Genomic DNA, 55853 nt, shown 5'->3' with positions numbered 1-55853 from the left:
CGGCTGCCGCGCATGACACTGAGGTCGACGCCGGCAAGTGCGGCCACCGGGCCGTAGTGTTTTTGCACGCCGCTGAGTTCGAGAAAGCTCATCGTCCAGCCATCCTTTTCGACTGGACGTAAAGCAGCCAGGTCAAAGGCAGCGACATCGCCACCATGATGAAGGCGTAAGGTGCGGCCGAGGCATAGTCGATCTCGCCGCTATAGGACCAGAACGCCATCGCCAGCGTGCGGGTGCCGTTGGGCGCCAGCATCTGGGTGGCGGTCAGCTCGTTGGTGATGCCGAGCGCCACCAGTGCCATGCCCGCCGCAGCCCCCGGTGCCGACAGGCGGATCGTCGTCGACCACAGCGCCTTGAGTGGCGGCCGGCCGAGGCTCGAGGCAGCGCGTTCGAGTTCGATCGGCGCCTGCGCGATCGATGCCCTGAGGCTGATCAAAGCGCGTGGCAGGAACATCAGCGCATAGGCGAAAAGAATGGTGAACAGGGTCTGGTAGAGCGGCATGGCGATGCGCACGGTGATGGTGACCAGCGCCAGCGCAATGACGACGCCGGGCAGGGAGCCGACGATGTAGTTGCAGCCTTCGAGAAGCCGCTGCAGCGGACCCGGCGCGCGGATCGAAATCCATGCCATCGGCATGGCGGCGATCGTAGCGAGCAGCGCGCCGCCAATCGCCAGGAACAGGGTCTGGCCGAGTGCAAGGCCGATCTCGTCGAGGCGCCAGACATCGGCGCCGCCGGCGATCAGCCAGCGGCCGATGGTGACGAAAGGCACGCCGAGCGAAAGCAGCGCGGTGACGGCGGGCAGCGTCAGGCAGGCAAGCGTGGCGCGGCCGAGCCTCGTGCGCTGCTGCTGGCGCGCCGCACCAGAGCCGACGCGGGCATAGCGCTCCTCACCGCGCACCAGCACTTCCAGCGCGAGCAGCACGAAGCAGCACGTGACCAGCACCGCGGCCAGCATGTTGGCCGCCGGTCCATTGAAGGTCGACTGGAACTGGTCGACAATCGCCGTGGTGAAGGTGTCGAAGCGGATGAAGACATAGAGGCCGTATTCGGCAAGCAAATGCAGGCCGACCAGCAGCGAACCGCCGCAAATGGCGAGCCTCAGCTGCGGCAGCACGACGCGGGCAAAGACCCGCCACGGGCCGAGGCCGAGGGCGGCCGCGGCATCCTCAAGCGCGGGGTCGAGACGACGCAGCGCTGCCGCAATCGGCAGATAGAGGAACGGGAAATAGGCAAGGACCGAAACCAGCACCCCGGCCCACAGGCCGTGCAGCCCCGGCACCAGGCTGATCCAGGCATAGGAGTGGACGAAGGCGGGGATGGCGAGCGGGGCAACCGACAGCCAAGCCCATAGGCGAGCCCCGGGCAGGTCGCTGCGTTCGGTCAGCCAGGCCAGCGTCACCGAAAGCACGATCGAAATCGGAACCGACACCGCCACCAGAAGGACGGTGTTGACCAGAAGCTCGCCGACGCGTGGACGAAAGACCAGCGCCGATGCGGTTTCCCAGCCGGTCTGCACCGCCACCCATACGATGAAGGCAAGCGGCAGCAATGCAAGCAGCGAGACAAGGGTGGCCGCGAGCAGGATCCAGGAGAGGGACCGACGGCGCGTTCCGTGTCCGGTCTTGAAGCCGGCCGGCAGGCCCGGACGCGAAAGATCGACTGCAGACTGCATCAGGCCGGACGCCGCGCTGCTTCCGCCTGCTGGCGGAGGTCATCGAAGGCACGCCGAATGCGGCCGGAAACGCAGCTTGTCGTCATCGACGAATGCCACCTCGAAAACAGAGCGCTCCCGCGGAGAGCGTATCCCGCGGGAGCGCAGTCGGTTGCCCTTTTAGGACGAACGCGAACTAAAGCAAGCCGGCTGCCGTCATCAGGTCGGTGACCTTCTTCGAGTTCAGCGTCGCCGGATCGACCTTCGGCGCCTGCAGATCGGTGAGCGGCACCAGTTTCGCATTGGAATCGGCGCCTTTGCCGACCGCATATTCAAAGGACGTGCCGTTCTTCAGCACCTCCTGGCCACCCTTGCCGGTCACCCACTTCAGGAAGGCCTGAGCTTCCTTCTGGTGCTTGCTCGAGGCCAGCACGCCGCCGCCAGAGATCGAGACGAAAGCGCCCGGATCCTGGTTCTTGAAATAGTGCATGGCGACGTTCTTGCTGTTCTCGCCGGTCTTGGCCTGATCGCCGAAATAATAATAATGGTAGATGACGCCGCCTTGGATCTCGCCGGCATTGACCGCTTTCATCACCGTGCTGTTGCCCTTGTAGGCGGTGAAGTTCGTCTTCATCGCCTTCAGCCAGTCGGCCGTCGCGGCCTCGCCCTTCAGCTGCAGCAGAGCGCTGACGATGGCCTGGAAATCGGCGCCGGAGGGGGAGGCGGCCCAGCGGCCCTTCCAGCTCGGATCGGCGAGCTCAAGCAGCGACTTGGGCAGCTGGTCTTCCTTCAGCTTGGTCTTGTCGTAGGCAAAGACGGTGCTGCGCGCGGCAACGCCGACCCATTTGCCGGTGGTCGGCTGGTATTCCTGCGGAACCTGCGCCAGCGTGTCGGCATCGACCGGCGCGAACAGGCCGGCGGCCTCGACCAGGGCCATGGCCGGCGAGTTTTCGGTCAGGAACACGTCGGCCGGCGAGGCAGCGCCTTCGGCGACGATCTGGTTGGAGAAATCGCTGTCGCCGCCATTGCGCAGCGTGACCTTGATGCCGGTCTCCTTGGTGAAGCCCTCGGCCCATTCCTTGGCCAGGCTCTCATGCTGGGCGTTGTAGACGACGATGCCGGCATCCTCGGCCGTGGCTGGGGCGGCGATCAGGCTGATCGCCAGCGCGGTGGCGCCGGCGAGGGCGGAAAGGGCGTATCTCATGGCTTCGTCCTCGATCTTGTTGGCTGGTCTTGGCACGGCTGCACCTACCAATACCTGATTGTCCGAGTCAACATTGGTGAGCTGGTTCAATCGGCAGCCGGGGCGCAAACTTTCGTGATTCTCCGGCAGTTTGGCTTGGACATTATTTCGCCGGCCACGTAACAAAACAGCGCCGAGACGCGAACATCGGGGGAGTGAACTCTTGTGACCGGCAAGGATGAGGCCGAGCTTTCCCGGCTGCTCAAGGCCGCAATCGCCGGAGATGAAAGGGCCTACGCCGACTTTCTGCACCGGACGGCTGCTCTCGTTCGCGGCTTTGCCCGGCGCAAGATCGTACAGGGCGGGGTCGACCCCGAGGATGTCGTGCAGGAAACCTTGCTGGCCATTCATGTGAAACGGCATACCTGGCGCGACGATGCGCCGGTGCTGCCATGGGTCTATGCCATAGCGCGCTTCAAGCTGATCGATGCCTTCCGTCGGCGCGGACGGCGTGTCGAGATCGAGATCGACGAAATCGCCGAAACCTTCGCCGAGCCTGAGACCGAGACCGTCAGCGAGCGCGACATCAACCGGGTGCTGGACAGCCTGCCGCCGGCGCAGCGCTCGGTGGTCTCGGCGGTGTCGGTCGAGGGCCGTTCGATCGGCGAGACGGCGGCGAAATTCGGTATCACGGAGACGGCGGTGCGGGTGTCGCTGCATCGCGGCCTTGCCGCCATTGCCAGGCGTTTCGGGCGGGAATGACATGAGGACCGAGGATCTCATCAAGGCATTGGACGCCGACGCCCGCAGCAAGGCGATGCCGCTGCGCTCGGCCTGGTGGATGGCCACCGCGGTTGCGGCGGTGATCGCGGCGGTGGTTTTCTGGTTCACCATCGGTCCACGTTCCGACATCATGATCGCCATGCACACGATGCGCTTCCTGTCGAAGTTCGTCTTCACCATCGTGCTTGCCGGCACCGCCTTCGCGCTGATCCACGCTTTGTCGACGCCCGGCGCGTCGGCGGGAAAAGCAGCAGCCTGGATGGCCGCAGCGCCGCTGCTCGTCCTCGTGGCTGTGGTTCTGGAACTCTTCGCGGTGCCTGAGACGCAATGGGGCACGCGGCTGGTCGGCTCCAACATGATGCTCTGCATGGGCTTCATCCCGCTGATCGGCATTGGCCCGCTGGCGATTTTCCTGTGGATGCTGCGCTACGGCGCGCCGACGCGGCCGGTGCTTGCCGGCGCGGTTGCGGGCCTGCTCGCCGGTGGGCTGGCGGCGACCTTGTATGCCGCGCACTGCGTCGACGATTCGCCGCTCTTTGTCGCCACCTGGTACACGGTCGCGATCATCATCCTTACGGCGCTGGGAGCCCTGGGCGGGCGGCTTTTCGTGCGCTGGTAGGGGAACGCACACCGATCCTTAATCATGCCGGCAATTGTTTGCCGGTTAGCATCGTCGCCGGGACCGCCAGCGCAACCTTTCCTTAAAATCGATCCGCCAGGGTTGCAGCAACGTGCAATTGCGCAACGGGGTGGATCCGCATTGTGACGTGGACTTGGAAAGGCCTGCGGGCCGACAGACATGCTGCGCTGGTTTTGATGGTGGTCGGCCTTGTCGCCGTCCTTGCGTCGATCCTGCTGTCGCGCCTGGAGCTCGGCGCCGAGGCCCTGAAACTCTGCCTGCAGATAGCGGTCGCCATGATCGCGGCGTCGCTTTTCCTCACCGCCCTGTTCGTTCGCCAGATCGTCGAGGACCGCCGGCAGATCGGCGAGAGCGAACAGCGGTTCCGCCGCGCCATGGAGGATTCGGCGATCGGCGTCGCCATCGTCGGCCTCGACGGCCGCATCCTGCAGACCAATCCGGCTTTCGCCACCATGCTTGGCTATAGCCGCGAGGAGATCGAGGCGCTGACCTTCTTCCAGATCACGCATCCCGACGACCTGCAGATCGGCAGGGACACGATGATCAGCCTGAAGGAGGGCAAGATCGACGCCTTCCACTTCGAGAAGCGGTACCTGCGGAAGGACGGGACGCCGGTTTGGGCGCAGCTTGCCGGCTCGGTCATCCGCGACGAAGACAGCGGCCGTCCGCTCTACCTGGTTTCACAGATTGAGGACATCGACGCCCGCAAGCAGTCCGAGGCCCGCATCGCGGAAGCCGAAACGCGCTGGAACTTTGCGCTGGCCAGCGCTGGTCAGGGCGTCTGGGATCTCGACATGCGCAAGGGCGGCACGACCTACTCCGGTACCTGGGTGAAGATGCTCGGCTATGCAGATGGCGAACTGGACGGCGACCCCGACCGTTGGCTGACGATGATCCATCCCGACGACCGCGAGCTCGTCGCCGAGGCCGACCGCGCCCACCTCGCCGGCGAGACGCCGTTTTTCGAAGCCGAGTTCAGGATGCGCCACAAGGACGGGCACTGGGTCTGGATCCTCGACCGCGGCAAGGCCATCGAGCGTGACGCCGTCGGGCGGCTGATCAGGGCCATCGGCAGTCTGACCGACATCACTCAGCGCAAGGAGGCCGAAGCGCGCCTCATCGTCTCGGCGGCGATGCTGGCCGACGAGAAGGAACGGCTGCGCGTCACCCTGCAGTCGATCGGCGATGCCGTGATCTGCACGGATGCCGAAAACCGCGTCACCTTCATGAATCCGGTGGCCGAAAAGCTGACCGGCGTCACCAGCGGCGAGGCGCTCGGCAAGACGCTCGGTCATGTCTACTGGGCGGTAGACGAAGAGACCGGGCAGAGGATCGGCGTGGCACGGGCTTCGACCGGCGGCACAGGTCCCGCCGAGCAGAACAGTCGCGCCGTGCTGGTCCGCCGCGACGACACGCGCTGCAGCATCCGTCAGGTCGTGTCGCCGATCATGAACGAGCGAGCTGAATTCTGCGGACTGGTCATCGTCTTCCAGGATTTTACCGATGCGCGCGCCCTGCAGCGCCAACTCGCCTATGCCGCCGCCCATGACGCGCTCACCGGTCTCGCCAACCGTTCGAGCTTCATCCGCACGATGGAGGAACTGGTCGATCGGAGCGGCAAGGCCGACGTGGCCGACACGACGGGGCCGGTCGGCGGCACGACGAACTCGGCCGGCGATACGACAGGGTCGATCGGGGAGCATCAGTTCATGTTTGTCGACCTCGACCACTTCAAGCTGGTCAACGACACCGGCGGCCATGCCGCGGGCGATGCCCTGTTGAAGCGGGTCGCCGAGGCGATCCGTGGCGTGCTTGGACCTGAAGACATCGTCGCCCGCCTCGGAGGCGACGAGTTCGCCGTCATCCTGAGGTCGGGCTCGGCCGCCAGCGGCATGATTGCGGCACGATCCATCATCGATGCGATCCGCAGCCTGAATTTCACTTGGGACGGACGGGCGCATTCTATCGGCGCCAGCATCGGCCTGGCTCCGATCCGCGCCGGCTGTGGCGAAGTGGATGAGATCATCGCACGGGCCGACGCCGCCTGCTACGCGGCCAAGGCCGCCGGAAGGGGCTGCGTCTCAACGGCGGACGAGGACATCAAAGCCGACGAGACAGCGTCGCCCAAGCCGCTTGCCGCAGCCTCCTGAAGGACGCTTGCTAAGTCTGTGAGCTGCCGCGCCGAAGTCTTCGGATTCTAGCGCGTCGGAACCGGATGCTCGCCGCGATAGTCGTAGAAGCCACGCCCGGTCTTGCGGCCTAGCCAGCCGGCTTCGACATATTTCACCAGCAGCGGGCAGGGGCGGTATTTCGAATCCGACAGGCCGTCATGCAGCACCTGCATGATCGACAGGCAGGTGTCCAGGCCGATGAAATCGGCAAGCTGCAGCGGCCCCATCGGGTGGTTGGCGCCGAGCTTCATGGCGGTGTCGATGGCGTCGACCGAGCCGACGCCCTCGTAGAGCGTGTAGATCGCCTCGTTGATCATCGGCAGCAGGATGCGGTTGACGATGAAGGCCGGAAAATCCTCCGAGACTGTGATCGTCTTGTCGAGCTGCTTCACATAGGCCTTGGCCGCCTCGAAGGTCTGGTCTTCGGTGGCGATGCCGCGCACCAGCTCGACCAGCTTCATCACCGGCACCGGGTTCATGAAATGTATGCCGATGAAGCGCTCGGGACGGTCGGTCTGCGCGGCAAGCCGGGTGATCGAGATCGACGAGGTGTTGGTCGCCAGGATCGCCTCGGGATTGAGCTGCGGGCAGAGCTGGGCGTAGATCTTGCGCTTGACCGTCTCGTCCTCGGTCGCTGCCTCGATCACCAGATCGGCGCCGGCAAGATCGGCCATGGCGGGCGCGGCGGAAATGCGCGCCATCGCTTCGTTGCGCAGCTTTTCCTCGAGCTTGCCCGAGCCGACCTGACGGGCCATGTTGCCGCTGACGGTGGCGATGCCCTTCTCGATGCGCTCGGGCGAGATGTCGTAGATCAGCACCTTGTAGCCGGAAAGCGCGGAGACATGGGCGATACCGCCGCCCATCTGGCCCGCGCCGATGATGCCGATCGTCTCGATCTTGCTCATTACACCGATCCCGTCGAAGAAAGGCCTTTGCGGCCTGCTTTTTGTGCGGTGCAAACTAAAAGGGCGGGGCAGCTTCGTCTACCCCACCCTACACAATTTAATACGGTTCGGCAGATAGCGTCAAAGCGCCTTTTGCAGTTCCGGCAGAATGACGAAGAGATCGCCGACGAGGCCGTAGTCGGCAACCTGGAATATTGGCGCCTCTTCGTCCTTGTTGATGGCGACGATGACCTTGGAATCCTTCATGCCGGCGAGGTGCTGGATGGCGCCGGAGATGCCGACGGCGATGTAGAGGTCAGGGGCCACCACCTTGCCGGTCTGGCCGACCTGCCAGTCGTTTGGTGCATAGCCGGCGTCGACTGCCGCGCGCGAAGCGCCGACCGCCGCGCCGAGCTTGTCGGCGACCGGCAGGATGACTTCCTGGAACTTTTCCGAGGAGCCCAGCGCGCGGCCGCCCGAGATGATGATCTTGGCCGAGGTCAGCTCCGGACGGTCGGTCTCGGAGAGCTTGTTCTCGACAAAGGAGGACAGGCCGGGATTGGCGGCGGCCTTGACGGTCTCGACCGCGGCCGAGCCACCCTCGGGCGCTGCCTGGAAGGAGGCGGTGCGCACCGTGATGACCTTCTTGGCGTCGGTCGATTGCACGGTCTGGATGGCATTGCCGGCATAGATCGGCCGCTTGAAGGTGTCGGGTGACACGATCTCGATGATCTCGGAGACCTGCGCGACATCGAGCAGGGCCGCCACGCGCGGCGCGACATTCTTGCCCGACGAGGTCGCCGGGGCGACGATCGTGTCGTAGGACCCGGCCAGCGAAACAACCAGCGCCGCCATTGGCTCGGCGAGGCGCTCGGCCAGTTCGTCGGCCTCGGCCAGCAGTACCTTGGTCACGCCCTTGAGCTTGGCAGCGGCGTCGGCGGCGCCCTTGGCGCCCTTGCCGGCCACCAGCACATGCACGTCCGAACCGATCTGCAGGGCTGCCGACAGCGCCTTGGCGGTCTGGTCGGAAAGGGTTGCGTTGTCGTGTTCGGCGATGAGGAGAATTGCCATGTTCTTGTTCCTTTCCTGACCGCTTACAGCACGCCGGCTTCGTTCTTGAGCTTGTCGACCAGTTCGGCGACGCTCTTGACCTTGACGCCTGCCTTGCGGCCGCCCGGCTCCTCGGTCTTGAGCACCTTGAGCCGCGGCTTGACGTCGGCGCCATAGTCGGCTGGCGATTTCTCGTCGAGCGGCTTCTTCTTGGCCTTCATGATGTTGGGCAGCGAGGCATAGCGCGGCTGGTTGAGGCGGAGGTCGGCCGTCACGATCGCCGGCATCTTCAGTTCCACCGTCTGCAGGCCGCCGTCGACTTCGCGCGTCACCTTGGCCTTGTCGCCCTCGACAACGACCTTGGAAGCAAAAGTGCCCTGCGCCCAGCCGAGCAGCGCCGCCAGCATCTGGCCGGTCTGGTTGGAATCGTCGTCGATTGCCTGCTTGCCGAGGATCACCAGGCCGGGCTGTTCCGCTTCGACCACGCCCTTCAGCACCTTGGCGACGCCGAGCGGCTCGGTCTGCTCGTCGGTCTTGACCAGGATGGCGCGGTCCGCGCCCATGGCGAGCGCGGTGCGCAAGGTTTCCTGCGCCTGCTGCGGGCCGATCGAGACGACGATGATCTCTTCGGCCTTGCCGGCTTCCTTCAGCCGGATCGCCTCTTCGACCGCAATCTCGTCAAACGGGTTCATCGCCATCTTGACGTTGGCAAGCTCAACCGCCGAACCGTCAGCCTTGACGCGCACCTTGACGTTCGCATCCACAACCCGCTTCACGGGCACAAGGATCTTCATTTCCTGTCACCTCTTTCAAGAATATTTGGGCGCGCTATAGCAGCGCGCGCCCTTTCTGAGTTGTCGAAAGCCGACATTCCGGACGGAATTCTGCTCTTCAAACGCCTAATGGTGGCGCTTCCGTAGTTGCGACAACCCGGCGCGTCAATATGCGTGACGCAGTCAAATCGGTTCAGTTCGGACTGGAAGCGCCGCCACGGCCCCATTGCGGCGCCTGCTGGGCTGCAGGCAGATCGCTGGCGACCTGCTCGGCAGCAACATGCGCTTGATTGGCTTCCGCCGCAGGCTCACCGTCGGCGCCGGCAAGCAGCGGCACGCCGCGGCGGCGCAGGACAAGCACCAGCACGGCGCCGGCGATGATGCCGCCAATATGGCAGGCCCAGGAAACCTGGTCCTCGCCGCCGGCGGCGAACATCACGATCTGGAAGACGATCCACAGGATGAGCGGGATGAAAGCCGGGATGCGCAGCGGGATGCGGGCGAAGGCGAGAACCCACACCTTCACCCGGGGATAGAGGATCAGATAGGCGGCAACGACGCCGGCGATGGCGCCGGACGCTCCGATCAGCGGCACCTGCGAATCCCACGCCACCAGGCCCTGGAAGAAGGCGCCGGCAGCGGCGCAAAGCAGGTAGAAGATAAGGTACCGGATATGGCCGAGCGCGTCCTCGACATTGTCGCCGAACACCCACAGGAACAGCATGTTGCCGCCGAGGTGGAAGATGTCGGCATGCAGGAAGGAATAGGTGAGGTAGCTCAGGCTCTCGGGGATGACGACGAATTCGGGCGACAGCTCGACCCTGTCGTGGACGACGGAGGGGATGAAGCCGAGGCCGAGCACGGCAGCGTTCCTGAAGTTTTCGCCGCCGATCGAGGTGATGAGAAAGACCAACGCGTTAACCGCGATCAGGCCGATCGTCACATATTGCAGCCGGATGTGCCGCAGCCTGTTGGTATCGTAGAGCGGGATGAACATGAGGTTTGAACTTGCCCCTTCCGCTTCGGCCGATTCAGCGGTTCTTGCCGGGCACCCATAACACGTCGGCGTTTCCGTTGTCATTGACCGCGCGGGCGGCGACGAACAGAAAGTCCGAAACGCGATTGATGTACTTGATCGCCTCGCGGCTGACGTGCTCGCGCGGATCCTGCGCCAGCGCCACCATGATGCGCTCGGCCCGCCGCGCCACCGTGCGGGCGAGGTGAAGGGTGGCGGCCGCCGGCGTGCCGCCGTTCAGGACGAAGGATTTGAGCGGCTGCAGGTCCTTGTTGAGAAGGTCGATATCCTTTTCGACACGGTCGGTCTGCGAAGCGATGATACGCAGCGGCTCGTATTCGAGCGGCTTGCCATCGTCCGGCACAGAGAGATCGGCGCCGAGGTCGAAAAGGTCGTTCTGGATGCGAGACAGCATCGCGTCGATCGCCGGATGGGTGGCAGCGGTGTGGATGCGGGCCATGCCGATGCAGGCATTGGCTTCGTCGACCGTGCCGTAGGCGTCGACGCGCAGGTCGGACTTCAGCCGCCGCTCGCCCGTGCCAAGGCCGGTGGTGCCGTCGTCACCGGTGCGGGTGTAGATCTTGTTGAGCTTGACCACGCTCTACCTCCGGAATGCTCACTTGCGGGTGAAATACACCGCCAGCAGGATCAGCACCAAGGCCACGAACTGCAAGAGCACGCGTGCCTGCATCAGCTTGTTCGAGGTCATGCCGTCGCCGCCACGCATCATGTTGATGAGGCCGCGGACCAGCACGATCACCACGGCGACCATAACGAGGACGGCGAGGACGTTGAAGACGGTTGCCATAGTCTGTTCCCAGTTCGATTGCATTCAGGCGCGTTTGGCAAGCAAGCGGTAGAGCATCGATGCCGGCAGTATGCGTTTGAGGATCACGCCGATTCTGGCCGGCACTGTTACCACATAGTGCGGTCGCGGGCGCCGCGACAGAAGCGCATGGCGCAAGGCCGTATGGACCAGCTCCGGACCGGGTTTCAGCTTGGAGATGCTGCCACCGGCCCTGAGCCGTGCCAGTTGCGCCTGATAGTCGGCACGGTGAACCGAGTTCTCGTGGTCTATATTCTTGAGGAACCAGAACAACGCATTGCTGGCGATCTTCGAGGTCACTGGTCCCGGCTCGATGAGCGAGACGTGTATGCCGCTGCCCGCGAGTTCCTGGTGCAGGCAGAGCATCAGCCCTTCCAGCGCATGCTTGGAGGCGGAATAGGCGCCGCGAAAACGCACTGGCGTCAGCCCGAGGATCGAGGAGCAGTGCACGATGCGGCCATGGCCTTGGCTGCGCATCACCGGTACGATGCGGCGGGTAAGGTCATGCCAGCCGAAGAGATTGGCCTCGAACTGTTCTCTCAACGCCGCGACCGGCAGATCCTCGACTGCGCCCGGCTGGGCATAGGCGCCGTTGTTGAACAGCGCGTCGAGCCGCCCGCCGGTGCGTTCCAGCACCGAGGCGACCAGCGCTTCGATGGAGCCGGGCTCGCGATAGTCGAGATAGAAGGTCTCGATGCCGTCGGCCTCGAGCGCGGCGATGTCGGCGGGCTTGCGCGCCGTCGCGAACACCCGCCAGCCTTCCGCCTTGAGCGTCCGGGCGCAATAGGCGCCTATTCCGGAAGACGCACCGGTGACGATGATGGTGCGCAATTCTCTCGCGGCGGGATTAGCGGTTTGACCAAGGGTTGCCATTTGCCGCATTCCCTTCCCATATTCGCGGCGTCGAGACAATCGAAGGGAACGCGGGACTTGTTGCGGAAAATCGTCGTCCTGCGCCGCGTGCTCTATGACGCGATCGGTCATTTCAACACCGACGACGGCTGGGCGATGGCCAGCCATCTGGCGATCACATCGCTGATGGCGCTGTTCCCGTTCCTGATCTTCGCCACGACCCTGGCGAGCTTTCTCGGCGCGCAGGCCTTTTCCGACACCGCCGTGCACCTGGTCTTCGACACCTGGCCCGAACAAATCGCCAAGCCGATCGCGCGCGAGGTGCTCAACGTGCTCACCGTCCGCCGCACCGACTTGTTGACCTACGGCGTGCTGCTTGCCGCCTATTTTGCCTCGAACGGGATCGAGGCGCTGCGCACCTCGCTCAACCGGGCCTATCGCGTGTCAGAGACACGCGGCATCATCTATCGCCGGGTGCAGAGCATCATCTTCGTGCTGATCGCCACGGCGTGCTTCCTGGTGATCAGCGTGCTCCTGGTGTTCGCGCCGCTGCTGGCGCGGCTTGCCGAAGCACATATCGAAGGGATCAAGCCCTATATGGGCACGATCACGCTATGGCGTTACGTCATCGCCTCGACCGTCATTGTTGGCGGGCTGTTCGCGGTTCATTTCTGGCTGCCGGCGGGCAAGCGCCGCTTCCTTTCGATCGTGCCCGGCATCATCTTCACACTGGTCGCCTGGCTTGCCGGCTCGACCATCTTCGCCACCTATCTCGATCATTTCTCGTCTTATGTGACGACCTATGCCGGCCTCGCCTCGATCATGATCGCGGTGGTCTTCCTCTATATGCTCTCGGCGATCTTCATCCTCGGCGGCGAGCTCAACGCCGCGATCAGCCGCTATCTCGAGGCGCGCGCCCGCGTTGGTTGATTCCTGGTTGGCTGGGCGGTGGCGAGCCCGACGCCCAGCGTGGCGATCGCCATGCCGATTATCTGCACAAGATTGAGCTGTTCACCGAACAGCGCCCAGGCGATGACCGCGGTGACGGCCGGGACGAGGTAGAACAGCGAAGCGACCTTCGACATCTCGCCGTCGCGGATCATCACCATCAGAAGGAAGATGGCGCCGATCGACAGCACCAGCACCAGCCAAGCCATGGCGAAGATCAGCTCGCCATTAATGGTGACGGTGCGAGTCTCGAAGGCGAACGAGGCGAGCGCCATCAGCGCGGCGCCGCCGACATATTGCCACATCGTCGCCGCCACCAGGTCGCCACCGGAGGCGAAGCGCTTCTGCCAGATCGTGCCGGCGCTCATGCCAAGCACCGAGATGAGCGAGGCGGTCAGCGTCGCTGCCGTTACGCCGCCGCCGAGCGCTCCGAGCTTCGGCCACAGCACTATGACGACGCCGGCAAGGCCGACGGCGAGACCCGCCCAATGGCGCGGCAGGATCGCTTCGCCGAGAAACCGGCCGGCAAGCACTGCCGTGACCAGCGGCTGCAGACCTACGATCAGGGCAGAGAAGCCGGCCGGCATGCCTCTGTGGATCGCCCAAAACACGGCGCCGAGATAGACGCCGTGCATCAGCACGCCGGCGCCCATCGCATGCAGCGCTTCCGCCCGGGTGGCTCCTTTGGAGCCGAGCACGACCGTCAAGCCGCCCAGCAGGATGGCGGCGAGAACGAAGCGCACGGCCAGGAAGGTGAACGGTTCGGCCCAGGGCATGGCATAGCGCGCACCGATGAAGCCGGTCGCCCACAGGACGACGAAGGAGGCGGGGATGAACCGCTTGATGCTGTGCATTTTCGGGGGCCGTTCGTGAACCGGGTGGAGACGTATTCGATGAAGAACTGACTACGGCGATTGCTCTAATGCCGTTCAATCGTGCAAGCAAAATGAAACGATTGATCCATAAGCTCATTCGAATTCAACAACGGCATCGGGACAATCGGTCAACCGATTGATCCCAGGGGCATGGCGGCTCGGTCGCCATGGGTAGGCATGCTTTTGCACCTCGACGCCAGCTGGCTGCTGATGACGGTCGCGACGGTGGCCGTCTTCGGCTTCTTCTTCGGCACCGCACTCGACGCCATCATGAAGGATGATGGCTTCGGTTCGACCGGCAACACGCTGCTGTTCACGCTCGGCTTCTTCGTCGCGGTGATGGTCGCCAACGAGCATGGCATCAGCCTGCGGGATCTCAAGCTCGCGATCGCCTGGGGCCTGGGGGGCGCCTTTACCTTCATCAGCGCGATGGCACTGATCAAGGCCGGTCTGGCGCGCTGGTGATGTTTCTGCAGTTCAGGTGATGCCGACGAGCTGCCTGACGTCTTCCGGCGAGACGCCCGCCTGCCTGAGCGCGGCAAGGCCGGTATCGCCAAAACTCTTCGACAGCTTGCGCCCGTCCGGGCCGGGGATCAGGCGATGATGGAAGTATCCCGGCTGCGGCAGGCCAAGCATGTCCTGAAGCAGGCGTTGCACGCCGGTCGCTGAAAACAGATCCTGGCCGCGCACGACATGGCTGATGCCTTGCAGGGCGTCGTCGACGACGACGGCCAGGTGATAGCTGGTCGGGATGTCGCGGCGCGCCAAGATCACGTCACCCCAGTCCTGCGGCCGGGCTTCGACCTGTCTGGTGCCGGAAAGCGTCTCGTCGGTGAATTCGGTCCATGACAGATCACCCGAGGCGCGCGCCATCGCCGTGTCCATATCCAGCCGCCAGGCAAAGGGCATGTTCTCGGCGATCCGCCGCTGGCGTTCCCTCACCGGCACTGCCTTGTCCACTGGGGGATAGAGCGGCACGCCGTCGGGGTCGCGCGGCCAGTCGCGGCCGCGTTTTTCGCTGCCGGCGATGAAGGCGCGGATCTCACTTCTGCTCATGAAGGCCGGATAGACAAGCTCTTCGGCAATCAGCCGGTCGAGCACCGTCCGGTATTGCGCAAAATGCTCGGACTGGCGGCGCACCGGTTCCTCCCAGTCGAGCCCGAGCCATTTCAGGTCGTGAAGGACGCCGGCTTCGAATTCCGGCGTGCAGCGCGTGATGTCGATGTCCTCGATGCGCAGCAGCAGGCGCCCGCCGGCCGCAGCCGCCAGTCTCTGGTTGAGCAGCGCCGAATAGGCGTGGCCGAGATGCAATTGCCCGTTCGGGCTCGGCGCAAAGCGGAATGTCAGCAGCGTCATCTCTCAGGCGGCTTGTCGGTTGTCAGGCGCTTTCGCCGATTGCTACCTTGCGCCCGGCCCAGGCGGAAGGGAACATGCAACGCATCGCCAATCTCGACGACATCGCGCAAGGGCTCGACGCGCTCTGCCGCATCGACCCGCGGCTTGAAAAGGTGCGCGGCATGGCCGGCGAGGTGCCGCTCAGGCTTTCGGAGCCGGGGTTCAGGAGCCTTGCCTCGATCATCGTCTCGCAGCAAGTGTCCCGCGCGAGCGCCGATGCGATTTTCGGGCGGCTGACGACGCTGCTCGATCCGCTGACGCCGCAGGCGATCCTTGCCGCCGGCGAAGACGTCTTTCGCGAGGCCGGGCTGTCGCGGCCGAAGCAGCGCGGCCTGATTGCCGTGGCAACAGCCGTGGCCGATGGGCTTGACCTCAACCATCTCTGTTTGCTCGACGCCCCCGCGGCGATCGCGGCGATGACGGCGGTGTCGGGCATCGGCCCGTGGACGGCGGAAGTGTATCTGCTGTTCGCCGCCGGCCACCCCGACATCTTCCCCGCGCGTGACGTTGCGCTGCAGAGCGCCGTCGGCCACGCGCTCGGCATCGACCCGCGTCCGCCGGAGAAAACGCTTATCCGGCTCGCCGAATCATGGAGCCCGTGGCGAGGTGTCGCGTCGCGACTTTTCTGGGCCTATTACCGCGAATTGAAGGGGAGGGACGCTGCACCCCCCGCGTGAATCCACAAAAAAGCCTGAAAATCAGGCGTTTTTGACGTTTCTGGCGAGCGACAATCCGCTTCACATCCCTGTCATGTCGGGCTTACAGTATCCCGGCCGATCGGTTCGCGAGACAAGGAGGTCAACGCGTGACGATTGCCGTATCTCCGGATGGGCTTCCAGCGCTGGTGCTGAATGCGGACTACCGTCCGCTCAGCTATTACCCGCTGTCGCTCTGGTCATGGCAAGACGCCATCAAGGCGGTGTTCCTCGACAGGGTGAACATCGTCGCCGAGTACGAGCACGCCGTGTCGTCGCCGACCTTCTCGATGAAGCTGCCCAGCGTCGTCAGCCTGAAGGCCTATGTGAAGCCATCGAGGCATCCGGCCTTCACCCGCTTCAACGTCTTCCTGCGCGATCGTTTCCAGTGCCAGTATTGCGGCACGCCGGAGGACCTGACCTTCGATCATGTCATCCCGCGCCATCGCGGCGGGGCGACGACGTGGGAGAATGTCGTCGCCGCCTGCTCTCCCTGCAATCTCAGGAAGGGCGGCATGATGCCGGCGCATGCCAAGATGTGGCCGCTGCAGAAACCCTTTCAGCCGACGGTGCACGATCTGCACAACAACGGCCGCCTGTTCCCGCCCAACCATCTGCATGAAAGCTGGATGGATTATCTGTACTGGGATGTCGAACTCGAACCATAGAGTTCGGCACAAATCCGCCATGCTGGCCGCCTGACGCGGCTTCCGGCCTTCGCCGGCCGAAGCGCTTATGGGCGTTCGTGGCAGTTGCAGTTAAGGCTACGGTCGGCGTAGGCCGGTGCTCACGGACTTGAATGTCCGCTCCGCTCCGGTTCTCGAAAGCCGCGCCATCCGACTCAGCCTGCCGAATTTCTGGACGAACTCTGCGTCGGGGCAGATCAATCCCGCGCGAAGGCGCTGCGGAAGGCGACGGCGGCCAGGATGAAGCTGGCGATGGCGTTCCAGCCGGCCAGCGACAGGCCGAGGATGCGGAGGGCCGCCTTGTCGCAGGACGGCGGCACGAATTTGTCGAGCGCGTCGAGCACGCCCTTGCCGCCGGTGTCGACCGGGCCGGCACCGGCGGTACAATCGGCCGGGCCTTGCCACCATGCCCATTCGACGCCGGAGTGATAGACGCCGAGATAGAGGCCGTAGAGCATCAACAGTCCGCCGATGGCGAGCAGCCCGCGCGTTACCCAGGCGGGCGCGCCCAGCACCGAGGCAAGCGCCGCCAGCAGCATCAGCGGTGCGCCGATGTAATAGGGCGTGCGCTGCTCCAGGCAGAGATGGCAGGGGATGTAGCCGCCTATGTACTGGAAGGCGAGCGCCGAGCCGACGGTGGCAGCCATGACGACGGCAAGGAAAAGTGCGGCCCGCGTGCGCTGGCGTCCGGTATCGGCATTCATGGTCGCTGTCATCGATGATGGTCCGTCTGCTTCGTCGCCTAGAGCGTTGCATCGTTTCACGGCAACGCCGAACCGCTCTATCTGTTTGTTTTGACGCAATTCCGGACGGAAAACCGTTTCACACTTTTCCTGGAATTGCTCTAGTGAGCGTATCTGACCGCGATATAGAGCAAAATCAGGGCGGCGGCGGCGGCGCTGGCGATCAGGCCGAGACGCTTTTCGATGAACTCGCGGATCGTTTCGCCATAGCGGCGCAACAGCCAGGCCAGCAGCAGGAAGCGAGCGCCGCGCGCGACGATCGCCAGCGCGATGAACAACAGCAGATTGACGCCGATGACGCCGGAGAGAATCGTCACCACCTTGATCGGCGGCAGATGGGCGGCGCCAGAGGTGACCAGCATCAGGATGATGAAGCCGATACCGGACGAAGTGCGCAGCGCCTCGAACTCATCGTACTTGCCGTAGAATTCGAGAATGGGTTTGGCTACCGCTTCATAGGCATAGTGGCCAATGAACCAGCCGGCGATGCCGCCTAGAACCGATGCGACGGTGGCGATCAGCGCATAGCGGTAGGCGCGGTCGGGCCGCGACAATGCCATCGGCAGATAGAGCACGTCGGCCGGCACCAGAAACACCGAGCTTTCGACGAAAGCGATGAAGGCCAGCCACCATTCGGCGGATTTCCGCGCCGCCAGCGACAAGGTCCAGTCGTAAAGTCCGCGAAGCATCGGCTCTCCTAATGCATGTCGTCCAAAAGTGCGCAGCGGTTTTGGGAAAACGACATGCATGAAAACAAAGACCAGAAGCACGCCGCATCCATTTCCTGGACGCCAGGCGCTTCAACGCGCCGTCTGTCTAGAAAGATTTTCCGCGCTGCACAATGGCTGAAGCTTCGCGAAACAGAAAGGTGAGGTTTGGTCGCGGGTCGAGAATTGGCCAGTTGACGAACAGGCCTCCAACCGTATAGTCCGCGCCCATCCAGGCCGCCCGGCCTGAGCCCCTATGGCGGAATTGGTAGACGCGCTCGACTCAAAATCGAGTTCCGCAAGGAGTGCTGGTTCGATCCCGGCTAGGGGCACCAATTTTCTAGAAAAAGCGCTTGTTTTCCAATAAGATATAAGAACGGAGTGAATTTGCATCCACCCGCAAATCAACCTTAGAATGCGCGGTTAGGTTCCCTTTCGCCCTGATAGGATTGCCGTTCATCACGATGGTAGGGGTATCAGGTTGTCCAATTGGTCGCCCTTAGTTTCCAGCACAACTACTCTGGATAGGACTGTTTTCGGTAAAATCGCGCCATGCAGGCGAGTGAGCTTTTGAAGAGCCCGGGACAAAGCAGAATTGCACCGCCGAAATGCTGAACCCCGCAACACCAATGCCGGCGATGACATCCACGACATAGTGGTTGGCAACGATGGCCGCGGAAGTTGCCATCAGCACGTGGAGGAGACAGATGGGGTAGCGGAGCCATTTCACGCCCCACGCCGCCCATGCACTAAGAACCGCGATGGCGGCATGGACCGAGGGGAAGGTCATGATCCCTTGGGCCTTTGTCAAATCGAGAACGAAATCCGCTTGGTCCCGGACGGCGTTCAATTGCCGCAGGAACACGGTGCCCCATGCCCCTTGCAGATTTTCGAGGTCGCTAGGATCGACATTGTAGATACTGTAGGTTCCAAGAGCGGGGTACCAGATCGAGACAACGCATGAAATGAAGCAGATGACCGCCCAGATGAGGGTCATCTGATATGAGCGCAGGACTTGCCCAGCCGAAGCCAGGATCAACGGCAGCGCCAGAAGCTGGTATGGGAAGCTACCGTAGGCGACGTTCAGGGCGTACGAGAGAAATTGTCTGTCGTCGACGAATGTAACCAGCGCTAGCCAATCGACGCCAAGCGCCTGATCCATCTTTTGAAGCTGGTCGTCAGCCCACGGCATGTTTAGTCGTGCAGCGAGATAGACAGCAATCACGATCGGGGCGCTCAGAAGCAATCCATAAAGAGCATTTTCGAATGCCGCGAGAAGCCTGGGCCGTGCAACCAAGAGGCGGGAAGAAGCCAGCGCCGCGGCAACTATAAGAAATGCCGCCGGGATACTGCCGACGTTTTTCATGCCCAGGCCCACAATCGAGGCGAGCCAAAACACGGTCGCATAGGCGGCAACGGTTAAACCGGCGAGACCATACCTTGCTTTAGAAATATCGGACATACTTACCCCACCCTGTATGATCTTGATATTTTGTGAGTCTTAACAAATACAGAATCATGACGTGGATGTTGTTTGAAGTAGTGATTGATAATATAAATCGACACTAAATTAGGTATACCTAATATATACATATATATTGTAGGCAGGTCTGATATTGATAAGCGGGATCGCTGTCGCCATGGCAGCATCCGGAGCTCCAGAAACTCGGCCTGCCGGCGATCTGCTTACGGCCCAAAGCGGACAGACTTTACGCGCTCATGAAAGACCGCTGGAGAGCGTGAAAGGGGGCATGGCGGCTTGCAAGGCACCGACCACATATCGAACGCCGCTGTCGGGCGTTTGTCGGGCGACGACAAGCAATTGCTTAGCTGATCGCACGTCGCCTGGGTCGCTATCGCCGGCCGTTGGAGGAAAGCTAATTTTTCAACGCACGCCAAATAGGGCTATCTGCCCGCGAATTGTACCGGGCCTTCCGCCTAGCCTTGGTGGCGAGTGAAAATGTATGTGCGCGGTTAAACCGCAGGAAGTCAGAAAAAAATCTTGCGCGATTTCGAAGCAAGGTCACTCCAGAAGGGGACCCCTCCCGTGCCGCAAACTGGGACCGGCCCACCCCTTTGTGCCTCACCTTCACCTATCAAGGAAGCGCAGCGGGGCCTCGCCCCGCCTCTGCCGTCAACTGGACCCGCGAGCCACTACATCACATCGGTCCCGGCACCATCTTGGTCGGCTGCTCCGGCATGGGGAATGCGTAGTTGTCGCATTTCACGTCCGGGTTCGTCGGGCTGAACATTCCGTCCGGGTTGTCCTTAAACAGCCAGGCGTGGAGGTCGTAGTGGTGGAACTCCTTTGGAATGAGCGGATAGTGGCCCTCCATCGGGCCCATGAATTTCTGTCCGAAGAGTTCCGGCGGCGCCTTGGTGTCGGGCGTCAGGGGCACGAGCCACTCGACGCCGACCAGGCGCAACTCGTTACCGACCGGTTCGTAGATCAAGACATTGGGACGCATCGGATCGACTGTCGGGCCGATGCTGGGAACGTTGACGAAATGAATGCCCATGGCACCCTTCGGGTAGTCCATCGTTCCGGGTATTTTTTCTCCGCTATAGGAGACGCATCCGACCGTCGACAGGTAGAGGTCACGAATGGCGGCCTTGTAGTCTTCATACTTGGCCAGCGATTGCTTCAGGGCATCGAGTTCGGCCTTGTTGGGTTCGGCGGCCTGAGCTGCGGCCGCGCCCAGGAATGCGCCGACGAGACCTATCGAAATGAGGATCCCGCGACGCCCAAGACAAGCTATCTTCGTCATGCACTCCTCCCAGATTTTTGATTCTGGCCGTGCAAGACCGAGGCGCAAATGATGCTAACCGCGCGGCCAACTCTACCGCCTCGTCCCCTTTGGACTGTATCGATGCTAAACCTTCCCACTGCGTGGGAACAGCAACCCTTATGACCTAAGCCAAAAGGCTCGTTGGTCGGAAAAGGGCAATCGACAAAGTCGGAAAACCGCTACGCACCTTTCCTAGAGTCGCTCTAGCGCCGCCCCAGCAGGCTCTTCATGCGGTTGCGCAGCAGGCGCGCCATGTTGCGGGTTTCGCGGTAGAGATGCAACTGCGACGCCGCCTGGCGCACCTGGCGGTCGGCGTCCGGCGAGAGCCCGATCACCAGCGTACCCATCGGCTTGCGCTCGCTCCACAGCCGGCTCATCACCGGATGATCGGGCACGGCGCAGGAATCGGTCATCACGATGTTGGGGTCGTCGAGATGCTGCCTGGTGACCTCGATCATCAAGAGCGTGCCCGGCGAATAGGCCGATAGCGTCTCGTCATAGGCGGTCTTCCAGGTATAGGCGACGCCGGCCTCGACGAAGACGATCAGGCAGGCGATGGTGCGGCCGTCGAGTGTCAGCGAGTGGATACGGCAGAGATCCTGCTCGGCCAGCCGGTGCACGGCCTCGCGGGCGAAGGCGGCGCGGAAGCGGTCGATCGCCATGGCCGTGCGCTCGCGGCCCTTCCAGCCGGCCACCTCCAGCGTCAGGAAGCTTTCGATGGCATGGCGGATCTCGTCGGGTCCGCGCGCCACGACGTGCTCGAGCTTGCCGAGGTCGGCAAGGCGCCGCTTCAGGCGGCGGAATTCGCGATGGTGATGCGCGCGCAGCGATGCCTTGAGATACGCCTCACCTTCCGCCTCGCTTTCGAGCACCGGGCGTTCCAGTCTGCCCGTGGTGACCATGGTCAGGCTGCGCGTCTCGGCAACCGAGGCGAGCAGGCTGGCCACCGGGCCGTCGAGCCGGATGTCGGGCAGCACAAAGACCTTCGGCAGCTTGAGATGTGGCCGCGACAGCATCGAGAAGAAATCCTCGATGACGCCGACCGGGTCGTCGCGGTCGACCAGCGGCGTGCCGATCGGACCGAACGGGCTCGACCAGGTGCGCATCACGGGGACGCCGAGGGGGATCGCCGGCCGCTCGACCGAGAACGGCACCAGGAGGCGCAGCCGGTTGCGGTACTCGTCGCCGTCGCGGATCACAGCGAGGCGCACTTCACGGTCTTCAAGCCTTGGCATCGCCGGGGCGAGGAAGCGCGGGTTGAAGAAGACGTTGGATTCGATCGTGCGGGTGCACAGATAGTCCAGTTCCTCGACCAGGTCGAAGCCGGCAGAGGCCGGGTAGATGGCGAGCTTGCGCTCGGGTCGGTTGTTGGCGAGGATCTCGATATGGGCGGGATCGGCCTCGCGTGCCAAGCCGGCAAGGCCGGACACCATGGCGCCGGCGGGGCCACCGCTGGTTTCCTCGAGCAACGGGACGGCGGCCATCAGGCATCTCTCCTGGCGGGCACGAAGATGGCCATGACGATACCGAGCTTGCGCCAGACGGTGAAGGACAGCGCGCCGGCCTCGAAGATCATGGCGAAGCTGGTGGCGATCGCCGCGCCCCACAGGCCGAAATGCGGGATCAGCAGCACATTGAGGCCGATGTTGAAGGCCAGCGTCATGGCATAGACGGCGGCGCAGATGTTCTGGTTGCCGCTCATGGTCAAAAGGCTCTCGCAGGGGCCGACCGCGGCCCGCGCCACGACGCCGAACACCAGCAGGAACAGCAGCGGATAGCCGGCGGTGAATTCGGGGCCGAACAGCACCAGCATCGGCTGTCCCAGCGCCAACACCAGGAGCGCCATCACCAGCGAGGGCCAGAACGTCCACGACACCGTCTCGCGGGCGAAGGCGGCAAGCTTTTCCGGCTCGCCATGGGTGAACTGGGCGTAGCGCTGGGCAACGCCGGCCTTGACGGCGAAATAGACGAAATGCACCAGCGCCAGTGTCTTGACGGTGGCGAAATAGACGGCGACGTCATTGGGCTCGAGATAGGCGCCGACCATCAGCACATCGGCGTTGGTGAGCAGGAAGAAGAAGCTCTCGACCAGGAAGATCGGCAGCGAGACGACGAACCACTGCCCAAAATGCACCTTCATCGGCCCGGTCGGGATAATCCGTTCCATGCGTGAGGTGACGCCGATCAGTTGACCGAGCGTGGTGACATAAGTCGCGGCGATCGAGGCGAAGATGGCGGTCCTGGCGTCGGGTGCGTAGCCCAACGCCAGCATCAGCGCCATGAACGCCAGGATCAGCACCGGCCGCACCAGATAGGTCGGCGAGAGCGCAAAAAGCGCCCATGAGTTGGCGCGCGACAGCCCTTGCAGCAAGTCGCCCATCGCGATCATCGGCAGGCAGAAGACGCCGAGGATGAAGGGCACGACATAGTAGTTCTCCAGCCAGGCCGCGCCCAGCCAGACGCCGAGGGCGCCCAGCCCCGCGATGAGCGTTGATGCGATCAGCACGAACAGGCGACTCGCCACGACGATGCCGCGCAATTCGGCCAGCATGCCGCGCTCCCGGTATTCGGGAATGAAGCGGATGACCGAGGTGTGGAAGCCGAGGCAGGCGAGGTTGCCGACGATGACCATCGTCACCCAGACGAGGACGAAGATGCCGTATTCGAACGAACCAATCCAGCGCGCCATCAGCACCTGGCTGACGAAGGCGATGACGGCACTGATGATGCGGATGGAAAAGGCGATGACCGACATGCGCCCGGCCTCGCCGCGCTCGTCGGCGGTGAACAGCACGGCGTCGATCCGGTCAAGCAGCGGCACCATGCGCAGCGCCAAACGCTGCGGCAAAAACCGCTCGGCTGTCGTGGCCGCGGAAAAGCGCACCCCGATCACACTCCGTTTTCCGCCTCTTTTTCTGCATTTCGCTCTATCCGAAACACCTTAAGAAACGGTTGGGTGAGCCGCCGGTGCGCGGCACGCGCATTCGTCATGCCGGTGGCATGACGAAAGGCGAGCGAACGCCGGGGAGTTGCCGAAGGCAACTGGCCCCCCGGCCGGGAGGCGGATGAGCAGCGGGCGAAAAGCCAAGGATTTGGCTTTTCGAGCGACGAACGCCCGGAGCTATAGCGGAGGGCCGGCCGGGGCAAGTGCGCGGGTACGCGTTTTCGTCAAAACCGGTGGCATCACGAAGGGCGAGCGAACGCCGGGAATACGGGGATAAGCCAGTCGCGGGTGGTCGCTTCACGAAACCGGATAAGGCATAGTCTTGGTCAGAATCGAACCCTTGCATCCGTGGACATGGCAAGAAATCAACTCGACCTTTTTGGCACCGAAGAACAGCCTGAGCTTTTCGATGAAGATGCGCCGACCGTCTACTACCATGGCGATCCAGATAGGGTTCGCGCGAGATTGCATAAGCTAATCGCAGAGGCGCGAAGCGCGGAAACGCTGCCTTGGGACCAGGACAGCACCCGACTCTACCACAAGATCGTGCCCCAGATGGTGCTTTGGCTGCCGGAGGAAGAAGCCGCGCAGTTGAAGTTCGAGTTCGAGGCCGAAATGGTGCGGCTGAAGGCGGCGTAGAAACGGACAGGCTGGCACCCCTGGCCAAGGCTCGTTCAGCAAAAAGCGGTGAACCAGCCAGGAAGAAAATGAAAAACCCGCCTCGGCGGCGGGTCGTCGGCGCAAATCAGCACCATACTCGGAACTATAGCATAGTTGCCGTCACAAGGCCACAGGAAATGGAAACGCGGGGCCTCGGCATGTCGCGCATCTGACCATCTCGCCAAGGACGGTCGATCATCATGTCTCGGCGGTGCTGGACAAGCTGGAGCCGTCTCGCGCGGCGAGGCAACGGCTGCCGTGCGAGCGTCAGGGCTGCTGTAACGCCGGTTTTCCTGGTCGGAAAAAATCGCCAGGGCCGGCGCCGCCCCTCATCCGCCCTTCGGGCACCTTCTCCCCGTATAGGGACGGGGAGAAGGAATAAGGTGCGCTACGCGAACGCCCCGTGACAGTGCTTGTATTTCTTGCCGGAGCCGCAGGGGCAGGCTTCGTTGCGGCCGACCTTGCCCCAGCTCGCGGGGTTGTTCGGGTCGCGGTTTTCGGGAGCGACGATGGCGTTGCTCTCCTGGCGGACCAGAAGTGCGGTCTCGCCGCCTTCAAAGTCGTCCTCGCCGGTGGTGCCGTCGATATGGCTGCCGAACATGTCGGGTGCTTCCGGAGGCGGCGCTTCCGCCGCCTGGCGCACCAGTTCGACGCGCATCAGCTGCGCGGTGACGGCCTGGCGCAGATTGCCCAGCATCGCCTGGAACAGCTCGAACGCCTCGCCCTTGTACTCCTGCAGCGGGTCGCGCTGGGCGTAGCCGCGGAAGCCGACGACCGAGCGCAGATGGTCGAGATTGACGATGTGCTCGCGCCACAGATGGTCGAGCGTCTGCAGCACCACCGAACGCTCGACATAGGCCATCACGTCGGGGCCGAAACGCTCGGCGCGCTCCTTGGCGGCAGCGTCGGCGGCCTGGGTGACGCGCTCGCGGATGTCGTCCTCGGCGATGCCTTCTTCCTTGACCCAGTCCTCGATCGGCAAATCGAGGTTGAGGAATTCGGCCACCTCGGCCTTGAGGCCGGCGACGTTCCATTGCTCGGCATAGGCGTTTTCGGGAATGTTCTTGGCGACGATCTCTTCGATGACGCCTTCGCGCATCTCGGCGATGGTCTCGGACAGGCCTTCGCCGTCCATCAGTTCGATGCGCTGCTCAAACACCACCTTGCGCTGGTCGTTCGAGACGTCGTCATATTTCAGCAGGTTCTTGCGGATGTCGAAGTTGCGAGCCTCGACCTTCTTCTGCGCCTTTTCCAGCGCCTTGTTGATCCACGGATGGATGATCGCCTCGTCTTCCTTGAGGCCGAGCTTCTGCAGCATGCCGTCCATGCGCTCGGAACCGAAGATGCGCATCAGATCGTCCTGCAGCGACAGGAAGAATTTCGAGCGGCCGGGGTCGCCCTGGCGGCCGGAGCGGCCTCTGAGCTGGTTGTCGATGCGGCGCGATTCATGGCGCTCGGTGGCCAGAACGTAGAGGCCGCCGGCGGCAAGCGCCTTTTCCTTCAGCCTGGCGATGTCGTCGCGGATTTCCTTTTCCTTGGCCTCGCGCTCCGGACCTTCAGGCATGTCGCCGAGTTCCTCGGCAATGCGCATCTCGGCATTGCCGCCGAGCTGGATGTCGGTGCCGCGGCCGGCCATGTTGGTGGCGATGGTGATGACGCCGGGCTTGCCGGCCTGGGCGACAATGGCCGCCTCGCGCTCGTGGTGGCGGGCGTTCAGCACCTCGAAGTCCTTGAAGCCTTCCTTGCGCAGGCGTTCGGCCAGCTGCTCGGATTTTTCAATCGAGGTGGTGCCGACCAGCGTCGGCTGGCCCTTGGCGCTCGCCTCGCGGATCTCCTTGACGATCGCCTTGTATTTTTCCTCGACGGTCCGATAGACCTCGTCGTCCTCATCCCTGCGGATGACCGGCAAATTGGTCGGGATCTCGGTCACTTCGAGATTGTAGATGTTGCCGAATTCCTCGGCCTCGGTCAGCGCCGTGCCGGTCATGCCGGCAAGCTTCTTATAGAGGCGGAAATAGTTCTGGAAGGTGACGGAGGCCAGCGTCTGGTTCTCCGGCTGGATCGCCACGTGCTCCTTGGCCTCAAGCGCCTGGTGCAGGCCTTCCGAATAGCGGCGGCCTGGCATCATGCGGCCCGTGAACTCGTCGATGATGACGATCTCGCCGTTGCGCACGATGTAGTCCTTGTCCCTCTGGAACAGCCGGTGCGCCTTCAGCGCATTGTTGACGTGGTGGACGATGGCGACGTTCTCGACGTCGTAGAGCGATTCGCCCTTCAACAGGCCGGCCGCGCGCAGCAGGTTCTCCAGCTTCTCGGTGCCGTCCTCGGTGAAGATCGAGGTTTTCTGCTTCTCGTCGATCTCGTAGTCGTCCGGGCCAAGCCTGAGCATGTAGGCGTCGATGGTGTTGTACATCTCCGAACGGTCCTCAAGCGGGCCGGAAATGATCAGCGGCGTGCGTGCCTCGTCGACCAGGATCGAATCGACCTCGTCGACGATCGCGTAGCTGTGCCCGCGCTGCACCATCTGGGCGCGCTCGTACTTCATGTTGTCGCGCAGATAGTCGAAGCCGAGCTCGTTGTTGGTGGCGTAGGTGACGTCGGCGGCGTAGGCGACGCGGCGCTCTTCGTCGGAGAGGCCATGGACGATGACGCCGACCGTCAGGCCGAGGAATTTATAGACGCGGCCCATCCATTCGGAGTCGCGGGTGGCGAGATAGTCGTTGACGGTGACGACGTGGACGCCTTTGCCGGCCAGCGCATTGAGATAGACCGGCAGCGTCGCGACCAGGGTCTTGCCCTCGCCGGTGCGCATCTCGGCGATGCCGCCATTGTGAAGCACCATGCCGCCGATCAGCTGCACGTCGAACGGGCGCATGCCGAGCACGCGGCGTGCCGCTTCGCGCACCGTAGCGAAGGCCGGTATTAAAAGATCATCGAGCGAAGCGCCGTTAGCGATGTCCTGGCGGAATTTTTCCGTGCGGCCCCTGAGGTCGGCATCGGAGAGCGCCCGCATCTCGTTTTCCATGGCGCTGATCGCCTCGACGCGCGGCCGGGTCGCCTTGACGCGGCGATCGTTGGAGGAGCCGAAAACCTTACGGGCGAGACCGCCGAGACTGACCATCCAATGGCCCTTTCGATAGCATTCTTAATCGTTGCGACGGGTGCCGGCCGGCCCCATCAATTCCGCGTGAAACGCGGACAAACGCAAAAAGCGCCCGGAAAACGGTTCTGGACGCAAAGTCGTTGGACAGATAAGAGGGGGCTCAACTGATGTCAACGCCGCGCTCGTCCTGCGGACCGCGCCAAATTCCGCCACAATCTGGCTGATCTGCAAGCCATTTTGCTCAAGCAACCCCATCGGCAATCCCCATCGGAGTTAACTTAATGTCCCTATCGTTCCGCCGTGCGTCGCTCGCCAGCCTTGGCCTGGCTTTCGGCCTGTCGGCTCTGTCGCTGCCGCCCCTGATGGCGCAGGAAGCCGCCCCCGTCCAGCCGGCAGCGCCGGCCCCGGCGGCTGCGCCGGTCGACCCCAACGCGGTGGTCGCTACCGTCAACGGCCAGCCGCTGACCGAGGCAGACCTTGGGCTTGCCGAAGGCGAGCTGTCGCAGCAGTTTGCGCAGCTTCCGCCCGAACAGCGCCGTGCGGCGGCCCTTTCGGCAGCCATAGAGATCCGCATCATGGCCGCCCAGGCGGTCACCACCGGCCTCGACAAGGATCCCGATTTCCAGCGCCGCATGGCGTTCCTGCAGCAGCGCGCCCTGCATGGCGAAATGGTCGAGAAGGGCGTCGTCGACAAGGTCACGGAGGCCGAGGTGCGCGCCCGCTACGACCAGGAAATCGCCAACACGTCGCCGGTCAATGAGGTGCACGCCCGTCACATCCTCGTGAAGACGAAGGAAGAGGCCGTGGCGATCATCAAGCAGCTCGATGGCGGCGCCGACTTCCAGAAGCTCGCCAACGAGCACACCAGCGATCCGAGCGGCAAGTCCAATGGCGGCGATCTCGGCTGGTTCGGACCTGGCCAGATGGTGCCGGAATTCGACAAGGCGGCATTCGCGCTCGAAGTCGGCAAATACACCAAGGAGCCGGTGCAGTCGCAGTTCGGCTGGCACGTCATCAAGCTCGAGGACAAGCGCACCAAGCAGCCGCCGGCCTTCGAAGAGGTCAAGGACCAGGCCAAGCAGGCCGTCATCCGCGACAAGTACTTTGCGCTGGTCAAGTCGCTGCGCGGCGCCGCCAAGGTCGAGATTCCCGACGCGAACCTGAAGAAGGCGGTCGACACGATGGAAAGCGCCAAGTAAGGCCGACAGAACTTCAAAAGGGGCGCGGCAACCCGGTTGCCGCGCCCTTTTTTCAATCGGCCGGCTCGGCCGCGATTTTAGAGCGGTTCATCGTTTCAAGGAAACGCAGAACCGCTCTATCTTTTTGTTTTGACGCAATTCCGGACGGAAAACCGTTTCACACCTTTCCTGGAATTGCGCTAACGGGCGCCCGCTATGCCTTGCGTCAAATAACGGACCGCCTTGCGTATCGTCGCTTCGTCTTCGTCGAGCCGGTTGGTCAGCAGATGCTTCCAGGCATAGGAGGCCACCAGGTCGGCGACCAGCGCCGGATCGATATCGGCTGCAACCTCGCCCCTTGCCTTCGCGCGCTCGATGATCTGGCCGGTGTGGGCTGGGCGCCCACCGGCATACTCGGCAAGGGCCACGGCTGCGGCTTCATCCGACTGCGCCTCGGCGACCAACGATCTGAATACGTTGCCTGACGACGTCTCGCGCCAGTGCCGGAACAGGTTGTTCAGGAAGCCGACGAGGTCCTCCTCGAGATTGCCGGTATCGGGAACGGTAACGCGCTTGCCGCGCTGGTAGACCTCGAGCAGCAAGGCGGCCTTGCTCGGCCACCAGCGGTAGATCGTCGGCTTTCCGGCCCGCGCCCGCCGCGCCACCGCCTCGATCGAGAAGCCGGAATAGCCGGCCTCCGTCAGCACCGCCTCGGCGGCATCGAGAATGGCATCGGCGCTGTCGGGATTGCGCCTGGCGCCAATCGATCTGCGCCCCGGATGCGCTTGCTCACTCATCTGCTTTTCCTTGCCGGCAATTTTCGCAGGGATCATACAAGGCCCGCGGCGAAACGAAACGGGCCGTTTCTCGACTGGACAAGGGATAACGCGACGGCCCCCCGCGGGACCGCAGAAGTCGCGGACGCCTATTCATGGCTTCCGAGGTTTCCGAATCGATGCGCTATTGGCCGTCGCGCATGACAAGCCCGAGCGTAACGCGCGCCTTGCCGGGTCAGGCGCGGTGCCGATTTGTCCTTCGGCACGTAGGTCCGCGTGGCTCGCAACAGCGGCGAAAACGCCCTTGCGCCGGCGCGTCGTATCGGGCAAACCGGCCTTCCCTTTGCGATTTTCCCGCCCGAGGCCCGCATGTCCGCAACGATTTCGCCGCTCGCGCCGAAGAAGTATCCCAAAATGCCCGCGATCGAGGGCGTGCGCATCGCCACCGCCGAGGCCGGGATAAAGTACAAGAACCGCACCGACCTGCTGGCCATGGTCTTCGACGCCGGCACCGCGGTCGCCGGCGTGTTCACCAAGTCGAAATGCCCGTCGGCGCCGGTCGATTTCTGCCGGCAGAACCTTGGCGCCGGCAAGGCGCGCGTGCTGGTCGTCAACTCCGGCAATGCCAATGCCTTCACCGGCCAGAAGGGCCGCGCTTCCACGGCTCTGACCGGCGAGGCGGCGGCCAAGGCCGCCGGGTGCACGCCAGGCGAAGTGTTCCTGGCCTCCACCGGCGTCATCGGCGAGCCGCTCGACACCAACAAATTCAGTCACCTGCTCGCTGGACTGGTCAAGGACGGCAAGCCGGACCTGTGGACCGAGGCGGCCAAGGCGATCATGACCACGGATACCTATCCGAAAGTGGCGACGGCGACGATCAAGCTCGGCGAAGCCGATGTCACCATCAACGGCATTTCCAAGGGCGCCGGCATGATCGCGCCCGACATGGCGACGATGCTCTCCTTCATCGCCACCGACGCGCCGATCGCGGCGCCCGTGTTGCAGGATCTGTTGTCGCGCGGCACGGCCAAGACCTTCAACGCGGTCACCGTCGACAGCGACACCTCGACCAGCGACACGCTGCTCTTCTTCGCCACAGGTGCTGCCGCCAGGCGCGGCGCGCCCGCGATCAGCGATCCCAAGGATGCCCGCCTCGGCGCTTTCCGCCGTGCGCTTGGCAAGGTGCTGAAGTCGCTGGCGCTGCAGGTGGTGCGCGACGGCGAAGGCGCCCGCAAGCAGGTCGAGGTTACCGTTACCGGCGCCAAATCGGCGCGCTCGGCCAAGCGCATCGCACTGTCGATCGCCAATTCGCCGCTGGTCAAGACGGCAGTTGCCGGTGAGGACGCCAATTGGGGCCGTGTCGTCATGGCCGTCGGCAAGGCCGGCGAGCCGGCCGACCGCGACCTTCTGTCGATCTGGTTCGGCGACAACAGGCTGGCGCATGAAGGCGAACGCGATCCGGCCTATTCTGAGGAGGCGACGTCGGCCTACATGAAGCGCGACGACATCCGCATCCGTGCCGATATCGGCATCGGCCGGGGCAAGGCGACGGTGTGGACCTGCGATCTCACCAAGGAATACGTCGCCATCAATGGCGACTATCGGAGCTGACGGCCTTGGTTTCCAGACATCCGGCAGGCGTGCTCGCCATCGTGCGTCGCTACGAGGCGGCCGGGTTTCGCGCCTGGCCGGCGGCGGCCGTCCACTATGACGGCACCTGGGTGGTGCGGCTGACGGCCGGCCATCCGGCCAAGCGGCTGAACTCGGTCAATCCACTTGACCCCGGCGATATCCAGCACATCGCCGATCGCATCGGCCGCGCCAGCCGGCGTTTCGACGCCTATGGCAGGCCGCTGACCTTCCGCATATCGCCGCTGTCGGGTCCGGACCTGTCCAAGCACCTCGACAGCGAAGGCTGGAGCAGTTTCGACGAATCGCTGGTGATGCGCCTGCCGCTGGCGGACGCGCAACTCGCACCCGCCATGGATCAGATCCCGTTGAAGGACATCAGCCGCTTCATCGGCGCATCGCTCAAGGTGAGCGGTTCGGACGTGTCGCTGCGGCCCGGCCTGTCGGAGATCATCGGCGCCATCCAGCCCGAGGCCGGTCTGTTCGCGCTCGAAGAGGGAAACGAGCCGCTGGCGACGCTGATCTGCGTCCATGACGGCGATCTCGCCGGTCTGTTCGAGGTCGCCACGGACAAGGCGGCGCGCAACAAGGGCCACGGCCGCAACCTTATCCTGTCGGCGTTGAAATGGGCGCGGCTGCGCGGCGCGCGGGAGGCCTGGCTGCAGGTCGAGGCCGGCAATGCGCCGGCGCTGGCGCTCTACCGTTCGCTGGGCTTCGAGGAAGTCTACCGCTATCACTATCGCCGGCCGGCCGGCGCATGAACGACGTCAAACCAGCTGGCAGGCGTCTGCTTCTCGTCGCGGCCTGCGCCCTGGTCGATACCGACGGGCGCGTGCTTCTGGCGCAGCGCCCCGAAGGCAAGCAACTTGCCGGCCTGTGGGAATTCCCCGGCGGCAAGGTCGAACCCGGCGAGACGCCGGAGGAGTGCCTGATCCGCGAACTGCATGAAGAGATCGGCATCGAGACCGAGATCCCGTGCCTGGCGCCGCTCACCTTCGCCAGCCATTCCTATGATGATTTTCACCTCCTGATGCCGCTGTTCATCTGCCGCCGCTTTCGCGGTATCGCGCAGCCGAAGGAGGGCCAGACGCTGAAATGGGTGCGGCCGCGCCAGATGCGCGACTATCCAATGCCGCCCGCCGATGCGCCGCTGATCCAGTTCCTCATCGACCTGTTGTGATCGCCATCGTTTTAGTCAGCGTTAATAGAAGATTTATCCCGGTGTGAAAAATTGAGGCAGGGCCGGACTTCGGCCAACATGCTTGGGAGCGACAGCATGAGCCTCGAGAAAGACTGGGACTCGATCCGGCCCGACCGCGGCTTCCGCGCCGCCGATGCCGGCATGGGCATATTGCGCATCACGCTCTTGTTCGGCTCGGCCGCGGTGGCGCTGGCCCTGATCGCGACACCGTTTCTCGACAGCCGGTCGCAATCGGCCCGGGACAGTTTCGGCGGCCTCGACGCAATGAGCACGGGCTCGATCGGCCATCGCGACACCTATACGCTGCGCCGCAGCGTGCTGCAGCCAATGCCGAGTTCAGTCTGCATCATCCGCAACGACGGCACGCGCAGCGGCGACTGCTGACTTGGTTAATGCTTTCCACGGAACCGGCCTGTTTCACCGCCTGTTAAGCCTTTGCCGTTAACCTTTCTTAACGGGTCGGCGCTAAGGTCCTGGCAAGAGGGATCGATGACCATGACAACGCTGCTGCAACGCTTTTTGAAAGATGAGACAGGCGCCACGGCCATCGAGTATGGCCTGATCGTCGCCGTGCTGTCGCTCGCCATCGTCGGCGGCGTCGGCCAGGCAGCCAATGCAATCAAGTGGCTTTTCAGCGACACCAACAGCCAGCTTACGAACGCCTTCGCCCAGCACTGATTGCGTCGCCGGGTTTTTGCAAAAAAGCCGATTAACGCCGGTCGGGATTTTCCAGGATCGTCTTCAGCGAGACCTTGGCCGAGCCTGGCTTCAACGGCTTCTGTTGCGAGGCATCGGGCGCCCAGCCGGACATCCAGACAATCGAAAAACTCGCCCTGACGCGGCCATCGGCGTCCGAGAACCGTTCCGCGTAGATTTCGGCGGCACGGGCAAAGAGCTTTCGCGTGCCGGGCCGCCTGCTGCGATCGACGAGCGCGCTGGTCTCGCCCATGGCCCTGAGATCGGCGACGAGGTCGAACAGGGTGTCGTAGCGGACCGTCACCGTCTCGACATCGGCGACCGGCAGTGCCAGGCCGGCGCGTTGCAGAAGCGCGCCGGCATCGCGGACGTCAGTGAAGGGAATGACGCGGGGGCTGGCGCCGCCGTAGAGCTCGGTCTCGGCGGCAAGCAGGCTTTCGCGCAATTCGGAGAGCGTGCCGGCGCCGGCAAGGGCGCCGAGAAAGAGGCCGTCGGGCCGGAGCGAACGGCGGATCTGCACCAGCATGCCGGGGATGTCGTTCATCGCCTGCAGCGACAGGAGAGACACGACGAGGTCGAGGCTCTCCGGTTCGAACGGCACGGCTTCCAACGGCGCCACCAATCCCTGCCGGCCTGCCAGGAAGGCCGGGTCGGCTTCTACCCGCACGATTTCCGTCACCTTGCCGCTTTCGGCGAGCACGTCCGCTGCCGCCGGCGTCTGGCAAAACAGCGTCGCCGCCCTGGCGAATTTGCGCTCGACTGCGCCGAGCCGGTCGGCAAGGTCCTCAGCCGCGCGCCGCATCAGGAAATCGGCGCCGCCGACGGGGCGGGCCAAGGCGCGACGCTTGTGCGCCAGCCACAAAGGCGTATCGATCAGGGGCTGCAACGGACGGGTTCCTGTTTTCCGCACTCCGAAAGAGTGGTTCTATGGTGGCGGAGAACCAACCACGTGGCCGATCCGATGCCGAAGATCAAGAGCGCTGCGCTAAAGGCCCTGGCCTTGCCGGCGCGCATCCTGTTTCCGCCGGTCTGCGCCGGCTGCCGCCGCCATGTCTCGCAGCCCGGCGTGCTGTGCGGCGCCTGCTGGCCCAAGCTCAGGCTGCTGGAACGACCGTGGTGCGCCGTCATGGGCACGCCGTTCACCCATGACATGGGCGAAGGGTTCCTTTCCGCCGAGGCGATCGCCGATCCGCCGCCTTTCGAGCGTGCTCGGGCGGCGGTCGTCTATTCGGGTGTCGCCCGCCAGATGGTGCAGGGGTTGAAATACCAGGACCGCACCGACCTGGCGCCGTGGATGGCGCGCTGGATGCTGCGCGCCGGCGCCGAACTCATCGCCGAGGCCGACGTGGTGGTGCCGGTGCCGTTGCACTGGCGGCGCTTCTTCCGGCGGCAATTCAACCAGTCGGCGGAGCTGGCAAGGGCCGTCGCGCATCTCAGCGGCCTGCCGTTCTCACCCTCCGCGATTCGGCGCGTGAAGCTCACCCGTCAGCAGGTCGGGCTGGAACGGCAGGAGCGCGAGGAGAATGTGCGTGCGGCCTTCCGCGTGCCCACCGAGGCGCAAATCGAGATCGCCGGTCGCCGGGTGCTGCTGATCGACGATGTCTACACCACCGGCGCCACGGTTCGCGCGGTAGCCAAAGCTCTGAAGCGGGGCGGCGCCGGAGCGGTCGACGTGCTGACCTTTGCGCGTGTGCTGCCGGGGGACTTTCGGGCCGACGAGTCCGCGACTATATAGATTGGAATTGTTGTTTTTGTGCATGCCGTTGTCCCAGAAGCGCTGCGCGCTTCCGGCTGACATGCATAGGCAGGATTTCTGACCGATGGTCGATGTGACGATCTATACGCGCATGATGTGCGGCTATTGCACGGCGGCCAAGCGGCTGCTCGAGCGCAAGGGCGTCGCCTACAAGGAGCACGACGCCTCCTTCTCGCCGGAACTGCGCCAGGAAATGATTTCCCGGGCGCGTGGCCGATCGACCTTTCCGCAGATTTTCATCGGCGATACGCATGTCGGCGGGTCCGACGACCTCCACGAGTTGGAGGCCGAGGGCCGGCTGGACAGGCTGCTTGCCAACGGCTCGACCACATAAGGACATGACCATGGGTGCTTTCAAGGCAGCGGCGATCCAGATGCGTTCAGGCGAGAGCCCGGAGCGCAACGCGGTCGATCTGGAGCGGCTGGTGCGCGAGGCCGCCAGCCAGGGCGCGACCTATATCCAGACCCCGGAAATGACCGGTGCGCTGATCCGTGACAAGGACGCACGCGCTGCGTCCTTCACCTCCGAGGACAAGGACGTCGTCGTCTCGACCGCGCGCAGGCTGGCGAGCGAACTCGGCATCTTCTTTCATATCGGCTCAACCGCCATCCTGCGCGCCGACGGCAAGCTTGCCAACCGCGCGTTGCTGTTTTCGCCGGATGGCGCCACGCTTGCCACCTACGACAAGATCCACATGTTCGACGTCGATCTCGACAATGGCGAGAGCTGGCGCGAATCCGCCGCCTACGAGCCGGGCACCGAGGCCGTCGTCACCGACATCGACGGCGCGAAGCTTGGCTTTGCCGTCTGCTATGATTTGCGCTTTCCGCAGCTTTTCCGTGCCGAGGCGCTGGCCGGCGCCGACCTGTTGAGCGTTCCCGCCGCCTTCACCCGCCAGACCGGCGAGGCGCACTGGCATGTGCTGCTCAGGGCTCGCGCCATCGAGAACGGCGCCTATGTCGTCGCCGCGGCGCAAGGCGGATTGCACGAGGACGGCCGCGAAACCTATGGCCATTCGCTGATCGTCAATCCGTGGGGCCGCATCATCGCCGAAGCCGCGCATGACGAGCCGGCTGTGATCGTCGCCGAGATCGATCCGGCGCAGTCGCTTGCGGCGCGCAGGAAGATCCCCAATCTCAAGAACGCGCGGGATTTTGCCGTCAATGCCGGCTCGGGCGAGGCGCCGCGTCTCAGAGGTGCAGCCTCTTGATCCGATTCTCCCTGATCTGCGAGCACGAACACGAATTCGAGGCGTGGTTCCGCAGCAACGACGATTTCGACCGCCAAAAGAAGCGCGGTTTCGTCGATTGCCCGAGCTGCGGCACACACAAGGTCGAGAAGGCGCTGATGGCGCCGGCGGTCTCGACAGGGCGCAAGCAGGAAAAGATCGCGCTGGCCATGGGCGAGGCGCAGAAGCAGGCGCTGGCGCAGCTGAAGGCGATGGCCGAGAAAGTGCGCGAGAATGCCGACTATGTCGGCGACAAGTTCGCCGAGGAAGCGCGCAAGATCCATTTCGGCGAAACCGATGCGCGCGGCATCTATGGCGAGGCGACGGTTGACGAAGCCAGGAGCCTGGCCGAGGACGGCGTTGAGTTCATGCCGATTCCGAGCTTTCCGGAGGATCGCAACTGAGCGTCTAGCTCAAGCTGCCGATCAATTTGCCGAGCAGGTGGGCGAGCGTCTCCCGCTCCGGGCCAGACAGGCCGGCGAGGATTTCGTGCTCGTTGGCGACATGGGCGGCGACCGCTTCGTCGATCAAGGCGAGCCCCTTTCCGGTCAGTTGCACCACGATCCCGCGCCGGTCGCTGGGGTGCGGGCCGCGCAGGATCAATCCGGCCTTTTCCAGCCGATCGAGCCGGTTGGTCATCGCACCTGACGTGACCATCGTCGCCTCATAGAGTTCGGTCGGCGTCAGCGCGTAAGGCTGGCCGGAACGACGCAACGTCGCCAGCACGTCGAATTCCCCCGACTGCAGTCCGAAGCGGGCAAACAGCGGCGCCAGGCGCTCGCGCGCGATCAGCGAGGAGGCTTCGTTCAAACGTCCGAGCACGGCCATCGGCGAGACGTCAAGATCCGGCCGCTCCCGCTTCCATTGTTCGATCGCCCTTGCGGCGCGGTCCATCTATCTCACCATTAAATATCTTGACGTTAAGAATCTTTGTATTATCTTATCTCAAGATATAATGCGAGCCAAGCGCCGCGAACGGAATGACGGGATCATCCGATGAAATTTCTCTGGGATTCGGCACTCGGCCTGCTGGTCGTCACCGGCGGCCTGCTCGGCCTGACGCTGCCGTTCGGCAAGCTCGCCACGGTGGCCGGCGTGCCGGCCATGGTCTGGGCCTTCGTCATTTCGCTCGGCGCCGGCGGCGTGCTCCTCCTAGCCTTGCTGCTGCGCGGGCAGGGGGTGACGTTGACGGCGCATAGGCTGCGCTATTTCTTCATCACTGCGGCGGTGTCCTATGCCTTCCCCAATCTGTTGATGTTTTCGGCCATTCCGCATCTCGGCAGCGGCTACACCGGCATCATGTTCACGCTGTCGCCTGTTATCACGCTGGTGTTTTCGATCTTGCTCGGTGTCAGGCGACCCAACATGCTTGGCGTCGCCGGCATTGCCGTCGGCTTCGTCGGCGCGGTGATGGTCGCCGTGACGCGCGGCGAGGCTGGCCAGCCGGCCGAATTGTTCTGGGTGGCGGTCGGGCTGCTCATCCCGGTCAGCCTTGCCGCCGGCAACATCTACCGCACCGTCGACTGGCCCGAAGGCACCGGCCCGATCGAGCTCGCCGTCGGCAGTCACCTAGCATCGGCCACGCTGCTGCTTGCCGGGATTCTCGCCCTGTTCGGCGTCAAGGCCTTCGCCCCGCTTGGCGGCGTGCCGCTGGTGGCCGCCGGCCAAATGGCGTCGGCCTCGGCGATGTTTGTCTTCTTCTTCCGACTGCAGGCGGTCGGCGGCCCGGTCTATCTCAGCCAGATCGGCTATGTGGCGGCGGCGGTCGGCCTGTTTGCCGGAACGATCTTCCTCGGCGAACACTACCAACTGCTGACCTGGGCCGGTGCGGTCATCATCACCGCCGGCGTCTTCATCACCACCAAGGCGCAGAACCAGACCAGCCCGAAGGCGCAGAGTCAGGCGGCGTGAGCCGGTTCAGACCGAGCCCTTTTCCGCCAGCACCATGTAGTTGACGTCCATGTCCTTCGATCGCTGCCAGCGATCGGCGAGTGGATGGTAAACGACGCCGGTGCGGTCGATGACGTTCATGCCGGCGGCACCAAGTGCCTTTTCCAGCTCTTCCGGGCGAACCAGCTTGCCGAACTGGTGGGTGCCGCGCGGCAGCCAGCGCAGCACATATTCGGCGCCGATGATGGCAAGGCCGAGCGCCTTCAGCGTTCGGTTGATGGTGGCCACGAACATGATGCCGCCCGGCTTGACCATCTGGCCGCATTTGGCCACGAACAGGTCGATGTCGGCGACATGCTCCACCACTTCCATGTTGAGGATGACGTCGAATGTCTCGCCGGCGTCGGCCAGGTCCTCGGCGGTCGTGGCACGGTAGTCGACGCTGACGCCGACCTCGGCCGCATGCAGTTTGGCGACTTCGATGTTGGTGGCGGAAGCATCGGCGCCGACCACTTCGGCGCCGAGCCGCGCCATCGGCTCGCACAGAAGTCCGCCGCCGCAGCCTATGTCGAGGAAGCGCAGGCCTTCGAAGGGCCTCGCCGCACGCGGGTCGCGGCCGAAGCGCGCCGCCACCTGGTCGCGGATGTAGGAAAGCCGCACCGGGTTGAATTTGTGCAGCGGACGGAACTTGCCGTTCGGGTTCCACCATTCGGCGGCAAGTGCAGAGAAGCGTTCCACTTCTCCGGCATCGATCGTCGATCGTTGGGGCTCTGGCATAGGGCGGGTCTCCTCGGACGCTAGGAAGTCGGGTGCCGGGCAGAGAAAGTCAAGCCGACATTTTTCGCCTGTTGCCAACATGACCTCACGAGGTCGAGAGCACGACCGCCGCATGGCCCATGTCGACGCTCGCGGGGTCGATCGCTTGCATGGCTTCGCAATCGCCGATCTCAGCCATGATCCGTTGGGCTGCCGCATGAGCCTGTGCCAGGTTCTGCCAGCGCACGACATCGACCCAGCTCTGATCCTCGCGCTCGGCCAGGTGGCGGCTGAGAAAGCCCGGCTGTTGCGCAAGCCAATCCGTGACCGCGCCGTTGCCGGCGACAAAGCCGGCCCTGGTCCCTGGCTTGAGGCGGAAGTTGACGATTTCCAGGGTCTCGGTCATCAAATTCTCCACGGCTCGAGGTTCCTGTTTGTCTTATCGCATGGCAGGCCGATGAAAAGCTGTCAGGAGGACTGCTATTGCGGCCAAGCCGTTCTTTTCCCCGTCGCTTGCGAAGCTTTGCTGTTTTGGCTAAGGAGGCCGCGCATTCAGCGGCCGGCATAAGCCGGGCGCTTCTTTCCGCATTCGGCTACAGGCCGGCTTCAGTCAAAGGCATTTCGCTTCCATGGCGCGCATCGTGATGAAATTCGGCGGAACCTCCGTCGCCGACATCGCCCGCATCCGCAATGTGGCGCGTCACGTCAAACGCGAGGTCGACGCCGGCCATGAGGTCGCGGTCGTGGTTTCGGCGATGGCCGGCAAGACCAATGAACTTGTCGGCTGGACGCGCGAAGCCTCGCCGATGCATGACGCGCGCGAATATGACGCTGTCGTCGCTTCCGGCGAACAGGTGACCGCCGGCCTGTTGGCGATCACGCTGCAGAACATGGGCGTGCATGCCCGCTCCTGGCAGGGCTGGCAGATCCCGATCAAGACCGACAATGCGCATGGCGCGGCGCGTATTTTGGACATCGACGGCGCGTTCCTGGTCAAGCGCTTCGGCGAGGGCCAGGTGGCGGTGGTCGCCGGTTTCCAGGGCATCGGGCCCGACAACCGCATCGCCACGCTCGGCCGTGGCGGCTCCGACACAAGCGCCGTCGCCATTGCGGCGGCGGTGAAGGCCGACCGCTGCGACATCTACACCGATGTCGACGGCGTCTACACCACCGATCCGCGCATCGAGCCGAAGGCGCGCCGGCTGGCCAAGATTTCCTTTGAGGAAATGCTCGAAATGGCCTCGCTCGGCGCCAAGGTGCTGCAGGTGCGCTCGGTCGAGCTTGCCATGGTGCACAGGGTGCGTACCTTCGTGCGGTCGTCCTTCGACGATCCCGACGCGCCCGGAATGGGGGATTTGCTCAATCCGCCCGGAACGCTTATTTGCGACGAGGAAGAGATCGTGGAACAGCAGGTCGTCACCGGAATTGCCTACGCCAAGGACGAGGCGCAGATTTCGCTGCGCCGCGTCGGCGACCGCCCCGGCGTTGCCGCCGGTATTTTCGGGCCGCTGGCCGAGGCCAACATCAATGTCGACATGATCGTCCAGAACATTTCCGAGGACGGCAAGTTCACCGATATGACCTTCACCGTGCCGTCCGGCGACGTCGACAAGGCGCTTGCCGTGCTGGAGGGCCTAAAGGCGACGATCGGCTACGACGTCGTGCAGTCGGAAGCCGGCATGTCGAAAGTCTCGGTCATCGGCATCGGCATGCGCAGCCATGCCGGCGTCGCCGCCACCGCCTTCAAGGCGCTGGCCGACAAGGCGATCAATATTCGGGCCATCACCACCTCTGAGATCAAGATTTCGATACTGATCGACGGTCCGTATACCGAACTTGCGGTTCGCACTTTGCATTCCGTCTACGGTCTGGATAAGCAATAGCAAGACTGAATCAGTTGTTGCGTGAGTGCCGGGCACAGCTGAAACTGCGCCGGCAAGGACTCTATTGGAGAAGAAGCCGCGATGCGTGATACGGCCAGTGGCCCGCGCGTTCTGCTGAAACGGCTCCGCGAGCTCATGCAAGAGCCGCTGGAGCCGCAGGAGCGGCTCGACCGGATCGTACGCGACATCGCCTCCAACATGGTCGCCGAAGTCTGCTCGCTCTATGTGCTGCGCGCCGATTCGGTGCTCGAGCTCTACGCCACCGAGGGTCTGAACCCGAACGCCGTCCATTTGGCGCAGCTGAGGCTCGGGCAAGGCCTGGTCGGCACCATCGCGGCCAGCGCGCGGCCGCTCAACCTTTCGAACGCGCAGGAACATCCGGCCTTCGCCTACCTGCCGGAGACCGGGGAGGAGATCTACAATTCCTTCCTCGGCGTGCCGGTGCTGCGGGCCGGGCGCACGCTCGGCGTTCTCGTGGTACAGAACAAGACCATGCGCCACTACCGCGACGACGAGGTCGAGGCGCTGGAAACCACGGCGATGGTGATCGCCGAGATGATCGCCACGGGCGACCTCGCCCGACTCACCCGGCCGGGACTCGAACTCGACCTGCGCCGCCCGGTCAGCTTCACCGGCCTGTCCTTCAACGAAGGCGTCGGGCTCGGCCACGTCGTGCTGCACGAGCCGCGCATCGTCGTCACCAATCTGTTCAACGAGGATAGCGAGGAGGAAGTGCGCCGGCTGCAGGCCTCGCTCGGCTCGCTCAGGCTCTCCATCGACGACATGCTGGAGCGCCGTGAGGTCGCCTTCGAGGGCGAGCATCGCGAGGTGCTCGAAGCCTATCGCATGTTCGCCAACGACAGCGGCTGGGTGCGCCGACTGGAAGAGGCGATCCGCAATGGCCTGACGGCGGAAGCGGCTGTCGAAAAGGTGCAGAGCGACATGCGCGCCCGCATGCTGCACATGACCGACCCTTATCTGCGCGAGCGGATGAGCGATTTCGACGACCTCGCCAACCGGCTGCTGCGACAGCTGATGGGGCGCGGACCGGAGGATGTCGCGGCTTCGCTGCCGAAGGACGCCATCATCGTCGCCCGCTCGATGGGGGCTGCCGAACTGCTCGATTATCCCCGCGACAAGCTGCGCGGCGTGGTGCTGGAAGATGGTGCCGCGACCAGCCATGTCGTCATCGTGGCGCGCGCCATGGGCATCCCGGTCGCCGGCCAGATGAAGGGCGCCGTTTCCATGGCGGAAAACGGCGACGCCATCATCGTCGACGGCGAGGAAGGCATTATCCACCTGCGGCCACAGCCAGACCTCGAAGCCGCCTATGCCGAGAAGGTCCGCTTCCGGGCGCGCCGGCAGGAAGTCTACCGGGAACTGCGCAAGAAGCCGTCGATGACCAAGGACGGCGTCCAGGTTGATTTGCTGATGAATGCCGGCTTGGCGGTCGACTTGCCGCAGCTCGCCGAGGCGGGTGCGGCCGGCATTGGGCTGTTCCGCACCGAACTGCAGTTCATGGTCGCCTCGACCTTCCCGCGCGCCGAGGCGCAGGAGCGGCTCTATCGCGACGTGCTCGACGCGGCGCGCGGCAAGCCGGTGACCTTCCGCACCATCGATATCGGCGGTGACAAGGTTTTGCCCTACTTCAAGGGCGCGATCCAGGAAGAGAACCCGGCGCTCGGCTGGCGGGCGATCCGGCTGACGCTCGACCGTCCCGGCCTGCTCAGGACGCAGATCCGCGCCCTGCTGAAGGCGTCCGGCGGACGCGAACTGAAGCTGATGCTGCCGATGGTGACGGAACTCGGCGAGATCGCGCAGGCGCGCGAGATCATCGACCGCGAGGTGCGGCATCTGTCACGCTTCGCCCATCATCTGCCGACCAGCCTCAAGCTCGGCGCCATGCTGGAAGTGCCGTCGCTGCTGTTCCAGCTCGACGAGCTGATGAAGGCGGTCGACTTCGTCTCGGTCGGCTCCAACGATCTGTTCCAGTTCGTCATGGCGGTCGACCGCGGCAACACGCAATTGTCCGACCGGTTCGACACGCTGTCGACGCCGTTCCTGCGGGTGCTGAAGCAGATCGCCGACGCCGGTGCGCGCAACCACACGCCGGTGACGCTCTGCGGCGAACTGGCCGGCAAACCCATATCCGCGATGGCGCTGATCGGCCTCGGCTACCGATCGATCTCGATGTCACCGGCCTCGATCGGTCCGGTCAAGGCGATGCTGACGGAACTGCCGCTGGACGAGCTGCAGGCCTTCTTCGACGACAACCTCATGGCGCCCGCTCACGGCCTGCCGATGCGGGCGCTGCTGCAGGCCTTTGCCGACGACCGCTCTATCCCGCTATAGCATCCGCCATGATCAACCTGCCCCGCGACCGTATGGATCAAGTCGTCAAGCGTTTCGACATGCTCGAAGCGCAGATGTCGGCCGGGCCGGCGGCGGATGCCTATGTCCGCATGGCGTCCGAATATGCCGACATCCAGGAGATGGTGGCCAGGATCAGGGCGCTGCGCGCGGCCGAGCACGAACAGGCCGACCTGGAGGCGATGCTCGCCGACAAGGGCACCGACGCCGAGATGCGGGCATTGGCAGAGGCCGACCTGCCCGAGGTCAAGGAGCGCATCGAGGCGCTGCAGAAGGACATCCAGATCCTGCTTTTGCCCAAGGACGCCGCCGACGAGAAGAACGCCATCCTCGAAATCCGCGCCGGCACCGGCGGCGACGAGGCAGCGCTGTTCGCCGGCGACCTGTTTCGCATGTACGAGCGCTACGCGGCATCGCGCGGCTGGCGTTTCGAAGTGGCCTCGGCCAGCGACGGCGAGGTCGGCGGCTACAAGGAAATCATCGCCACCGTGTCGGGCAAGGGCGTGTTCGCGCATCTGAAATTCGAGTCCGGCGTGCACCGCGTGCAGCGCGTGCCGGCGACCGAGGCCGGCGGGCGCATCCACACTTCGGCGGCAACCGTTGCCGTGCTGCCGGAAGCCGAAGAGGTCGATATCGAGATCCGCGCCGAAGACATCCGCATCGACACGATGCGCGCCTCGGGCTCCGGCGGCCAGCACGTCAACACCACCGATTCGGCAGTGCGCATCACCCATCTGCCGACCGGCATCATGGTGGTGCAGGCGGAAAAGTCGCAGCACCAAAACCGGGCGCGCGCCATGCAGATCCTGCGGGCCAGGCTTTACGATCTCGAACGCGGCAAGGCGGACGAGGAACGCTCCGAATCGCGCAAGTCGCAAGTCGGCTCTGGTGACAGGTCGGAACGCATCCGCACTTACAATTTCCCGCAAGGGCGTCTTACCGACCATCGCATCAACCTGACGCTCTACAAGCTCGACCGGGTGATGATGGGCGAGCTTGACGAGGTCATCGACGCGCTGATCGCGGATCACCAGTCGAAGCTGCTCGCCGATATGGGCGTCGATGGCTGACAGTTTGCCCGAGACGCTCGGGCCGCTGCTGCGGGCGGCGCGCGACCGCCTTGCCGCCGCCGGCGTGGCCGACCCGGCGCTGGACGCCAGGCTGATCGTCGAGCATTTTTCGGGCACGACCCGCACCCAGGCCATCGCCGAACCCCAGCTAGTCGTCGAGGCGAATGCAATGGCCGCCATCGATACGGCGCTGAACCGGCGTGCCGCGGGCGAACCGGTGCATCGCATCCTCGGTTACCGCGAGTTCTACGGCCTGCGCTTCGAGCTTTCGCCGGACACGCTGGAGCCGCGGCCGGACACAGAAACGCTGGTCGAGGCGGTTCTGCCCTTTGTCGGGGCGACGGTGGTTCGGCAGAGCGAATGCCGCATTCTCGATCTCGGCACCGGTACCGGCGCCATCGCGCTGGCATTGCTCAGCGCCGTTCCCGGTGCGGTCGCCACCGGCGTCGACCTCTCGGAAGAGGCCCTGGCAACCGCCAGGCGCAATGCCCAGAAGTTGGGATTTGCCGGGCGGTTCGAGACGCTGCAGTCCGACTGGTTCGCAAAAGTTTCGGGCCGGTACCATGTAATTGCCGCAAACCCGCCCTATATACCAAGCCAAGACATTGGAAATCTGCAGGACGAGGTCCGCGATTTCGATCCGCATCTGGCCTTGGATGGTGGCGCGGACGGTCTTGGCTCCTACAGGATCATCGCCGCGGAGGCGGCAAGGTTTCTGGAAGTTCAAGGCAGGGTTGCGGTCGAGATCGGCCACACGCAACGCAATGAGGTTACGGCGATGTTCGCGACAGCCGGCTACAGTCTGGCCGGAGCGTTTCGTGACCTTGGTGGAAACGACAGGGTTCTGGTGTTTGAACGGCCAAAGCCCTGATGCAGTGCAAAAAGGGCTTGGCAATGCCGGGGAATGCGGCTAGGGTCGCCTTAACCGGATGAGACGAAGCAGGCAGTGCTCTTAGCGATTCGGTTTTCCTTGGAAATAGCTGCCTTCTTGCGCAAACGACGCCCAAGCTTCGTGCGGGAATCGTCCGGCAAGTGATGTAACCGGAACAGGATGGCACGTGGCGCCAACGCAATTGATGCGGGCGAACGCCGGTGAAGAAACGAAACGGCTGGCTGCATGAGCGCCTCCGTTCGTGAAGAGTTTTCGAAAATTTCACACTGAAGAGAGTCGAATGAGGCCACAACAGCAGAACAGGCGCATGCGCGGTCGCAACAACAATGGCGGCGGCGGTGGCAACAATAATAACAACAACAACCGCAAGGGTCCCAATCCCCTGACGCGCAACTACGAGAGCAACGGCCCGGATGTGAAGATCCGCGGATCGGCTCAGCAGATCGCCGAGAAATACGCCACACTCGCCCGCGACGCGCAAAGCTCCGGCGACCGGGTGATGGCGGAGAACTATCTCCAGCACGCCGAACACTACAATCGCATCATTGCCGCCGCCCAGGCGCAGATTCCGATCCAGAACGTCCAGCAGAACCGCGACGACTTCGAAAATGACGGCGACGAAGATCGCGACGAGTTCGACAATGCCGGCAACAGCGGCAACAATGTCAGCGACAATCAGGCTGTAAGCCACGGCGCCGGCCCACAGCCAGTGATCGAGGGCACGCCGGCCGAAGTGGCTTTCAACCAGGAAAGCGGCCGCGACAATCGCAACAACCGCGACAACAACGGTCGCGACAATGGCGGGCGCCACCGCGACCGCCGCCCCAATGGCGGCTATGGCCAGAATGGCCAGCGCGGCGACCATAATTCGCGCGGCGAGCAGGGCGGCCAGCGCTTCGACCAGAACCGGCCCAGCGAGACGCCGGTGCAGGCGGAAGGCGTGTCCCAGGCCGAAACGAGCTTCGCGCCCCAGGCCGAAACTGGTTTCGTGCCCCAGGCTGAACCTACTTTCACCGCGTCGGCAGAGCCGGCTTTTTCGACCGAGACCGCGCCGTTGTTCGACAATTTTTCGCCGGCCGGTCTTGCCGCTCAGGCGGAGCGCAACGAAGCCGCCGCCGACAGTGGCGCACGCCGTCCGCGGCGCCCGCGCCGTCCGCGCACAACCGCCGACCAGCCAGACAATCAGGCCGATGGCGGCAGCGACAATGCCGGTGGCAATGAGGTGAGTGCGGCACCGGCCGAAGGTAACGCCAACGACCCGGTCATCGTCGACGTCGACAACTGATCGAATCCAGCTCGAACAGGGCTTTCAGGCCCATTGAACGGCGGAGAGAAATCTCCGCCGTTCTCGTTTACGCACCAGTGGAATAATATGCGTTCCCAGTCATCTGGACGTCTTGAGTGCCCATTGCCCCTGCACCATATCTCGCCTGAACAGGATCCGGCTCGAAGGAGCGGCTCCGTCACCGCAATCTGATCCGGTGCCGCAAAGCGGGCCGGTGATGGAAGGAGACAGATATGAACCTTGAGAAATACTCAGAGCGCGTGCGCGGTTTCATCCAGTCCGCGCAGACCATGGCGCTCTCGCGCAATCACCAGCAATTCACCCCCGAACATATGCTGAAAGTGCTCGTCGATGACGACGAGGGCTTGGCCGCGTCGCTGATCGAGCGCGCCGGCGGCAATGTCCGCGATGTCAAGCTCGGCGTCGAATCGGCGCTCGATGCAATGCCCAAGGTGGAAGGCGGCAATGGCCAGCTCTATCTGGCGCAGCCTTTGGCCAAGGTGTTCTCGACCGCCGAAGATCTGGCCAAGAAGGCCGGCGACAGCTTCGTCACGGTCGAACGGCTGCTGCAGGCGCTGGCCATGGAGAAGTCGGCCAAGAGCGCCGAGATTCTGAGCAAGGCGGGCGTCACCGCGCAGGCGCTGAACCAGGTCATCAACGAGGTCCGCAAAGGCCGCACAGCCGATTCGGCGAGCGCCGAGCAGGGCTACGATGCGCTGAAGAAGTACGCGCGCGACCTGACGGCCGACGCCCGCGCCGGCAAGCTCGATCCGGTCATCGGCCGTGACGACGAGATCAGGCGCACCATCCAGGTGCTGTCGCGCCGAACCAAGAACAATCCGGTGCTGATCGGCGAGCCCGGCGTCGGCAAGACGGCGATCGCCGAAGGGCTGGCGCTGCGCATCGTCAATGGCGACGTGCCGGAATCGCTGAAGGACAAGCAATTGATGGCGCTCGACATGGGCGCGCTGATTGCCGGCGCCAAGTATCGCGGCGAGTTCGAGGAGCGGCTGAAGGCTGTGCTCAACGAGGTGACCGCTGCCGCCGGCGGCATCATCCTGTTCATCGACGAGATGCACACGCTGGTCGGTGCCGGCAAGGCCGACGGGGCGATGGATGCGTCGAACCTGCTGAAGCCGGCGCTGGCGCGTGGCGAACTGCACTGCGTGGGCGCGACCACGCTCGACGAGTACCGCAAGCATGTCGAGAAGGACGCGGCGCTTGCTCGCCGCTTCCAGCCGGTGTTCGTCAACGAGCCGACGGTCCAGGACACCGTCTCGATCCTGCGCGGCCTGAAGGAGAAATACGAGCAGCACCACAAGGTGCGCATCTCCGATTCAGCGCTGGTCGCCGCGGCGACGCTGTCGAACCGCTACATCGCCGACCGCTTCCTGCCGGACAAGGCGATCGATCTTGTCGACGAGGCCGCGTCGCGATTGAGGATGCAGGTCGATTCCAAGCCCGAGGCGCTGGACGAGGTCGACCGCCGCATCATGCAGCTCAAGATCGAGCGCGAGGCGTTGAAGGTCGAGAAGGACGACGCGTCGAAGGACCGGCTCGCTCGCCTCGAGAAGGAGCTTGCAGACCTGGAAGAGGAGTCGACCGGGCTGACCTCGAAGTGGCAGGCGGAGAAGCAGAAGCTCGGGCTGGCCGCCGATCTCAAGAAGCAGCTCGACGAGGCGCGCAACGAACTGGCCATCGCCCAGCGCAAGGGCGAGTTCCAGCGCGCCGGCGAGCTTGCCTATGGCCGCATCCCCGAGCTGGAAAAGAAGCTGAAGGAGGCTGAGGCGCAGGACGGCAAGGTCGGCATGGTCGAAGAGGTGGTCACCCCTGATCACGTCGCCCATATCGTGTCGCGCTGGACCGGCATTCCGGTCGACAAGATGCTGGAAGGCGAGCGCGACAAGCTGCTGCGCATGGAAGACGAGATCGGCAAGCGTGTCGTCGGCCAGGGCGAGGCGGTGCAGGCCGTGTCGAAAGCCGTGCGCCGGGCTCGCGCGGGCCTGCAGGACCCGAACCGGCCGATCGGCTCGTTTATGTTCCTCGGCCCGACCGGCGTCGGCAAGACCGAGCTGACCAAGGCGCTGGCGAACTTCCTGTTCGACGACGAGAGCGCCATGGTGCGCATCGACATGTCGGAGTTCATGGAAAAGCATTCGGTCGCCCGGCTGATCGGCGCACCTCCCGGCTATGTCGGCTATGAGGAAGGCGGAGCGCTGACAGAAGCGGTGCGGCGCCGGCCCTATCAGGTCGTGTTGTTCGATGAGATCGAGAAGGCGCATCCGGACGTGTTCAACGTGCTGTTGCAGGTGCTCGACGACGGGCGGCTCACCGACGGGCAGGGCCGCACGGTCGATTTCCGCAACACGCTGATCATCATGACGTCGAACCTCGGCGCCGAATATCTGGTCAGCCTCGGCGAGGATCAGGATGTCGATGCCGTGCGCGACGAGGTGATGGGCGTCGTCAGGGCGTCGTTCCGGCCGGAATTCCTCAACCGCGTCGACGAAGTGATCCTGTTCCACCGGCTGCGTCGGCAGGATATGGGCCGCATCGTCGAGATCCAGCTCAAGCGGCTGGAGAACCTGCTCGTCGATCGCAAGATCACGCTGGCGCTGGACCAGGAGGCGATCGACTGGCTGGCGGCCAAGGGTTACGATCCGGCCTATGGCGCGCGGCCGCTGAAGCGGGTGATGCAGAAGGAACTGCAGGACCCGCTGGCGGAAAAGATCTTGCTCGGCGAGATCCTCGACGGCTCGACGGTCAAGGTGGCCGCCGGTTCCGATCGGTTGAATTTTCGATCGAAGCCGACGGTCGTCGCGACCGAGGCGGCGGCCTGAGCCGTTTTGCCTTACCCGGAGCGGCGAAGCTTGCTTCGCCGCTCTTTCTTGTTTGAAACAATGAGGCGCGGATGACGCTGGACGACTACAACGGCTTCTGCGCCTCGCTTCCGCAGACGACTCATGTCGTCCAGTGGGGCGGCGCCCATGTCTGGAAGGTCGGCGGCAAGGTCTTTGCGATCGGCGGCTGGAACGATGGCGGGCAGCTTTTCGTCACCTTCAAATGCTCTGAAATCGCCTATGACGTGCTGAAGGAGCAGCCGGGCCTTCGGCCGGCGCCTTACCTCGCCTCGCGCGGAATGAAATGGATCCAGCGTCAGACAAGCCAGAGCATGGATGATGCCGCGCTGAAGGACTATGTCGGCGAGAGCCATCGCCTCGTCGTCCTCAAGCTGACGAAACAGACACGCAAGGAACTTGGGCTGCCTCTTTCCCCTGGACCATGATCTTTTCCGAAAACCGGATTCCACTTTTCGTGATCATGGTCTAGCCGCCGGAAAACCGCCATCTTCATGCCCGGTTCATATTGGAACCTTAAGCTTGGTGAATGGTTTGCTGGCGAAGGGGTTCGCCCGTAAAGGGACTGTGCCGGGCGGCGGCAATTACGGACCGGAGAGTTTGGCTACAATGCTGCGCACCATCTTCTGCCTTTCGGCACTCGCCGCCGGACTGGTGTCTTCCGGCGTGTTCGCCGCGCCGGGTGAGGAAGGAGCACGAACCCGCACCGCCAATTCCGGCGGGATCCTTCTCGCCCAGGACGGCAATCTCGATATCTATTACGACGCCAGGGGCAACCGCGTCATCGTCGATGCCGACACCGGCAAGGTCATCGCCATCCAGCCGCCGCAGACCAGGCTCGACCGCCGTGCGCTGCGCCGCCAGTTGCGGATGCAGCAGCTCGGGCGCGCGCCGGTCGAGGACGAGGACCGCTACTATCTCGACGATCCCGAGGACATGGCCCGCTTCCGCCGCAAGCAGCTGGAAGAGGAAGGCACGGTCATCCCGCCGCCGGTCGACGAAAACGATCCCTATGGCGACAATTCGGATCAGGTCTTTCCGGACGCGCCCCGGGACGAGGGGACCTACGGCAACACTTATCCGGACGAGCCCCAGCCTGATCAACCGGACGGCATCAAGCGCCAGCCGCTCGACGAGGCTTCGATAGATCCGGTCCAGCCGGCGGCACCGGGCGACGAGGCAGCGCTGCCGCCGAAGGTTGACGGCAAGACGGTCGTCGATCCGTCGCTTTCGCTCGGCACACGTCAGGATGTGGCGGCCTTGCAGGTCCTGCTCGATCGTGCCGGCGCCTCGCCCGGCGTCATCGACGGGCGATTCGGCTCCAATGTCGATAAGGCTGTAGCCGCCTACAACGAGATCACTGGCAGCAATCTCAAGTCGACCGATGCGGTCGGCATCCAGGCAGCGCTCGCGCAATCCGGCGGCGATGCCTTCGCCAACTACACGATCACGGCCGAGGACGCGGCCGGTCCCTATGTCGCCTCGATACCGGAAGACTACAGCCAGAAGGCGCAGCTCGACCGCATGGGCTACACTTCGGTGACCGAAGCGCTGGCGGAGCGCTTCCACATGGACGAGAATTATCTCAAGGCGCTCAATCCGGAGGCCAACTTCAACCGCCCCGGCACCATTATCAAGGTCGCCAATTTCGGCAGGCTGGTGTCGACGCCTGTTGCGCGCATCGTTGCGGACAAGGGCAAGAAAGAAGTGTTCGCCTATGACGCGGCGGGCAAGCTGGTGGCAGCCTATCCGGCCACGATCGGTTCTTCGGACACGCCGTCACCCTCCGGCATCCACACGGTATCGCGGGTCGCGCTCGACCCCAACTACACCTACAATCCGAGCATCAATTTCAAGCAGGGGCAGAACGACAAGATCCTGACCATCCCGCCGGGCCCGAATGGCCCGGTCGGCTCGGTGTGGATCGCGCTGGACAAGCCGACCTACGGCATCCACGGTACGCCCGACCCGTCCAAGATCGGCAAGACCGAAAGCCATGGCTGCGTGCGCCTGACCAACTGGGACGCGCGCGAACTGGCCAGGCTCGTCTCGCCGGGCGTAACGGTCGAGTTCGTCGGCGGATCTTCAGCCGATGACCTCGCGCAGCAGTGAGCCGCGCAGCGCGGTGGCGTAGATCAGTTGCACCACCAGCATGAAGCCGACGCTGAGCAAGGGGCTTATCAAACTAAGTGCCGCGCCTATCGCCCACAGCATCTGCGCCTTGACGATGCGCTGGTAGACGGTGCGGGTCGTTTCCGCATCGACGCCTTCGGCAAGAAAACCGTTCTTCACCGCATAGTGCCAGCTGGCGAACAGCGTCGTGCCGAGCATCAGCAGGTTCAGCCGGTAGACCAGTACCGCTGTCCTGAATTCGAGGAAGTCGGCCAGAAGGTCGGTCGAGAACGGCAGCAAGGCGATGAAGGCGAGAAAGCAGAGGTTGAGCGTCGCAAGCCGCCGGTCGGATCTGGCGATCAGCCCGTGCTGCGCCTGCTGGCCGAACCAGAAGATGGTCAGTGTCAGGAAGCTCAGCGCTAGGTCAGAAAACGCGGCGCCAGCGCCGCGATGGCGGAAAGCAGCTCGGCCTCGGAATGGACCGCCTCGTGCGCCGGCACCCTGATCTCGAGCACGATCAAGGTGAGCGCGATGGCGAAGACACCGTCGGTGATGCCGACGACACGCCCGCGTGCCTCGGCCGACGGTTCGAGCGGTCGTTTCATCAGGCTTCCCCTTTTGCTTGCGGCTCTCCCGCAAAGACTTAACACGACATCCGGACATTGCACGCCGATCGGAGCGAGCCTGCCCATGCGGGCAGGTCACGGCTGGTTTCAACGAGAACGGCCCGCTGGCCGGTTGTTGCGGCCGTACCGGAGGTCTAAGCAAGCCCATATGAAGTCGCCAAGCGAAGCTGCCGCCATCCCCCTGACGGGCGCCATTGCAAACGGAACGTTCTGTCCGCAATCGCGGCGCAGGTTCGTGCTGATCGCCGCGATCCTGGCGTCGGCGCTCGGCTTCATCGACGGCTCGATCCTGGCCATCGCTACCCCGGCGATACGCGTCGACCTCGGTGCCAGCCTCGCCGAGGCACAATGGATTTCCAACGCCTACGCGCTGACGCTTTCGGCGCTGATCCTTGCCGGAGGTGCTGCGGGCGACCGATTCGGCCTCCGGCTCGCCTTCGTCGTGGGCATCGCCCTGTTCATTGCCGCGTCTCTCGCTTGCGCGGTGGCGCCCAATGCCGGTGTGCTGATTGCGTTTCGCGCCCTGCAAGGCATCGGCGCCGCAATCATGGTGCCGGGCAGTCTCGCCATCATCGCCAAGGCCTATCCGAAGAAGGAGCGCGGCCGGGCGATCGGCATCTGGGCGGCGGCCTCGGCGCTGACGACGGCGCTTGGCCCGGTGCTGGGCGGGCTGGTGCTTTCGACCTTCGGCGACTGGATCTGGCGGGCGATCTTCGCCATCAACCTGCCGCTCGGACTGCTCTCGATCTATCTTCTCCTGACCAAGGTTCCGGCCGATGCGCCGACGGAGAAGCGAAGCCTCGATCTCGGTGGCGCCGCACTTGCAACGCTGGCATTCGGATCGCTGGCCTACGGGCTGACCTCGATGAGCGCCGAAGGCGGCGGCCATATGTCTGGTCCAAGCATCGCCGCCGGCGTCGTGCTGCTCGTCGTCTTCATCGCCTTCGAACTGCGGCAGCGCGAGCCGATGATCGATCTCAACCTGTTTCGCATCGGCGCCTTCGCCGGCGCCAATGTCGCGACCTTCTTCCTCTATTTCGCCCTGTCGGCCAATCTGTTCTATCTGCCAATGCTGCTGATCGCCGGCTGGGGGCTGAGCACGGCCGAGGTCGGCTTCATCTTCCTGCCGCTGTCGGCGTCGATCGCGCTGTTGTCGGGACCGGTCGGCCAGTGGTCCGACCGAATCGGCCCGCGCTTTCCGATCGCCGGCGGCAGTGTGGTCGTTGCCTTCGCCTTTGCCGGGCTTGCGCTGCTCGCCCATGCCGGCATCCATAATTTCTGGACCGGCGTGTTTCCGCTGATGGCGCTGATGGGGCTCGGCATGGCGCTGGTCGTGTCGCCGCTGTCGACCGCGATCATGACGGCGGTCGAGGACAAGGACACCGGTGCGGCATCGGGGATAAACAACGCTGTCTCGCGCATTGGCGGCCTGATCGCGGTGGCGGCGATGGGGTCGCTGGCTGCCTGGGTCTATTCGACGATGCTGGACACCAGCGTCAGGCCGGGCATTCCGGGTTTCGGCGAACCGGCATCGGCAGGGCTAGCGCCCGAACTCGATGCAACCAGGCTCGCCGCCAGCGACGCGGCCTTCGCGGCCGTCGCCTGGGTCACCGCGCTGCTTTGCCTGCTTGCGGCGGTCATTGCCTGGATGACTGTTTCGGGACGGGCAATACCATGCTTGCGCGGCACGGACGAACAGCCGGACTGATCCGGCGCGCAACTGATTCGGAACGCAGATCTACCCTTCGACCTTGGCGCTGGCGACCTTCAGCGGATTGTTGTCTTCCTGCTTGAGCAGGTCGTCGATGCGCTCGCGTTCACGCTTGAAGGCAACGAGGTCGTCGCCCTTCAGCACCTTGCCGACCGGCAGGCGGACGCGCATCGGGTCGACCTTGGTGCCATTGACGATCAGCTCGTAATGAAGATGCGGACCTGTGGCGAGGCCGGTCTGGCCGAGAAAGCCGATGGTCTGGCCCTGGCGGACATGGACGCCCGGCTCCATGCCTTTGGCAAAGGCGCTCTGGTGATTGTAGGACGTCTCGTAGCCATTGGCATGGCGGATGATGATCTGCTTGCCGTAGCCACCGGCCCAGCCGGCCTTCTCGATGACGCCGTTGCCGGCGGCGATGATCGGCGTACCGATCGGGGCTGCCCAGTCGACGCCGGTATGCATACGGACATAGCCGAGGATCGGGTGGCGGCGCGCGCCGAAGCCGGAGCGGAATTTTCCGGCCGGCAGCGGATTGCGCAACAGGAACTGCTGGGCGCTCGAGCCGTCCTGATCGAAATAGTCGCTGCTGCCGTCCTGCATCTGGAAGCGGTAGAAATTGCGCGTCTGCCCACCGAAGGTCGCCGAGACGTAAAGCAGTTGGGATTCGTCGGAAGCCTGGTCGTCGCCGTCCGGTTGCGAAAACAGGACGTCGATACGGTCCGCGGGGCTCAGCCGTGACTGGAAGTCGACGCCGGAAGCCAGCAGCCGGACCAACTGCTGGGTCAGCTTTTTCGACATGCCGTAGGAATAGGCCGCACGGTAGATGCCGTCATAGACGTTCGGCAGGTTGCCGCGCACCACCACCGGCGGCGAATCGTCGAATGCCGTCAGCAATTCGGGATTGGGCTCTGGCTCCTGCGCCGGCACATACTGGCCGCGATCGTCGAGCGCGATGGTGACGATGTGCTGGGTCCGATCGTAAACGCTGGTGCGAACCACCTTGGCCGCATCGCCATGGATCTCGAGCCCGACGCGCAGCACGGTTCCGGCCTTCAGCGCCGGCGCGTTCAAGAGCTTGCCGATCGCCTCGGCCATGCCGGTGGCGTCCGGGCCGGTATAGCCCGAATCAGCGAAGGCCTCTGTGATGTCGAGATCCTTGGTGAAGGGGATGATTTCCTCGGCGAATGCCGGCGTCTGATCGTCGGCGACGACCCGCGGCGACACCGAGACATTCTCCGGCACGATTTTGACGTCATAGGACCCGGCCATCGATTCGGCGAAGGCGTCGCCGAACCGCTGCGGGTCGACATAATGCAGCGAGGCCACCTGAATGGCGCCGTCGCTGAGGTCCGTGCCGGCCTCGCGCACGACCTTTTCCACCTCGTCGGCGGAGAGGTCGCTCTTTTCGTCGAAGGATGCCGTCTCGATCGGGAAATCGATCGTCTTCAGGCTCATCTCGCTTTCAACCTTGGCGCCATAGATCTGGCCGGCGGTGGCGGCGGTCGCCGGCTGGCCGGCATTGTCGTCGCCGTCGTTGCCGAACACCTGCATCGGGTCGAAAGGCGGGTAGGAGCGATTGGTGGTGTGGCCGGCGGCAAGCGCCATCTTGATCTGCACGAAAGGCATGGTGTGGATGACGTCGCGGTCGCCGACCTTCGTCACCATCGACACTTCCATGCGCCGACGGTCCTTGGCCTTGGCGATCTGGCGCAGCGCCACCAGCCTGGTCGTCTTGGCGATTTCGCCTGAATCGCCGCCGTTTCCGAGCTGGGCCAGTTCGGCGATCTCGGGCGGCGTCGCCAATTGCTGGCGGCCGTCAAGCGCCGCGAACAGCGCCACGCCCATCAGCACGCTCGAGGTCACGCCGGTAAGAAAGGTGCCAGACAGCCAACGCGCCGAAACCTCGCGCCGGTCGGGCGGGCCGCTACGGCCATCCGCGATCAGCGGCGGCTCATTGCCGAGTTCGGCTATGACATCTTCCGTATCAGGCATCCAGAAAGGCTGCTTCTTCCCCGGGCGGAACGGCTTGTCGTTTTTGTTGTGCGCATGACATTTGCCTGTCACGGCGGTTTAAGTCAACGAAACGCCAAGCCCTGGCGGAAATCCCCAACCACGCGTCTCTCTTATAGTGGTCTTCCCACTGTCTCTTATAAGCGGGCACTGCGCGGGGTGCGCAGGCGCCTCACTCGTTGGCTTCGGTGTCGATCCGCAATGCGGCGGCAATAGGGCTCCTGCGTGGCGGGGCTTCGTCGTCCCGCATGCCGTTAGGGCAGTCGGCTATCAAAAAACGGCGCCGAAATTTTCGTCGCAAAAAATTCAAAAAAGTTCGAAATCGCTGTTGACACTTTGGACGCCCCCCGACTATATACGCCTCAACAACGAGGGCGGCGCGCCGCTGGCGACGAAGAAGTTCGCTTCTAAATCTGCCCTCCGCGAAAATCAAGAGAGCCGCGTAAGCGACACTCAACAGGCCCCGAAGCCAAAAGCGTAACGGGCCACGACACCGCGTCTGCGATGTCTGTTCTTTGAAAACTGAATATTGAAGAAAGAGAAACGTGG

The 55853-nt window shown here is 63.9% G+C and carries 54 protein-coding genes, 1 tRNA gene and 1 pseudogene (1 of these 56 only partly in view); 29 read left to right on the top strand and 27 right to left on the bottom strand.

Going from position 1 to position 55853, the window contains the following annotated elements:
* The 3 genes from AC04SI_RS20350 to AC04SI_RS20340 all read right to left on the bottom strand — a co-directional run.
* A protein-coding gene (locus tag AC04SI_RS20350; protein ID WP_404283785.1) for an ABC transporter ATP-binding protein crosses the window boundary here: on the bottom strand, positions 1-92 show its start. It extends 991 nt beyond the left edge of the window; only the first 92 of its 1083 coding nucleotides appear in the window; it begins with the start codon at positions 90-92; its stop codon lies beyond the left edge, outside the window.
* A complete protein-coding gene (locus AC04SI_RS20345) occupies positions 89-1675 on the bottom strand; it encodes an ABC transporter permease (RefSeq protein WP_488474785.1) in 1587 nt (528 codons plus the stop codon). The genes AC04SI_RS20350 and AC04SI_RS20345 overlap by 4 nt, the downstream gene beginning before the upstream one ends.
* A 175-nt stretch (positions 1676-1850) precedes the next feature.
* Positions 1851-2858, bottom strand: a complete 1008-nt coding sequence (locus AC04SI_RS20340) for an iron ABC transporter substrate-binding protein (RefSeq protein WP_488474784.1) — start codon at positions 2856-2858, stop codon at positions 1851-1853.
* 204 nt (positions 2859-3062) lie between these two features.
* On the opposite strand from AC04SI_RS20340, the gene AC04SI_RS20335 reads away from it, so the two are divergent.
* The 3 genes from AC04SI_RS20335 (at position 3063) to AC04SI_RS20325 (ending at position 6410) form a co-directional block, all read left to right on the top strand.
* Positions 3063-3599 carry a sigma-70 family RNA polymerase sigma factor gene (locus tag AC04SI_RS20335; RefSeq protein ID WP_120016336.1) on the top strand — a complete coding sequence of 179 codons (537 nt, stop codon included), beginning with the start codon at positions 3063-3065 and terminating at the stop codon, positions 3597-3599.
* Position 3600: 1 nt separating this feature from the next.
* Positions 3601-4239: an NrsF family protein gene (locus tag AC04SI_RS20330; RefSeq protein ID WP_404283791.1), complete on the top strand. Its 639-nt coding sequence runs from the start codon at positions 3601-3603 to the stop codon at positions 4237-4239.
* 197 nt (positions 4240-4436) lie between these two features.
* Positions 4437-6410 (top strand): PAS domain S-box protein, encoded by a 1974-nt coding sequence (locus AC04SI_RS20325; RefSeq protein WP_404283816.1) that lies wholly within the window; start codon positions 4437-4439, stop codon positions 6408-6410.
* Between the two features lie 47 nt (positions 6411-6457).
* Here AC04SI_RS20325 and AC04SI_RS20320 read toward each other — a convergent pair whose 3' ends face one another.
* From AC04SI_RS20320 to AC04SI_RS20290, 7 genes are all read right to left on the bottom strand, one after another.
* Positions 6458-7336, bottom strand: coding sequence for a 3-hydroxybutyryl-CoA dehydrogenase (locus AC04SI_RS20320; RefSeq protein WP_404283792.1), 879 nt, complete (start codon positions 7334-7336; stop codon positions 6458-6460).
* Positions 7337-7456: 120 nt separating this feature from the next.
* Entirely contained in the window at positions 7457-8386 is a 930-nt protein-coding gene (locus tag AC04SI_RS20315) for an electron transfer flavoprotein subunit alpha/FixB family protein (protein ID WP_404283794.1), read from the bottom strand.
* A gap of 23 nt (positions 8387-8409) precedes the next feature.
* Positions 8410-9159, bottom strand: coding sequence for an electron transfer flavoprotein subunit beta/FixA family protein (locus AC04SI_RS20310; RefSeq protein WP_192182502.1), 750 nt, complete (start codon positions 9157-9159; stop codon positions 8410-8412).
* A 172-nt stretch (positions 9160-9331) separates the two neighbouring features.
* Entirely contained in the window at positions 9332-10135 is an 804-nt protein-coding gene (locus AC04SI_RS20305) for a rhomboid family intramembrane serine protease (protein WP_404283796.1), read from the bottom strand.
* A gap of 34 nt (positions 10136-10169) precedes the next feature.
* Positions 10170-10751 (bottom strand): cob(I)yrinic acid a,c-diamide adenosyltransferase, encoded by a 582-nt coding sequence (locus AC04SI_RS20300; RefSeq protein WP_404283797.1) that lies wholly within the window; start codon positions 10749-10751, stop codon positions 10170-10172.
* A gap of 18 nt (positions 10752-10769) precedes the next feature.
* Positions 10770-10961, bottom strand: coding sequence for a twin transmembrane helix small protein (locus AC04SI_RS20295; RefSeq protein ID WP_006199891.1), 192 nt, complete (start codon positions 10959-10961; stop codon positions 10770-10772).
* A gap of 24 nt (positions 10962-10985) precedes the next feature.
* On the bottom strand, positions 10986-11852 hold the full coding sequence (locus AC04SI_RS20290; RefSeq protein ID WP_404283798.1) for an SDR family oxidoreductase: 867 nt from the start codon (positions 11850-11852) through the stop codon (positions 10986-10988).
* 57 nt (positions 11853-11909) lie between these two features.
* Between AC04SI_RS20290 and AC04SI_RS20285 the strand changes: the two genes are divergently transcribed.
* Positions 11910-12761: a YihY/virulence factor BrkB family protein gene (locus AC04SI_RS20285; RefSeq protein ID WP_192182506.1), complete on the top strand. Its 852-nt coding sequence runs from the start codon at positions 11910-11912 to the stop codon at positions 12759-12761.
* Here the strand turns inward: AC04SI_RS20285 and AC04SI_RS20280 are convergent.
* Positions 12731-13633 (bottom strand): DMT family transporter, encoded by a 903-nt coding sequence (locus AC04SI_RS20280; protein ID WP_404283800.1) that lies wholly within the window; start codon positions 13631-13633, stop codon positions 12731-12733. The genes AC04SI_RS20285 and AC04SI_RS20280 overlap by 31 nt on opposite strands.
* Positions 13634-13831: 198 nt before the next feature.
* Between AC04SI_RS20280 and AC04SI_RS20275 the strand changes: the two genes are divergently transcribed.
* On the top strand, positions 13832-14119 hold the full coding sequence (locus tag AC04SI_RS20275; RefSeq protein WP_404283802.1) for a hypothetical protein: 288 nt from the start codon (positions 13832-13834) through the stop codon (positions 14117-14119).
* A 12-nt stretch (positions 14120-14131) separates the two neighbouring features.
* On the opposite strand, the gene gluQRS is transcribed toward AC04SI_RS20275, so the two are convergent.
* The gene (gene gluQRS / locus AC04SI_RS20270) at positions 14132-15010 is read right to left on the bottom strand and encodes a tRNA glutamyl-Q(34) synthetase GluQRS (protein WP_404283804.1); all 879 of its coding nucleotides are present in this window, start codon (positions 15008-15010) and stop codon (positions 14132-14134) included.
* Between the two features lie 74 nt (positions 15011-15084).
* Between gluQRS and AC04SI_RS20265 the strand changes: the two genes are divergently transcribed.
* Both AC04SI_RS20265 and AC04SI_RS20260 read left to right on the top strand, forming a co-directional pair.
* Complete coding sequence (locus tag AC04SI_RS20265; RefSeq protein WP_404283805.1) at positions 15085-15726, top strand: DNA-3-methyladenine glycosylase family protein; 642 nt, start codon at positions 15085-15087, stop codon at positions 15724-15726.
* A gap of 128 nt (positions 15727-15854) precedes the next feature.
* Positions 15855-16412, top strand: a complete 558-nt coding sequence (locus tag AC04SI_RS20260) for an HNH endonuclease (RefSeq protein WP_006199900.1) — start codon at positions 15855-15857, stop codon at positions 16410-16412.
* A 215-nt stretch (positions 16413-16627) separates the two neighbouring features.
* On the opposite strand, the gene AC04SI_RS20255 is transcribed toward AC04SI_RS20260, so the two are convergent.
* A complete protein-coding gene (locus tag AC04SI_RS20255) occupies positions 16628-17146 on the bottom strand; it encodes a disulfide bond formation protein B (protein WP_404283806.1) in 519 nt (172 codons plus the stop codon).
* 128 nt (positions 17147-17274) lie between these two features.
* Complete coding sequence (locus AC04SI_RS20250; protein ID WP_404283808.1) at positions 17275-17862, bottom strand: YqaA family protein; 588 nt, start codon at positions 17860-17862, stop codon at positions 17275-17277.
* A gap of 268 nt (positions 17863-18130) precedes the next feature.
* Between AC04SI_RS20250 and AC04SI_RS20245 the strand changes: the two genes are divergently transcribed.
* Positions 18131-18215, top strand: a tRNA-Leu gene (locus AC04SI_RS20245).
* Positions 18216-18379: 164 nt separating this feature from the next.
* Here AC04SI_RS20245 and AC04SI_RS20240 read toward each other — a convergent pair.
* The 4 genes from AC04SI_RS20240 to AC04SI_RS20225 all read right to left on the bottom strand — a co-directional run bounded on the left by AC04SI_RS20240 (position 18380) and on the right by AC04SI_RS20225 (position 23553).
* The gene (locus AC04SI_RS20240) at positions 18380-19342 is read right to left on the bottom strand and encodes a phosphatase PAP2 family protein (protein ID WP_488474783.1); all 963 of its coding nucleotides are present in this window, start codon (positions 19340-19342) and stop codon (positions 18380-18382) included.
* Positions 19343-20039: 697 nt separating this feature from the next.
* The gene (locus AC04SI_RS20235; protein ID WP_404283631.1) at positions 20040-20648 is read right to left on the bottom strand and encodes a hypothetical protein; all 609 of its coding nucleotides are present in this window, start codon (positions 20646-20648) and stop codon (positions 20040-20042) included.
* A 224-nt stretch (positions 20649-20872) separates the two neighbouring features.
* Complete coding sequence (locus AC04SI_RS20230; RefSeq protein ID WP_404283629.1) at positions 20873-22153, bottom strand: GNAT family N-acetyltransferase; 1281 nt, start codon at positions 22151-22153, stop codon at positions 20873-20875.
* The gene (locus AC04SI_RS20225) at positions 22153-23553 is read right to left on the bottom strand and encodes a lipopolysaccharide biosynthesis protein (protein WP_404283638.1); all 1401 of its coding nucleotides are present in this window, start codon (positions 23551-23553) and stop codon (positions 22153-22155) included. The genes AC04SI_RS20230 and AC04SI_RS20225 overlap by 1 nt, the downstream gene beginning before the upstream one ends.
* 408 nt (positions 23554-23961) lie before the next feature.
* Here AC04SI_RS20225 and AC04SI_RS20220 point away from each other — a divergent pair, with 408 nt between their 5' ends.
* Positions 23962-24252, top strand: coding sequence for a hypothetical protein (locus AC04SI_RS20220; RefSeq protein ID WP_404283627.1), 291 nt, complete (start codon positions 23962-23964; stop codon positions 24250-24252).
* A 409-nt stretch (positions 24253-24661) separates the two neighbouring features.
* Here AC04SI_RS20220 and secA read toward each other — a convergent pair whose 3' ends face one another.
* Positions 24662-27394, bottom strand: coding sequence for a preprotein translocase subunit SecA (secA, locus tag AC04SI_RS20215; RefSeq protein WP_404283625.1), 2733 nt, complete (start codon positions 27392-27394; stop codon positions 24662-24664).
* A gap of 263 nt (positions 27395-27657) precedes the next feature.
* Between secA and AC04SI_RS20210 the strand changes: the two genes are divergently transcribed.
* On the top strand, positions 27658-28575 hold the full coding sequence (locus AC04SI_RS20210; RefSeq protein ID WP_404283623.1) for a peptidylprolyl isomerase: 918 nt from the start codon (positions 27658-27660) through the stop codon (positions 28573-28575).
* A gap of 179 nt (positions 28576-28754) precedes the next feature.
* On the opposite strand, the gene AC04SI_RS20205 is transcribed toward AC04SI_RS20210, so the two are convergent.
* The gene (locus AC04SI_RS20205; RefSeq protein ID WP_404283621.1) at positions 28755-29351 is read right to left on the bottom strand and encodes a TetR/AcrR family transcriptional regulator; all 597 of its coding nucleotides are present in this window, start codon (positions 29349-29351) and stop codon (positions 28755-28757) included.
* A 348-nt stretch (positions 29352-29699) separates the two neighbouring features.
* On the opposite strand from AC04SI_RS20205, the gene argJ reads away from it, so the two are divergent.
* The 5 genes from argJ (at position 29700) to AC04SI_RS20180 (ending at position 32838) form a co-directional block, all read left to right on the top strand.
* The gene (gene argJ, locus AC04SI_RS20200; RefSeq protein ID WP_404283619.1) at positions 29700-30941 is read left to right on the top strand and encodes a bifunctional glutamate N-acetyltransferase/amino-acid acetyltransferase ArgJ; all 1242 of its coding nucleotides are present in this window, start codon (positions 29700-29702) and stop codon (positions 30939-30941) included.
* Positions 30942-30946: 5 nt separating this feature from the next.
* Positions 30947-31720, top strand: a complete 774-nt coding sequence (locus tag AC04SI_RS20195; protein ID WP_404283617.1) for a GNAT family N-acetyltransferase — start codon at positions 30947-30949, stop codon at positions 31718-31720.
* Positions 31717-32139, top strand: a complete 423-nt coding sequence (mutT, locus tag AC04SI_RS20190; protein ID WP_404283615.1) for an 8-oxo-dGTP diphosphatase MutT — start codon at positions 31717-31719, stop codon at positions 32137-32139. The genes AC04SI_RS20195 and mutT overlap by 4 nt, the downstream gene beginning before the upstream one ends.
* A 96-nt stretch (positions 32140-32235) precedes the next feature.
* On the top strand, positions 32236-32544 hold the full coding sequence (locus AC04SI_RS20185) for a hypothetical protein (protein WP_006199919.1): 309 nt from the start codon (positions 32236-32238) through the stop codon (positions 32542-32544).
* 105 nt (positions 32545-32649) lie between these two features.
* Positions 32650-32838 (top strand): Flp family type IVb pilin, encoded by a 189-nt coding sequence (locus tag AC04SI_RS20180; RefSeq protein WP_404283613.1) that lies wholly within the window; start codon positions 32650-32652, stop codon positions 32836-32838.
* Between the two features lie 31 nt (positions 32839-32869).
* Here AC04SI_RS20180 and AC04SI_RS20175 read toward each other — a convergent pair whose 3' ends face one another.
* Positions 32870-33742, bottom strand: a complete 873-nt coding sequence (locus AC04SI_RS20175) for a methyltransferase domain-containing protein (RefSeq protein WP_404283612.1) — start codon at positions 33740-33742, stop codon at positions 32870-32872.
* Positions 33743-33805: 63 nt separating this feature from the next.
* Between AC04SI_RS20175 and AC04SI_RS20170 the strand changes: the two genes are divergently transcribed.
* From AC04SI_RS20170 to AC04SI_RS20155, 4 genes are all read left to right on the top strand, one after another.
* Positions 33806-34591, top strand: coding sequence for a ComF family protein (locus AC04SI_RS20170; RefSeq protein WP_488474782.1), 786 nt, complete (start codon positions 33806-33808; stop codon positions 34589-34591).
* Between the two features lie 85 nt (positions 34592-34676).
* Positions 34677-34946: a glutaredoxin 3 gene (gene grxC, locus AC04SI_RS20165; protein ID WP_006199923.1), complete on the top strand. Its 270-nt coding sequence runs from the start codon at positions 34677-34679 to the stop codon at positions 34944-34946.
* A gap of 10 nt (positions 34947-34956) precedes the next feature.
* On the top strand, positions 34957-35823 hold the full coding sequence (locus tag AC04SI_RS20160; protein WP_488474781.1) for a carbon-nitrogen hydrolase family protein: 867 nt from the start codon (positions 34957-34959) through the stop codon (positions 35821-35823).
* On the top strand, positions 35820-36245 hold the full coding sequence (locus tag AC04SI_RS20155; RefSeq protein WP_404283609.1) for a DUF1178 family protein: 426 nt from the start codon (positions 35820-35822) through the stop codon (positions 36243-36245). The genes AC04SI_RS20160 and AC04SI_RS20155 overlap by 4 nt, the downstream gene beginning before the upstream one ends.
* Positions 36246-36249: 4 nt before the next feature.
* Here AC04SI_RS20155 and AC04SI_RS20150 read toward each other — a convergent pair whose 3' ends face one another.
* The gene (locus tag AC04SI_RS20150) at positions 36250-36735 is read right to left on the bottom strand and encodes a MarR family winged helix-turn-helix transcriptional regulator (protein WP_404283607.1); all 486 of its coding nucleotides are present in this window, start codon (positions 36733-36735) and stop codon (positions 36250-36252) included.
* A gap of 102 nt (positions 36736-36837) precedes the next feature.
* Here AC04SI_RS20150 and AC04SI_RS20145 point away from each other — a divergent pair, with 102 nt between their 5' ends.
* A complete protein-coding gene (locus AC04SI_RS20145) occupies positions 36838-37752 on the top strand; it encodes a DMT family transporter (RefSeq protein WP_404283605.1) in 915 nt (304 codons plus the stop codon).
* A 6-nt stretch (positions 37753-37758) separates the two neighbouring features.
* Here AC04SI_RS20145 and ubiG read toward each other — a convergent pair whose 3' ends face one another.
* Positions 37759-38508: a bifunctional 2-polyprenyl-6-hydroxyphenol methylase/3-demethylubiquinol 3-O-methyltransferase UbiG gene (gene ubiG, locus AC04SI_RS20140; RefSeq protein WP_488474780.1), complete on the bottom strand. Its 750-nt coding sequence runs from the start codon at positions 38506-38508 to the stop codon at positions 37759-37761.
* Positions 38509-38593: 85 nt separating this feature from the next.
* Positions 38594-38893 carry an antibiotic biosynthesis monooxygenase family protein gene (locus AC04SI_RS20135; protein WP_404283601.1) on the bottom strand — a complete coding sequence of 100 codons (300 nt, stop codon included), beginning with the start codon at positions 38891-38893 and terminating at the stop codon, positions 38594-38596.
* 223 nt (positions 38894-39116) lie between these two features.
* Here AC04SI_RS20135 and AC04SI_RS20130 point away from each other — a divergent pair, with 223 nt between their 5' ends.
* From AC04SI_RS20130 to AC04SI_RS20095, 8 genes are all read left to right on the top strand, one after another.
* Positions 39117-40370 (top strand): aspartate kinase, encoded by a 1254-nt coding sequence (locus tag AC04SI_RS20130; protein WP_488474779.1) that lies wholly within the window; start codon positions 39117-39119, stop codon positions 40368-40370.
* Positions 40371-40451: 81 nt separating this feature from the next.
* The gene (gene ptsP, locus AC04SI_RS20125) at positions 40452-42722 is read left to right on the top strand and encodes a phosphoenolpyruvate--protein phosphotransferase (protein WP_404283600.1); all 2271 of its coding nucleotides are present in this window, start codon (positions 40452-40454) and stop codon (positions 42720-42722) included.
* Between the two features lie 8 nt (positions 42723-42730).
* The gene (prfA, locus tag AC04SI_RS20120) at positions 42731-43810 is read left to right on the top strand and encodes a peptide chain release factor 1 (protein ID WP_404283598.1); all 1080 of its coding nucleotides are present in this window, start codon (positions 42731-42733) and stop codon (positions 43808-43810) included.
* On the top strand, positions 43803-44681 hold the full coding sequence (prmC, locus tag AC04SI_RS20115; RefSeq protein ID WP_488474778.1) for a peptide chain release factor N(5)-glutamine methyltransferase: 879 nt from the start codon (positions 43803-43805) through the stop codon (positions 44679-44681). Before prfA ends, prmC begins: the two co-directional genes overlap by 8 nt.
* A 301-nt stretch (positions 44682-44982) precedes the next feature.
* A complete protein-coding gene (locus AC04SI_RS20110) occupies positions 44983-45987 on the top strand; it encodes a DUF4167 domain-containing protein (RefSeq protein ID WP_488474777.1) in 1005 nt (334 codons plus the stop codon).
* Between the two features lie 233 nt (positions 45988-46220).
* Positions 46221-48827: an ATP-dependent chaperone ClpB gene (clpB, locus tag AC04SI_RS20105; protein WP_488474776.1), complete on the top strand. Its 2607-nt coding sequence runs from the start codon at positions 46221-46223 to the stop codon at positions 48825-48827.
* A gap of 71 nt (positions 48828-48898) precedes the next feature.
* Positions 48899-49273, top strand: a complete 375-nt coding sequence (locus AC04SI_RS20100; RefSeq protein WP_192182535.1) for an MmcQ/YjbR family DNA-binding protein — start codon at positions 48899-48901, stop codon at positions 49271-49273.
* A gap of 181 nt (positions 49274-49454) precedes the next feature.
* Positions 49455-50957 carry a L,D-transpeptidase family protein gene (locus AC04SI_RS20095; RefSeq protein ID WP_404283590.1) on the top strand — a complete coding sequence of 501 codons (1503 nt, stop codon included), beginning with the start codon at positions 49455-49457 and terminating at the stop codon, positions 50955-50957.
* Here the strand turns inward: AC04SI_RS20095 and AC04SI_RS20090 are convergent.
* Positions 50931-51257, bottom strand: a complete 327-nt coding sequence (locus tag AC04SI_RS20090) for a hypothetical protein (RefSeq protein WP_404283640.1) — start codon at positions 51255-51257, stop codon at positions 50931-50933. The genes AC04SI_RS20095 and AC04SI_RS20090 overlap by 27 nt on opposite strands.
* A gap of 51 nt (positions 51258-51308) precedes the next feature.
* A pseudogene (locus AC04SI_RS20085) lies at positions 51309-51562 on the bottom strand (TMEM175 family protein); the annotation flags it as partial.
* A 169-nt stretch (positions 51563-51731) separates the two neighbouring features.
* Here AC04SI_RS20085 and AC04SI_RS20080 point away from each other — a divergent pair.
* Positions 51732-53291, top strand: coding sequence for an MFS transporter (locus AC04SI_RS20080; RefSeq protein WP_488474775.1), 1560 nt, complete (start codon positions 51732-51734; stop codon positions 53289-53291).
* A gap of 30 nt (positions 53292-53321) precedes the next feature.
* Here the strand turns inward: AC04SI_RS20080 and AC04SI_RS20075 are convergent, their stop codons facing one another.
* The gene (locus AC04SI_RS20075) at positions 53322-55286 is read right to left on the bottom strand and encodes a M23 family metallopeptidase (RefSeq protein WP_192182539.1); all 1965 of its coding nucleotides are present in this window, start codon (positions 55284-55286) and stop codon (positions 53322-53324) included.
* Between the last annotated feature and the right edge of the window lie 567 nt (positions 55287-55853).

It is taken from the genome of Mesorhizobium sp. CNPSo 4689, assembly GCF_057784325.1.
The sequence above is the reverse complement of the archived record's forward strand: the minus strand, read 5'-3'. Positions and strand labels throughout refer to the sequence as shown.

Bases quoted from the DNA above. Each gene is read 5' to 3' on its own strand.
- mutT (WP_404283615.1), top strand. From the start codon at position 31,717: ATGAACGACGTCAAACCAGCTGGCAGGCGTCTGCTTCTCGTCGCGGCC.
- AC04SI_RS20185 (WP_006199919.1), top strand. From the start codon at position 32,236: ATGAGCCTCGAGAAAGACTGGGACTCGATCCGGCCCGACCGCGGCTTC.
- AC04SI_RS20210 (WP_404283623.1), top strand. From the start codon at position 27,658: ATGTCCCTATCGTTCCGCCGTGCGTCGCTCGCCAGCCTTGGCCTGGCT.
- AC04SI_RS20235 (WP_404283631.1), bottom strand. From the start codon at position 20,648: ATGACGAAGATAGCTTGTCTTGGGCGTCGCGGGATCCTCATTTCGATA.
- gluQRS (WP_404283804.1), bottom strand. From the start codon at position 15,010: ATGACGCTGCTGACATTCCGCTTTGCGCCGAGCCCGAACGGGCAATTG.
- AC04SI_RS20325 (WP_404283816.1), top strand. From the start codon at position 4,437: ATGGTGGTCGGCCTTGTCGCCGTCCTTGCGTCGATCCTGCTGTCGCGC.
- AC04SI_RS20290 (WP_404283798.1), bottom strand. From the start codon at position 11,852: ATGGCAACCCTTGGTCAAACCGCTAATCCCGCCGCGAGAGAATTGCGC.
- AC04SI_RS20250 (WP_404283808.1), bottom strand. From the start codon at position 17,862: ATGCTTCGCGGACTTTACGACTGGACCTTGTCGCTGGCGGCGCGGAAA.
- AC04SI_RS20135 (WP_404283601.1), bottom strand. From the start codon at position 38,893: ATGACCGAGACCCTGGAAATCGTCAACTTCCGCCTCAAGCCAGGGACC.
- AC04SI_RS20160 (WP_488474781.1), top strand. From the start codon at position 34,957: ATGGGTGCTTTCAAGGCAGCGGCGATCCAGATGCGTTCAGGCGAGAGC.
- AC04SI_RS20095 (WP_404283590.1), top strand. From the start codon at position 49,455: ATGCTGCGCACCATCTTCTGCCTTTCGGCACTCGCCGCCGGACTGGTG.
- grxC (WP_006199923.1), top strand. From the start codon at position 34,677: ATGGTCGATGTGACGATCTATACGCGCATGATGTGCGGCTATTGCACG.
- AC04SI_RS20205 (WP_404283621.1), bottom strand. From the start codon at position 29,351: ATGAGTGAGCAAGCGCATCCGGGGCGCAGATCGATTGGCGCCAGGCGC.
- ptsP (WP_404283600.1), top strand. From the start codon at position 40,452: ATGCGTGATACGGCCAGTGGCCCGCGCGTTCTGCTGAAACGGCTCCGC.
- AC04SI_RS20150 (WP_404283607.1), bottom strand. From the start codon at position 36,735: ATGGACCGCGCCGCAAGGGCGATCGAACAATGGAAGCGGGAGCGGCCG.
- clpB (WP_488474776.1), top strand. From the start codon at position 46,221: ATGAACCTTGAGAAATACTCAGAGCGCGTGCGCGGTTTCATCCAGTCC.
- AC04SI_RS20130 (WP_488474779.1), top strand. From the start codon at position 39,117: ATGGCGCGCATCGTGATGAAATTCGGCGGAACCTCCGTCGCCGACATC.
- ubiG (WP_488474780.1), bottom strand. From the start codon at position 38,508: ATGCCAGAGCCCCAACGATCGACGATCGATGCCGGAGAAGTGGAACGC.
- argJ (WP_404283619.1), top strand. From the start codon at position 29,700: ATGTCCGCAACGATTTCGCCGCTCGCGCCGAAGAAGTATCCCAAAATG.
- AC04SI_RS20275 (WP_404283802.1), top strand. From the start codon at position 13,832: ATGCTTTTGCACCTCGACGCCAGCTGGCTGCTGATGACGGTCGCGACG.
- AC04SI_RS20315 (WP_404283794.1), bottom strand. From the start codon at position 8,386: ATGGCAATTCTCCTCATCGCCGAACACGACAACGCAACCCTTTCCGAC.
- AC04SI_RS20240 (WP_488474783.1), bottom strand. From the start codon at position 19,342: ATGTCCGATATTTCTAAAGCAAGGTATGGTCTCGCCGGTTTAACCGTT.
- AC04SI_RS20145 (WP_404283605.1), top strand. From the start codon at position 36,838: ATGAAATTTCTCTGGGATTCGGCACTCGGCCTGCTGGTCGTCACCGGC.
- AC04SI_RS20340 (WP_488474784.1), bottom strand. From the start codon at position 2,858: ATGAGATACGCCCTTTCCGCCCTCGCCGGCGCCACCGCGCTGGCGATC.
- AC04SI_RS20295 (WP_006199891.1), bottom strand. From the start codon at position 10,961: ATGGCAACCGTCTTCAACGTCCTCGCCGTCCTCGTTATGGTCGCCGTG.
- AC04SI_RS20320 (WP_404283792.1), bottom strand. From the start codon at position 7,336: ATGAGCAAGATCGAGACGATCGGCATCATCGGCGCGGGCCAGATGGGC.
- AC04SI_RS20330 (WP_404283791.1), top strand. From the start codon at position 3,601: ATGAGGACCGAGGATCTCATCAAGGCATTGGACGCCGACGCCCGCAGC.
- AC04SI_RS20080 (WP_488474775.1), top strand. From the start codon at position 51,732: ATGAAGTCGCCAAGCGAAGCTGCCGCCATCCCCCTGACGGGCGCCATT.
- AC04SI_RS20230 (WP_404283629.1), bottom strand. From the start codon at position 22,153: ATGGCCGCCGTCCCGTTGCTCGAGGAAACCAGCGGTGGCCCCGCCGGC.
- AC04SI_RS20255 (WP_404283806.1), bottom strand. From the start codon at position 17,146: ATGACAGCGACCATGAATGCCGATACCGGACGCCAGCGCACGCGGGCC.
- AC04SI_RS20265 (WP_404283805.1), top strand. From the start codon at position 15,085: ATGCAACGCATCGCCAATCTCGACGACATCGCGCAAGGGCTCGACGCG.
- prmC (WP_488474778.1), top strand. From the start codon at position 43,803: ATGGCTGACAGTTTGCCCGAGACGCTCGGGCCGCTGCTGCGGGCGGCG.
- AC04SI_RS20180 (WP_404283613.1), top strand. From the start codon at position 32,650: ATGACCATGACAACGCTGCTGCAACGCTTTTTGAAAGATGAGACAGGC.
- AC04SI_RS20305 (WP_404283796.1), bottom strand. From the start codon at position 10,135: ATGTTCATCCCGCTCTACGATACCAACAGGCTGCGGCACATCCGGCTG.
- AC04SI_RS20280 (WP_404283800.1), bottom strand. From the start codon at position 13,633: ATGCACAGCATCAAGCGGTTCATCCCCGCCTCCTTCGTCGTCCTGTGG.
- AC04SI_RS20345 (WP_488474785.1), bottom strand. From the start codon at position 1,675: ATGCAGTCTGCAGTCGATCTTTCGCGTCCGGGCCTGCCGGCCGGCTTC.
- secA (WP_404283625.1), bottom strand. From the start codon at position 27,394: ATGGTCAGTCTCGGCGGTCTCGCCCGTAAGGTTTTCGGCTCCTCCAAC.
- prfA (WP_404283598.1), top strand. From the start codon at position 42,731: ATGATCAACCTGCCCCGCGACCGTATGGATCAAGTCGTCAAGCGTTTC.
- AC04SI_RS20110 (WP_488474777.1), top strand. From the start codon at position 44,983: ATGAGGCCACAACAGCAGAACAGGCGCATGCGCGGTCGCAACAACAAT.
- AC04SI_RS20100 (WP_192182535.1), top strand. From the start codon at position 48,899: ATGACGCTGGACGACTACAACGGCTTCTGCGCCTCGCTTCCGCAGACG.
- AC04SI_RS20075 (WP_192182539.1), bottom strand. From the start codon at position 55,286: ATGCCTGATACGGAAGATGTCATAGCCGAACTCGGCAATGAGCCGCCG.
- AC04SI_RS20310 (WP_192182502.1), bottom strand. From the start codon at position 9,159: ATGAAGATCCTTGTGCCCGTGAAGCGGGTTGTGGATGCGAACGTCAAG.